The 57,256-nt window shown below is 70.9% G+C and carries 53 protein-coding genes and 1 riboswitch (2 of these 54 cut by a window edge); of the genes, 29 read left to right on the forward strand and 24 right to left on the reverse strand.

Annotated features, from left to right (window positions below; all coding sequences use genetic code 11):
* The 5 genes in view from ACFP2T_RS03565 to ACFP2T_RS03585 are tightly spaced (at most 32 nt apart) and all read left to right on the forward strand, a layout consistent with a single transcriptional unit that may run on beyond the window.
* On the forward strand, positions 1-469 hold the 3' portion of the coding sequence (locus tag ACFP2T_RS03565) for an alpha/beta hydrolase (protein WP_377417885.1). It extends 134 nt beyond the left edge of the window; only the last 469 of its 603 coding nucleotides appear in the window; its start codon lies off the left edge, out of view; the stop codon is at positions 467-469.
* Entirely contained in the window at positions 466-2,412 is a 1,947-nt protein-coding gene (locus ACFP2T_RS03570) for a serine/threonine protein kinase (protein WP_377417165.1), read from the forward strand. The genes ACFP2T_RS03565 and ACFP2T_RS03570 overlap by 4 nt, the downstream gene beginning before the upstream one ends.
* A 22-nt stretch (positions 2,413-2,434) precedes the next feature.
* Positions 2,435-4,810, forward strand: coding sequence for an FHA domain-containing protein (locus ACFP2T_RS03575; RefSeq protein ID WP_377417167.1), 2,376 nt, complete (start codon positions 2,435-2,437; stop codon positions 4,808-4,810).
* On the forward strand, positions 4,807-5,454 hold the full coding sequence (locus tag ACFP2T_RS03580; protein ID WP_377417170.1) for a hypothetical protein: 648 nt from the start codon (positions 4,807-4,809) through the stop codon (positions 5,452-5,454). Before ACFP2T_RS03575 ends, ACFP2T_RS03580 begins: the two co-directional genes overlap by 4 nt.
* Before the next feature lie 32 nt (positions 5,455-5,486).
* On the forward strand, positions 5,487-6,734 hold the full coding sequence (locus tag ACFP2T_RS03585; RefSeq protein WP_377417172.1) for an NHL repeat-containing protein: 1,248 nt from the start codon (positions 5,487-5,489) through the stop codon (positions 6,732-6,734).
* 15 nt (positions 6,735-6,749) lie between these two features.
* On the opposite strand, the gene ACFP2T_RS03590 is transcribed toward ACFP2T_RS03585, so the two are convergent.
* Entirely contained in the window at positions 6,750-7,688 is a 939-nt protein-coding gene (locus ACFP2T_RS03590) for a hypothetical protein (RefSeq protein WP_377417175.1), read from the reverse strand.
* A gap of 191 nt (positions 7,689-7,879) precedes the next feature.
* Between ACFP2T_RS03590 and ACFP2T_RS03595 the strand changes: the two genes are divergently transcribed.
* On the forward strand, positions 7,880-8,278 hold the full coding sequence (locus ACFP2T_RS03595) for a helix-turn-helix domain-containing protein (protein ID WP_377417178.1): 399 nt from the start codon (positions 7,880-7,882) through the stop codon (positions 8,276-8,278).
* 219 nt (positions 8,279-8,497) lie between these two features.
* On the opposite strand, the gene ACFP2T_RS03600 is transcribed toward ACFP2T_RS03595, so the two are convergent.
* The 4 genes from ACFP2T_RS03600 to ACFP2T_RS03615 all read right to left on the reverse strand — a co-directional run bounded on the left by ACFP2T_RS03600 (position 8,498) and on the right by ACFP2T_RS03615 (position 10,314).
* Complete coding sequence (locus ACFP2T_RS03600; RefSeq protein WP_377417181.1) at positions 8,498-8,926, reverse strand: hypothetical protein; 429 nt, start codon at positions 8,924-8,926, stop codon at positions 8,498-8,500.
* Complete coding sequence (locus tag ACFP2T_RS03605; RefSeq protein WP_377417184.1) at positions 8,901-9,566, reverse strand: hypothetical protein; 666 nt, start codon at positions 9,564-9,566, stop codon at positions 8,901-8,903. Before ACFP2T_RS03605 ends, ACFP2T_RS03600 begins: the two co-directional genes overlap by 26 nt.
* On the reverse strand, positions 9,566-9,829 hold the full coding sequence (locus ACFP2T_RS03610) for a hypothetical protein (protein ID WP_377417186.1): 264 nt from the start codon (positions 9,827-9,829) through the stop codon (positions 9,566-9,568). Before ACFP2T_RS03610 ends, ACFP2T_RS03605 begins: the two co-directional genes overlap by 1 nt.
* Positions 9,830-10,074: 245 nt before the next feature.
* The gene (locus ACFP2T_RS03615) at positions 10,075-10,314 is read right to left on the reverse strand and encodes a winged helix-turn-helix domain-containing protein (RefSeq protein WP_377417189.1); all 240 of its coding nucleotides are present in this window, start codon (positions 10,312-10,314) and stop codon (positions 10,075-10,077) included.
* 318 nt (positions 10,315-10,632) lie between these two features.
* On the opposite strand from ACFP2T_RS03615, the gene ACFP2T_RS03620 reads away from it, so the two are divergent.
* From ACFP2T_RS03620 to ACFP2T_RS03635, 4 genes are all read left to right on the forward strand, one after another.
* A complete protein-coding gene (locus ACFP2T_RS03620) occupies positions 10,633-10,944 on the forward strand; it encodes a DivIVA domain-containing protein (protein WP_377417192.1) in 312 nt (103 codons plus the stop codon).
* Positions 10,941-11,279, forward strand: coding sequence for a hypothetical protein (locus tag ACFP2T_RS03625; protein ID WP_377417195.1), 339 nt, complete (start codon positions 10,941-10,943; stop codon positions 11,277-11,279). The genes ACFP2T_RS03620 and ACFP2T_RS03625 overlap by 4 nt, the downstream gene beginning before the upstream one ends.
* A complete protein-coding gene (locus ACFP2T_RS03630; protein ID WP_377417198.1) occupies positions 11,269-13,221 on the forward strand; it encodes a hypothetical protein in 1,953 nt (650 codons plus the stop codon). The genes ACFP2T_RS03625 and ACFP2T_RS03630 overlap by 11 nt, the downstream gene beginning before the upstream one ends.
* Before the next feature lie 187 nt (positions 13,222-13,408).
* Positions 13,409-14,344 carry an SDR family NAD(P)-dependent oxidoreductase gene (locus ACFP2T_RS03635; protein WP_377417201.1) on the forward strand — a complete coding sequence of 312 codons (936 nt, stop codon included), beginning with the start codon at positions 13,409-13,411 and terminating at the stop codon, positions 14,342-14,344.
* An 88-nt stretch (positions 14,345-14,432) separates the two neighbouring features.
* Here the strand turns inward: ACFP2T_RS03635 and ACFP2T_RS03640 are convergent, their stop codons facing one another.
* From ACFP2T_RS03640 to ACFP2T_RS03660, 5 genes are all read right to left on the reverse strand, one after another.
* Entirely contained in the window at positions 14,433-14,753 is a 321-nt protein-coding gene (locus ACFP2T_RS03640; RefSeq protein ID WP_377417204.1) for a DUF1416 domain-containing protein, read from the reverse strand.
* 5 nt (positions 14,754-14,758) lie between these two features.
* The gene (locus ACFP2T_RS03645; RefSeq protein WP_377417207.1) at positions 14,759-15,607 is read right to left on the reverse strand and encodes a sulfurtransferase; all 849 of its coding nucleotides are present in this window, start codon (positions 15,605-15,607) and stop codon (positions 14,759-14,761) included.
* 170 nt (positions 15,608-15,777) lie between these two features.
* Positions 15,778-15,987 carry an Ms5788A family Cys-rich leader peptide gene (locus ACFP2T_RS03650; protein ID WP_377417209.1) on the reverse strand — a complete coding sequence of 70 codons (210 nt, stop codon included), beginning with the start codon at positions 15,985-15,987 and terminating at the stop codon, positions 15,778-15,780.
* Between the two features lie 12 nt (positions 15,988-15,999).
* Positions 16,000-16,812, reverse strand: a complete 813-nt coding sequence (locus tag ACFP2T_RS03655) for an LmeA family phospholipid-binding protein (RefSeq protein WP_377417211.1) — start codon at positions 16,810-16,812, stop codon at positions 16,000-16,002.
* Between the two features lie 151 nt (positions 16,813-16,963).
* Positions 16,964-18,073, reverse strand: a complete 1,110-nt coding sequence (locus tag ACFP2T_RS03660) for a hypothetical protein (protein ID WP_377417213.1) — start codon at positions 18,071-18,073, stop codon at positions 16,964-16,966.
* Positions 18,074-18,330: 257 nt separating this feature from the next.
* Between ACFP2T_RS03660 and ACFP2T_RS03665 the strand changes: the two genes are divergently transcribed.
* The 7 genes from ACFP2T_RS03665 (at position 18,331) to pstB (ending at position 25,856) form a co-directional block, all read left to right on the forward strand.
* On the forward strand, positions 18,331-19,044 hold the full coding sequence (locus ACFP2T_RS03665) for a winged helix-turn-helix transcriptional regulator (RefSeq protein ID WP_377417215.1): 714 nt from the start codon (positions 18,331-18,333) through the stop codon (positions 19,042-19,044).
* Positions 19,045-19,264: 220 nt separating this feature from the next.
* Positions 19,265-20,296, forward strand: a complete 1,032-nt coding sequence (locus tag ACFP2T_RS03670; RefSeq protein ID WP_377417217.1) for a polysaccharide deacetylase family protein — start codon at positions 19,265-19,267, stop codon at positions 20,294-20,296.
* A gap of 46 nt (positions 20,297-20,342) precedes the next feature.
* Positions 20,343-21,332, forward strand: coding sequence for a mycothiol synthase (gene mshD / locus ACFP2T_RS03675; protein ID WP_377417219.1), 990 nt, complete (start codon positions 20,343-20,345; stop codon positions 21,330-21,332).
* A 293-nt stretch (positions 21,333-21,625) separates the two neighbouring features.
* The gene (gene pstS, locus ACFP2T_RS03680; RefSeq protein ID WP_377417221.1) at positions 21,626-22,729 is read left to right on the forward strand and encodes a phosphate ABC transporter substrate-binding protein PstS; all 1,104 of its coding nucleotides are present in this window, start codon (positions 21,626-21,628) and stop codon (positions 22,727-22,729) included.
* Between the two features lie 50 nt (positions 22,730-22,779).
* Positions 22,780-23,907 (forward strand): phosphate ABC transporter permease subunit PstC, encoded by a 1,128-nt coding sequence (pstC, locus tag ACFP2T_RS03685; RefSeq protein ID WP_377417223.1) that lies wholly within the window; start codon positions 22,780-22,782, stop codon positions 23,905-23,907.
* Positions 23,908-23,974: 67 nt separating this feature from the next.
* Positions 23,975-25,063, forward strand: a complete 1,089-nt coding sequence (pstA, locus tag ACFP2T_RS03690; protein WP_377417225.1) for a phosphate ABC transporter permease PstA — start codon at positions 23,975-23,977, stop codon at positions 25,061-25,063.
* A gap of 16 nt (positions 25,064-25,079) precedes the next feature.
* Positions 25,080-25,856 (forward strand): phosphate ABC transporter ATP-binding protein PstB, encoded by a 777-nt coding sequence (gene pstB, locus ACFP2T_RS03695; protein ID WP_377417227.1) that lies wholly within the window; start codon positions 25,080-25,082, stop codon positions 25,854-25,856.
* A gap of 68 nt (positions 25,857-25,924) precedes the next feature.
* On the opposite strand, the gene ACFP2T_RS03700 is transcribed toward pstB, so the two are convergent.
* Positions 25,925-26,755, reverse strand: a complete 831-nt coding sequence (locus tag ACFP2T_RS03700) for an NUDIX hydrolase (protein WP_377417229.1) — start codon at positions 26,753-26,755, stop codon at positions 25,925-25,927.
* Between the two features lie 113 nt (positions 26,756-26,868).
* On the opposite strand from ACFP2T_RS03700, the gene ACFP2T_RS03705 reads away from it, so the two are divergent.
* Positions 26,869-27,840, forward strand: coding sequence for a Gfo/Idh/MocA family protein (locus ACFP2T_RS03705; RefSeq protein ID WP_377417231.1), 972 nt, complete (start codon positions 26,869-26,871; stop codon positions 27,838-27,840).
* 53 nt (positions 27,841-27,893) lie between these two features.
* On the opposite strand, the gene ACFP2T_RS03710 is transcribed toward ACFP2T_RS03705, so the two are convergent.
* Both ACFP2T_RS03710 and ACFP2T_RS03715 read right to left on the reverse strand, forming a co-directional pair.
* On the reverse strand, positions 27,894-28,895 hold the full coding sequence (locus ACFP2T_RS03710) for an inorganic phosphate transporter (protein ID WP_377417233.1): 1,002 nt from the start codon (positions 28,893-28,895) through the stop codon (positions 27,894-27,896).
* A gap of 3 nt (positions 28,896-28,898) precedes the next feature.
* Complete coding sequence (locus ACFP2T_RS03715) at positions 28,899-29,525, reverse strand: DUF47 domain-containing protein (RefSeq protein WP_192766660.1); 627 nt, start codon at positions 29,523-29,525, stop codon at positions 28,899-28,901.
* A 421-nt stretch (positions 29,526-29,946) separates the two neighbouring features.
* On the opposite strand from ACFP2T_RS03715, the gene sigJ reads away from it, so the two are divergent.
* Positions 29,947-30,939: an RNA polymerase sigma factor SigJ gene (sigJ, locus tag ACFP2T_RS03720; RefSeq protein WP_377417236.1), complete on the forward strand. Its 993-nt coding sequence runs from the start codon at positions 29,947-29,949 to the stop codon at positions 30,937-30,939.
* A 112-nt stretch (positions 30,940-31,051) separates the two neighbouring features.
* Here sigJ and ACFP2T_RS03725 read toward each other — a convergent pair whose 3' ends face one another.
* The gene (locus ACFP2T_RS03725) at positions 31,052-31,555 is read right to left on the reverse strand and encodes a DUF402 domain-containing protein (protein ID WP_377417238.1); all 504 of its coding nucleotides are present in this window, start codon (positions 31,553-31,555) and stop codon (positions 31,052-31,054) included.
* A 155-nt stretch (positions 31,556-31,710) separates the two neighbouring features.
* On the opposite strand from ACFP2T_RS03725, the gene ACFP2T_RS03730 reads away from it, so the two are divergent.
* Entirely contained in the window at positions 31,711-33,942 is a 2,232-nt protein-coding gene (locus ACFP2T_RS03730; protein WP_377417240.1) for an ATP-dependent DNA helicase, read from the forward strand.
* Between the two features lie 30 nt (positions 33,943-33,972).
* On the opposite strand, the gene ACFP2T_RS03735 is transcribed toward ACFP2T_RS03730, so the two are convergent.
* The gene (locus tag ACFP2T_RS03735; RefSeq protein WP_377417887.1) at positions 33,973-35,274 is read right to left on the reverse strand and encodes an AI-2E family transporter; all 1,302 of its coding nucleotides are present in this window, start codon (positions 35,272-35,274) and stop codon (positions 33,973-33,975) included.
* A gap of 102 nt (positions 35,275-35,376) precedes the next feature.
* Between ACFP2T_RS03735 and ACFP2T_RS03740 the strand changes: the two genes are divergently transcribed.
* Positions 35,377-35,715: a GroES family chaperonin gene (locus tag ACFP2T_RS03740; protein WP_377417242.1), complete on the forward strand. Its 339-nt coding sequence runs from the start codon at positions 35,377-35,379 to the stop codon at positions 35,713-35,715.
* Positions 35,716-35,767: 52 nt separating this feature from the next.
* On the opposite strand, the gene ACFP2T_RS03745 is transcribed toward ACFP2T_RS03740, so the two are convergent.
* The gene (locus ACFP2T_RS03745) at positions 35,768-37,318 is read right to left on the reverse strand and encodes a PrsW family intramembrane metalloprotease (RefSeq protein WP_377417889.1); all 1,551 of its coding nucleotides are present in this window, start codon (positions 37,316-37,318) and stop codon (positions 35,768-35,770) included.
* Between the two features lie 24 nt (positions 37,319-37,342).
* Positions 37,343-37,462, forward strand: a riboswitch (SAM riboswitch).
* A gap of 99 nt (positions 37,463-37,561) precedes the next feature.
* On the opposite strand from ACFP2T_RS03745, the gene ACFP2T_RS03750 reads away from it, so the two are divergent.
* Complete coding sequence (locus ACFP2T_RS03750) at positions 37,562-38,806, forward strand: aminotransferase class V-fold PLP-dependent enzyme (protein WP_377417891.1); 1,245 nt, start codon at positions 37,562-37,564, stop codon at positions 38,804-38,806.
* Positions 38,807-38,843: 37 nt separating this feature from the next.
* Here ACFP2T_RS03750 and ACFP2T_RS03755 read toward each other — a convergent pair whose 3' ends face one another.
* Positions 38,844-40,079 carry an FUSC family protein gene (locus tag ACFP2T_RS03755; RefSeq protein ID WP_377417893.1) on the reverse strand — a complete coding sequence of 412 codons (1,236 nt, stop codon included), beginning with the start codon at positions 40,077-40,079 and terminating at the stop codon, positions 38,844-38,846.
* A gap of 178 nt (positions 40,080-40,257) precedes the next feature.
* Between ACFP2T_RS03755 and ACFP2T_RS03760 the strand changes: the two genes are divergently transcribed.
* Entirely contained in the window at positions 40,258-41,652 is a 1,395-nt protein-coding gene (locus ACFP2T_RS03760) for an FAD-binding oxidoreductase (protein WP_377417244.1), read from the forward strand.
* A gap of 133 nt (positions 41,653-41,785) precedes the next feature.
* On the opposite strand, the gene ACFP2T_RS03765 is transcribed toward ACFP2T_RS03760, so the two are convergent.
* Positions 41,786-43,615, reverse strand: coding sequence for a glycerol-3-phosphate dehydrogenase/oxidase (locus ACFP2T_RS03765; protein WP_377417246.1), 1,830 nt, complete (start codon positions 43,613-43,615; stop codon positions 41,786-41,788).
* A gap of 233 nt (positions 43,616-43,848) precedes the next feature.
* Here ACFP2T_RS03765 and ACFP2T_RS03770 point away from each other — a divergent pair, with 233 nt between their 5' ends.
* The 5 genes from ACFP2T_RS03770 (at position 43,849) to ACFP2T_RS03790 (ending at position 49,268) form a co-directional block, all read left to right on the forward strand.
* Positions 43,849-44,682 carry a hypothetical protein gene (locus ACFP2T_RS03770; protein WP_377417248.1) on the forward strand — a complete coding sequence of 278 codons (834 nt, stop codon included), beginning with the start codon at positions 43,849-43,851 and terminating at the stop codon, positions 44,680-44,682.
* Complete coding sequence (locus ACFP2T_RS03775; protein WP_377417250.1) at positions 44,675-45,028, forward strand: winged helix-turn-helix domain-containing protein; 354 nt, start codon at positions 44,675-44,677, stop codon at positions 45,026-45,028. Before ACFP2T_RS03770 ends, ACFP2T_RS03775 begins: the two co-directional genes overlap by 8 nt.
* 306 nt (positions 45,029-45,334) lie before the next feature.
* A complete protein-coding gene (locus ACFP2T_RS03780) occupies positions 45,335-47,842 on the forward strand; it encodes a S8 family serine peptidase (protein ID WP_377417895.1) in 2,508 nt (835 codons plus the stop codon).
* Positions 47,843-47,895: 53 nt separating this feature from the next.
* Positions 47,896-48,855 carry a GNAT family N-acetyltransferase gene (locus ACFP2T_RS03785; RefSeq protein WP_377417252.1) on the forward strand — a complete coding sequence of 320 codons (960 nt, stop codon included), beginning with the start codon at positions 47,896-47,898 and terminating at the stop codon, positions 48,853-48,855.
* Positions 48,856-49,022: 167 nt separating this feature from the next.
* Positions 49,023-49,268: a hypothetical protein gene (locus ACFP2T_RS03790; protein WP_377417254.1), complete on the forward strand. Its 246-nt coding sequence runs from the start codon at positions 49,023-49,025 to the stop codon at positions 49,266-49,268.
* A gap of 61 nt (positions 49,269-49,329) precedes the next feature.
* Here the strand turns inward: ACFP2T_RS03790 and groL are convergent, their stop codons facing one another.
* From groL to ACFP2T_RS03805, 3 genes are all read right to left on the reverse strand, one after another.
* Entirely contained in the window at positions 49,330-50,952 is a 1,623-nt protein-coding gene (gene groL, locus ACFP2T_RS03795) for a chaperonin GroEL (RefSeq protein ID WP_377417256.1), read from the reverse strand.
* A gap of 331 nt (positions 50,953-51,283) precedes the next feature.
* Entirely contained in the window at positions 51,284-52,396 is a 1,113-nt protein-coding gene (locus ACFP2T_RS03800) for a hypothetical protein (protein WP_377417258.1), read from the reverse strand.
* A 292-nt stretch (positions 52,397-52,688) separates the two neighbouring features.
* On the reverse strand, positions 52,689-52,892 hold the full coding sequence (locus ACFP2T_RS03805; RefSeq protein ID WP_173040429.1) for a cold-shock protein: 204 nt from the start codon (positions 52,890-52,892) through the stop codon (positions 52,689-52,691).
* Positions 52,893-53,407: 515 nt separating this feature from the next.
* Between ACFP2T_RS03805 and ACFP2T_RS03810 the strand changes: the two genes are divergently transcribed.
* Entirely contained in the window at positions 53,408-53,896 is a 489-nt protein-coding gene (locus ACFP2T_RS03810; protein WP_377417896.1) for a GNAT family N-acetyltransferase, read from the forward strand.
* Between the two features lie 63 nt (positions 53,897-53,959).
* On the opposite strand, the gene paaN is transcribed toward ACFP2T_RS03810, so the two are convergent.
* From paaN to thrC, 3 genes are all read right to left on the reverse strand, one after another.
* Positions 53,960-55,633, reverse strand: coding sequence for a phenylacetic acid degradation protein PaaN (paaN, locus tag ACFP2T_RS03815; RefSeq protein WP_377417261.1), 1,674 nt, complete (start codon positions 55,631-55,633; stop codon positions 53,960-53,962).
* A gap of 52 nt (positions 55,634-55,685) precedes the next feature.
* Complete coding sequence (locus tag ACFP2T_RS03820) at positions 55,686-56,711, reverse strand: GNAT family N-acetyltransferase (protein WP_377417263.1); 1,026 nt, start codon at positions 56,709-56,711, stop codon at positions 55,686-55,688.
* A 428-nt stretch (positions 56,712-57,139) separates the two neighbouring features.
* Positions 57,140-57,256: the final stretch of a threonine synthase gene (gene thrC / locus ACFP2T_RS03825; protein WP_377417264.1), read on the reverse strand. It continues 1,179 nt past the right edge of the window; only the last 117 of its 1,296 coding nucleotides appear in the window; the start codon falls outside the window, past its right edge; the stop codon is at positions 57,140-57,142.

Here is a 57,256-nt window from a genome sequence, read left to right on the forward strand (position 1 = left end):
TCTGGTGCTGGTGGCCAGCCCCGGCGCGGAGGTCGGCGGCGCCAAGGACCTGAACATCACCGGCGGCGATCCCACGAAACACGTCTGGGCGACGACGGCCAAGAACGACTTCATCCAGAACACCGGTCTGGAGGACATCCCCGCCCGGACGGCCGGATCGAGATACGCGTCGGGCCGGCGCCAGTACGCCGCACCGAACCCGTCGGTGCAGTCGTGCGGCACGGGCACCGGTTCCACCCGCGCGTCGCCGAGCAGCGCGGCGAGCCGGTCGACCGGTACGGCCCGGGTGTCGTCGAAGGCCGCCGCCTCCGGCAGGTACTCCCTCAGCAACCGGATAGGTCCTGGCGCCGAGCACGCCGATCCGGCTCCGGCCGTTCCTGCCTGCGAACCACCGCGACGCCTGGTCGGAAGTGGAGGTTTGCGATATGAAAACAGTTTTGGATTCGTCAGCACGACGCTGGCAGGATGATCGCCGTGTCGGATGCGCAGTACAGTTACGTGGGGCCGCCGGATGCACCGGACCGGTACGAGCTGATCGAAAGGCGCGCCGCTGGCGGCGAGGGCGAGGTCTGGCGAGCTCGCGAGCACCACGGGAACGTGGCGTTCGCGTACGCGGTGAAGATCCTGCGGGTTCCCGGCGAGGACCAGACCGACCGCGGCCTGGAGGGCCTCCGCCTACAGGCAGCGCTGGCGACCCAACTGGAGCATCCGGCGCTGGTAAAGGTCAAAGAGGTCTTCGTCGGCCCACCGCCGCACGAGGCCGGCAGGTCCACAGCGGACGCCGCACCACGGCTCTACTTCGTGATGAAGTGGATCGAAGGCCGCAGCCTCCAGGAGATGCTGGAGGGTGGTGAGGTACGCGGGTTGGACATCCTCACGCCGCTGGAGCCGATCGCCGAGGCCATCGACTACCTGCACAGCGGCCGGGACACTGACGGCATACCCGTCCTGCACCGGGACATCAAACCAGCCAACGTCCTGGTCTCCAGCGCCGGACGGGCGTACCTCGTGGACTTCGGCCTGGTCCGGCTGCACAGCACCAGCGGCACCGCCCGGCTGTACGGCACGGCGCCGTTCATGGCACCGGAGTCCCTGGCCCGGGGCGAGTACACCCCGGCCACGGACCGCTACGCCCTCGGTGCGACCGTCTACTACGCCGTGACTGGCGAGATGCCGGTGCCAGGCGACATCGACGGCATGACCCAGCGGCTCACCCGGGCGCTCGGCCCGGGGCAGGACCGGATCATCCGGGGAATCGTGTCGATGGTCGCGGTGACCGCCGAGCGCCGGCCGGCCGCCGCAGCGGCCTGGGTCACCGCGCTGCGCGGTACACCGCTGGAGACCTCGGTCGGCGAGGCACCGAGGCCGTTGCCGCCGCCCACCTCCGCACCCTCGGACTACCCACTTCCGCCCGGCTCCCTGCCACCGGGCAGCCCGGCACCGTCAGGCAACCCGCCGCCGCCCACCTCCGGGCCCCCCGGCTACCCGCTCCCGCCCACCTCCGGGCCCCCGGGCTACCCAATGCCGCCGGGCTCCCTGCCACCAGGCAGCCCGGCACCGTCAGGCAACCCGCCGCCGCCCACCTCCGGGCCCCCGGGCTACCCAATGCCGCCCGGCTCCCTGCCACCAGGCAGCCCGGCGGCGCCGGGCTACCCGCCGCCGCCCAACGCTGGACCGTCCGGCTACCCGCTGCCGCCCGGCCCGGGACCGTCGGGCTTTCCGGGGCAGCCACGGAAGAAGTCCAAGGTCCCGTTGGTCATCGGAATCGTGGCGGCGGTCCTCTTCGCCGCCTGCTGCGTCCCGCCGGTCTGGAGGGCCGTCCAGGACGGTCTGCCCAACAGCATCGGTGCGAGTCCGACCCCCAGCATCGACCGTGCCTCCCCACCGCCGGAGGTCACCGCGCTGGAGCCCGTACTGCTGTCGGTGGCCGACGTCGTCTCCGCGATGAGGCTCCCAGACCGCGACACCGCCAAGCGCAGCTCCACCAATGACGCGCTGCACAATGGTCTGGCCAAGCTATCGCTCTGTTCGGACGGCAACGTTCGCGGTGATGCGATCGGGGCGCACAGCAGCAACGGTTACTGGGTGACCACCGGTCAGTACCCCTACCTCGGCTCGGCGGTGGCCGGTTTCTACGGCAACGCGGCCGACCCGTTCCTCGACGCCGTGCGCAAGGCGGCCGAGCGGTGCGGGTGGCGACCCTTCACGGTGCCGAAGTTGGGTCAGGAGGCGTTCGGGATCACTGTCAGCGGCTCCAGCGGCATCTATGCCATGATCTTCGTCCGCTCGGGGCAGGTGCTCTTCCAGGTCGCGATCCAGAACGACTACCAGGGTGGCAGCTACCAGAGCGACCTGATCAAGATGGCGACATCGATGGCCAAGCGGCTGCCGAAACCCAAGGCTGGCCGGTGACCAGGTCGGGGTCGGTGGCGGCGTGAGCGCCATTTTGCTGGTCGGCGTGCCCGACGAGGACGGGGAACGCCGGATCACGGCGGACGGCGGGCCGCTGCGAATCGGGCGTGATCCGCTCTGTGCGATCGTTCTGGAGGACTCGCGAGCCTCCCGGGAGCACCTGGAACTCAGCTATCGGGCCGGACGGTGGCACCTACGGGATCTCGCCAGCCGAAACGGGACGTTCGTCAACGGCCAACAGGTGCACGAACTCGAGATAACGGACGCCTACGCGGTACGGCTCGGCAACGCCGTCGACGGTCCGGTGCTCACATTCCGGCCGGCCGGGCAGCCCGCTCCCCCGCCGACGGTGACCGACTCGGCGCAGCCGGGCCTGTTGACCGAGGTACGGCCGAGCAGGTACGAGGCCGGTGCCGAGCCGCCATCCGGGGCACGGTTCGCGCTGGGCCGTACGCCGTCGGCCAGCTACCGGGCCACGGACCGGATCCGGATCGGGCGGGCGCCGGACAACGATATCGTCCTCGACGACCTGCTGGTCTCCCGCTATCACGCCGACCTCGTCCGGGACGGTGCCGGATACCGCGTCATCGACCTGGGTACCCGCAACGGCACGTACGTCAACGGGCGGCAGGTCGAGCAGGCAGTGCTGTACGCCGATGACCTCCTCTCGTTCGGACACCACCAGATGGTGTTCGACGGCGCCACGTTGCACGACTACGTCGACGCCGGCCGGGTGTCGCTGCGCGCCGAAGGGCTCTGGGTCATGGTCGGCGCCCGGAACCTGCTCTCGGGGGTCTCGTTCGACCTGGACGAGTGCAGTCTGCTCGCGGTGGTCGGCCCGAGCGGCGCCGGCAAGTCGACGCTGCTGGGGGCGCTGACCGGCAACCGCCCGGCCCAGGCCGGCACGGTGCACTACCAGGACCGCGACCTCTACGCCGAGTACGCCGACCTGCGGCACCGCATCGGTCTGGTGCCGCAGGACGACATCCTGCACCGCCAGCTCACCGTCCGCCGCGCCCTGCGCTACGCGGCCGGGCTGCGCTTCGGCTCCGATGTGACCCCGGCGGAGCGGGATCAGCGCATCGACGAGGTGCTCGGCCAGCTCGCCCTCACCGCGCACGCCGACCAGCGCATCGACACGCTCTCCGGTGGACAGCGCAAGCGCACCTCGGTGGCGCTGGAACTGCTCACCGAGCCCTCGCTGCTCTTCCTCGACGAGCCGACCTCCGGGCTCGATCCTGCGCTGGACCGGGACGTGATGCAGGGCCTGCGCGAGCTGGCCGACCGCGGTCGCACCGTCGTGGTGGTGACGCACAGCCCGCTGCACCTGAGCGTGTGCGACCGGGTGCTGGTACTCGCCGCCGGCGGCAAGGTCGCCTACTTCGGTCCGCCGGACAGGCTCCTCGAATTCTTCGGGGCGGCCGACTACGCCGACGTGTTCACTGCGGTCGCCGCCGAGCCGGACGTCTGGGCGGCCCAGTTCGCTGCCACCCGTACGCCAGCCAAGGCCGGACCGCCGACCGAACGGCCTGCGACGGACGCGCCGCCGCCGCGCCAGGGCTGGTGGCGACAGATGGCCATCCTCACCCGCCGCACGGTCGCGGTCACTCTCGCCGACCGGTTGTACGCGGCACTCTCCCTCGGTCTGCCGGTGGGTCTCGCCGCTCTGCTGCACGTGGTTCCCGGATCCGACGGTCTCGGGCTGCCCGCGGGAGCGTCCGGGCGCAGCACCGAGGCCGCCGAACTGCTGGTCATCCTGATCATCGGTGCGGTATTCATCGGGCTGGCCGGTGGCATCCGAGAGTTCGTCGGGGAGGGCGCCATCTACCGCCGGGAACGCGCGGTGGGCATGGCGCCCGGCGCGTACCTGTGCGCGAAGCTGGCCGTGTTCGCCGTACTGAACGCGCTCCAGGCGGCGCTGTTCGTCCTGCTCGGCATCGCCGGCCGGCCGGGGCCACGCGAAGCGCTCGTCCTGGGTGTACCGCTGGTCGAGCTGATCGTGGTGATCTGGCTGACCACACTGGCCGCCACGGTGCTGGGCCTGCTGGTCAGTGTTCACGTGTCCACGAGCGAGCAGACGATGCCGGTACTGGTCGGGCTCGTGATGGCGCAACTCGTGCTCTGCGGCGGGCTGTTCGCCGTGGTCGGGCGCCCCGGAATCGAACAGCTCTCCTGGCTGGCCCCGGCCCGCTGGGGATACGCCGCCGCGGCTGCCACGGTTGACCTGCGCGGGATAATGCTGAAACCCTCGACAGACGCGCTCTGGGCCCACACCATTGGCGCCTGGAACTGGGCGATGGCCGTCCTCGCCGGCCAGACCATACTTCTGACCGCGGCGGTGCGGTGCGCGCTCCGCCGCCACGAGCCCGCACTGCAGAGCCGGAGGAACCGCAGGTGAGCCGCCGCAAGGAAGCTTCCGCCGCCCTCGACGCCGTCCTGCGCGACGGCTGGAGCAGCGCATGCCGGCTGTACGAGCACTTGGCGCGCGGTGGCCAGATGGTCGCCCTGCCGCCGACCGGGCTGCGGCTGGGCCAGAACGAGACGATCTTCGGCGACACGGTGTTGGGCTACGCCCGCTTCTACGGCACCTCCGCGCAGTACCGGGAGAGCAACAGCTTCTGGTTCGGCTCGACGGGATTCGTGCTCGCCGGCATGGCCAGTGACGCCATCAGCAACGCCAGTGCCCGCAGCCGGGCCCAGGCGATGGCGGCGGCGCAGTGGCGAGACCAGGCGCAGGTGCGGATGGTCCTGACCAATCAGCGGCTACTCGGGGACTACCAGGGCAACCTGCTGAGCTTCTGGCACAATGGCGTACAGGAACTCGCCGCCGATCTGTCCCAGTGGTCGTTCGTGCTCCGCTACCAGGAGGGCAATCCGTTGATGCTGCACGGCCCGGCGGCCCCGTGGTACGCGGTCGCGATCGCCTGGCAGATCTTCGGCCCGGAGGGCATGCGACTCCCGGCGCTCGCGCCGATAACCGCGGCAGTCGCGCAGCGGACCCGTGCCATCACGGGCGAGGTCGTCCCCGACGGCGGGTCGTGATCGGGTCAGCGACCCTCTGTCAGGGTGTTCGGGTGACTCGCCAACCTGGTGTACGGGGCACGGCAGTTCTGTCCGCCGTCGTGGCGGTACTGGTGGCGGGTTCACTCGGCTCCTGCGTCCGGTTCGGGGCGGCGTCGGCGTCCGACTGCTCCGAGGACGGGCGGATCGAAATGCCGGCCGGACGGGACTCGCCCGGATCGCCGCCAGCCGGCCAGCCAGCGCCGGTGCCGGTGCCGGAGGCGCTCTGGGTGGCCGACGGTTCGGGCACGCTGAGCGCCGTCGACGGACGTACCAACCAGGTCACCGCCCGGGTCGGCATCGGTCGCTCGATCGGCCCGCCGATTCTGGCGGTCGGCGGCGGGCTGGTCTGGGCGTACCAGAACGACGGCCGGATCGACCTGGTCGATCCGGTCAGGGCCCGGGTGACCGCGTCGGCGGTCGTCGTTCCGGCCCGGCCGCTCGCCGACAACCGGCTGTACCACGGACACGGGTCGCTGTGGATCGCGCAGCCGGGGCGGTTGTGGCGGGTGAGTCCGGCCGGGAAGATTTCGGCGATCCCGCTGCCCGCCGACTTCAAGCCGACGATGCTCGCGGCGACCGGACACTGGCTGTGGCTGGCCGGCGGCCGGCGGCTGGTTCGGGTGGACCCGACGACCGGGGCGACATCCATAGTGGATGATCTGCCCGGCGACACCGGAATCGGGCAGTTGCTGGGTACCCGGGACAGCCTGCTGGCGGTCGGATGGAATCAACCCGAGATCTGGGTGCTGGACCCGGACACCGCAGCTCCGAGGTCGTCGATTCCGCTCTCCGACAGCGAACTGGTCAGCGGGATGTACGACGTGGGCGGCGAGGTGTGGGCGACAGGCAACTGCGGCAACGTCGTACGGGTGGGTGAGGTGGCCGAGCCACAACTCCACAAGGTACGGGTCTCCGACGTGTCGCAGGACTTCCCCGCCGCGGTCGCGGCCGGATCGTTCTGGGTCGCCGACCAGGTTCGTTCCGAGGTCGTCCGGATCGACCTCCGGACCACGGAGGTGCTCGCCCGGTTGCCGGTCGAGGCCGCCGACCCCGACGATCCCGCCTTCGCGGTTGTCGCGGGTCGGCACAGTGTGTGGCTGCTGGACGGCGATGTCGCCGGCACCCGCATCCTGCGCGTCGATCCGGAAACGAACCGGGTGCTCCGTCTACCATCGTCCGTCGGCGCGTCGCCCGCCGACGCGTCGTTCGGGGTGTCCGTTGTCGTCGCCGCACCACCGACAGCCATAGCCCGGGAATGAGCACGGTCGGCGGTGTCACTCACTGCCGGGTCTGGGGCGGTCGCCGGGGATTTCGCTGACGGCGGCGTAGAAACGCCACTGGTCCACCCGGACCGACGGGTTGGTGACCCGGATCCAGGAGCCGTCGTCGAAGGTGATCGTCATCGGAAAGGACAGGACCCGCGTTCCGCTGTGCTGGGCGTCGATCCGGGCGATGTGCCGGCGGTCCATGCTCCACAGCACACGCGGCTGGCGCCGGTCGGGCTTGCCCTCGTCCGGGCGGCGCCCCATCCGCAGCAGGTGCAGATGGGTGTCGGTGACCGCGAGCGGCGTACCGGTGAAGCGGGTCAGGAACAGCAGCATGCTGCCGGCCGAGCTGGCAAGCTCACCGCTGAACGTGTACCGCCGCTTGTAGGCGATCTCGGCCAACTGCTCGGCGAGCGGCCGGTACGCGCTGAGCCGGAACATCGCCCGGAACGCCTCCTGCTCCGGGGGCAGCGGCAACGGCTGCCGACGCTCCTGTTCCGCCTCGGGGGCCTGGGGAGGAGTGCTGGGCTCCGTCGTACCCGGCATGGTTTTCTGGGCGGTCACGCCCGTGGCGACGTCGATCGGGAGCATCACGATCTCGGCAGCGCGGCGTACGGGCCAGATCACCGCCTCCACCCAGAGAGCCGGGTTGACGATGTTGAGCAGGCCGAAAAGGGTACGGGGATCGAGCGCCTCGCCGACGTTCCTGGCCATCTCGTCGGCGAACTGGCGGCCCACCTTGTGCAGTTCGGGCAGCCGGATGGACTCCAAACCGACGTAGTGGAGGGTCTGGCCGGGCAGCAGTGGCTCGACCAGGGCCCGCTCGGGCTCGTCACCGAAGCCCGCCGTGACCTCGTCGCGCCACCCTCGTGCCTTGTCCCCCAGGGCCTTCGCACCCTTGAGGCCCGCCTCGGTCAGCCGACCGAGCCGATCCCACGCACTCGACAAGACGCCTCCCCCGGGTTGGCCGCTGTCGGCCGTACTGTGCTGCCTGCTGTCGCCCGACGACATTCTGGTCGATCCAGTCGCCGCCAGTCACGGCTCGCGCAGGCATCGGGGACGACCCGGTCTGCAGTCGCTCGGTTCGGCGAATGGAAGACGATCAAGTACTTGCATCTCCACCTGCTGGAGGTTGAAGGGTGACCGGTGTGGATGAGCGGACGCTGTACTCGATCGGGGACCTTGCTCGGCGCACCGGCTTGCCGGTGCGCACGATCCGGTACTACTCCGACGTCGGCGTTCTGCCGCCCACCGACCGCAGTTCCGCCAACCACCGACGCTACGACCTGACCGCCGTCGCTCGCCTGGATTTCATTCGCACGCTGCGTGAACTCGGCCTTGACCTGGCCACCACCCAGCGGGTGCTGGCCGGCGAGATCAGCGTGGCGCGGGCGGCGATGGCCTGGTCCTTCGGGAATCTGGCCTACCGACCGGAACGATGCCGCCGTCCCTGCAACAGCGCGACGACGAGCCACAGCGCGAGAACGCCCGATACGCACGCCACAACGACGCTCGCCGGGCGATCAAACCAAGGATAGAACCTGACCCACGAACGTACAGGTCGTAGCTGTAAGGAACAGCCATTGCGCAGCCCGAGGCGCCATGCTCATGCCGTTACTGCCTCGACGCTTGATCCTGCGGCTCCGGCCTGCGTCCACGGCATCGAGGCGGGCTTGTGCACCCAGAAGTGCAGTACCGCGAGTTGAGCGACGATGGCCTTCGAGATCCGGAAATAGTCCGGTTCGGCCCGCATGGCTCTACAAACGCGCCACAAGCTGAACAGCTTCGTCAAGCAAGGCATTGAGGTCGCGCTCAGCTACATCCTCCGCGCCCAACACGTGCATGATGGTCAGGGTTTGGATACGGCCCACCATCTCGGACTCGACGCCGTGATCAGAGGACGGGTCAAGTGCTGATCCGATCAACGCCTCGGCAGCGTTCGCATCAATGACCGCCGGATCAACCGGAGCAGCCCCTCGCATCTCAGCTACGAACCTTACGATGTCGGCCGCACTCGCATCTTCATCGAAGCGGCGGTCGACAGCCAAAAAGAACACCGCGCCAAGCAGCTTGGGAAAATCGTCCCACCCATCTGCGTCCAACTCGGCCTCGATGCGATCGTTCGCCTCGTAGTCGCCCTGCACCATCGTTCGAATGTACTCAACCATGGCTGGCTTGATTTCCATCTAGCTTCCTCTTTCGCCTGTTTCTAATCATGTTCAGTGTCCCCTTGACGCCTACGATGCCTGCGCCAATCGACATCAGGATCGCCGTGATGGGATGATCTACCTGCGGGCGTTCGGCAGGTTGGCTGGGACTCTTCGGCGTCACCGTCGTGGTCTGAGTCGGACCCCGTTCGTCCTTAATCATCTTGAGAAGGCCCTTGGATCCCGCCGTTACTATCTGTTCGCCCTGCTTGAGCCCGTCTTCATGGTCGGCCGCCTTCTTGACTTCCTGCCGCAGGAAAGCCTCACCCTTTCGGCCACGACGCTCCGTTTCACTGACAAGACGCTGGCCTTCTGGCATGGACCCTGGCAGGAGCGGCTCGGCAGGAGCGGCGCCGGGCGCGATGGCGTTGATGTAATTCGTCACATGCTTACGCGTCTTGTTGAGCAACCGAGCCACCTTGGCCGCCTTCTCACTGGCAGTACGGATGTCGGCAATTGCCTGTCGGATCTCTGGGTGGTCGCTGCCCTGGGCGGCTTCTTCATACCTGGCGAATGCCTGGTCGGCATCAGCCTGTGCTCGGCTAGCAGTGACAACAGCGGCGGCGAGTTTGCTGTCCACGGTGACCAGTTGGGCAACCACGGCGCCGATGCTGACCATCAGCCGAGTCGGGCTAGGTAGGCGTTTGCATGTCCCACCGCCGCAGCGAACCGGCGGGCGGTCAACTCAGTCTCGCGCTCGACATCCGCGAGTGCTGCGAGAGCATCGGTCACTTCTGGATGCTGGCTGTCGTGCAGCACCTGAGCGGCCAGTCCGCTGGCCTGGGCGGCGTCGGACGCTGCGCTCCGCAAGGTCGCGTTTCCCTCTTCGGCAATCCGATTGGCGTCTCTGACGGATGCCTTCAACTCCTCGACTGTGGTCATACCGTCCTCCCCACACCCGGGCGAGCGCCAGGCGAGCGGGAACTCGCGTGACGAGCACACCGACCGTCGATCTATCCAGGAACGTGACCGGACGAACACTATCGGAAACCGCGCCTCTCACGCAGCCCTCGGACGATCCCCAACGGCTGAACGCCAACGCCGTTGAACAGCCTCGATATCAGCACCAGTGTTCCGGTCACCGCTCGGTTTGGCGCGGAAACGGGACAGCTCGACAGGTGCCAGGGTCAGGGCTTCCGTAGCCAGGTCTTCGGATCGGTCACGAAGACGCCCTTGCCTTGGCGTCGGTTGATCGCCTCGATGGCCTCAAGCCGAACGAAGACCAGCTGGATTGTGGACGAACTGACCTTGTACTGCGCGCACAGCTCGGCGATCGACGGCAGCTTGTCGCCTGGCTTCAACTTTCCGGATCTGGCGTCGGTGGCGATCTCGTCGGAGATCCGGATGTAATCCGGGGTCGCTGGCATAGCACTCCTCGCGTGGCACCTCCAATCTGATCACGGCCCGAGGATTTTTGACAAGAGGAAGCCGTGTCTCTTGTCTTCAATGGCTTCAATGCCTAAGTTGGCAAGAGAGCACTCCTCGCGTGGCAGCAAGGAGCGCTCACCCCCTGGTCGGGGCGGGTAGCGGCACGAAAGGGGATCACCCGCCCCGGCCCCCTCGCAGGCGGCCCTGCGGTCGTACCGCCGATTGAGGTCGCGGTCGCAGGGCGGGCGGCCCGGCTCGCGTACGCCCCCGTCCACGACCCGGGCCACCCTTCCAACCCATCCATCGGGAAGGTGCTCATGCTGCGCAAGCTGTTCCGATTTCGCCCTCAGCCAGCCCCATCGCGGCTGACCACGATCTGGCCGCCGGCCACCGGCATCTACCACGCGGCGGCGGCCCGCCCACCGCTGACGGTGGGCCAGATCCGCACCCACCAATTCTCCGGCGCCCGCCGGGGCCTCGACCCGAACGAGGTACGAAGCTTCCTCTACCAGGTCGCCGACGAGCTGGCCGAGGTCCGGGCCGAGCTGTCCCGGACCCGTACCGAGAACAGCCGGATCAAACGCGCGCTGCGCGACTGGCAGTCCCGGCACCGGGCGGCCCAGTTATGACCAGAGAAACCACGGTCCGCGCGCCGGCCGACGACATCGAGGAATCGACCGACGAACCCCGGCAGCGGTACGTCGTCCACCTCACTGTGACCAGCACCGATCTCCCGGCTGCGCAACCGCTGGCTCGTACGCTCGCCCGGTCCCTGCACTTCCTGCCGGAGCTGCTCCCCGGCGAGACGGCGGTCTCCGTCGAAGACGAGCAGGCGGTGCGGCACCGGGTGTTCTGCGACCGGTTACTGGACGGCGGTCGTCGCTGCCCGTTGAAGGCCGGCCACATCGGCGCCTGCCATCGCATCAATCCCGATGAAGATCACGTCAGTCCCGATGAAGAGTGATGACGCCGTCCCGACCGTCGCCTGTGTCCGCTGTGCCGGTACGACGTTCACTCTGGACCGGTGCCGATGCCGGGACGGCGACGGCGACTTCCTGGTGGAGCAGCAGGTCGGCGGGCCGGACGACGACGGGCGTCCCTGGCCGGACTGCGAGCTGTGTGCCGGGGACGGCACGGTTGCCCGGCCGTGTCTGGAGTGCTCCGGCCATGGCCGTTGCCGCTCCCAGCTCGTCCTCACCGTCGCCAACCTGGACACCGGGGCGGTCGCCTCGGCGAGTGTCGTACCCGGATCGGTCGAGCCGACCCTCGGACCCGACGGCTGGCGGATCGCGCTCGGCCCGCTGCTGGCGGAGCTGGCCGGCCGGGCCGGCGTGGCACCGGCCACCCTGCGCGAGGTGTTCACCCTGGACCGGCCGCCAGAGCCGGACGGCCAGCTCAGTGTGCTGCTCAACCGCCGCTGGCGGCCCGACCTGGTCGCCGTCGACCGGCACGACCTCGAGGCCCGAGCGCTCGCCAACCGGTCGTACGCGCCGTGGCTGGTCTTCCTCGGCCGCACCGCCGCGCCCGACCGGCCCGACCTGGCCGGACACCTCGACCGGCTGCGCCGGCTGGCGGACCGCCTCTGCCTGGACCTGGTCGTCGAGGCCAGATCCACCGGGTACGGCACGCCGAGCTGGGACATCCGTTTCGAGACCTTCGGCGCGGGGGTGCCGCAGCGTCCGCACGGCGTCCACTCGGACCTGCCCACCGCGGTCGAACGGACCAGCGTCGACGACGCCTGCTACGGCCTCGCCGAGCGCTGCCTGACCGCCCCGGCCCACTACCTGGACCCACAGTTGCCCGATTCGCACCCCCTGCCGGGCGAGCCGGTCGAGCCGGTCGACGTCGACCAGCTCGAACGCCGGATCCTGCGGGACTGCGCGGACGCGCCAGGTGCCCAGGCGATCTGGCGCGACGGCCGGTGGCGGCACACCAGCCTGTACACCGCCGACACCACCACTACCCTCGCCGAACTGGAGACCGGGCAGGTCGCCCGCCAGCACACCGTCATCCTGGCCCGCACCTGGGAACCTCCGGCACCGAGTTGGCTCGGCGACCCGATTCCGCAGACGCCGTGCGGCGACTGCCACGGCACCGGCACCCGAGAGTGGCTGCTGCCCTGCCACGCCTGCGCCGGCAACGGGCGCACCTGCCAGGGCGCGGTGCTCACCGTCACAGATCTGGCCGGTCGGGTCGTACACCTGAATTGGCGGGCCGACGACTCGGCCGCACCGGCGATGCTGGTCGGCACGGAGCCCGCCGGCCAGCCGGTGGTCCAGCTCGCCGACCGCTACCGGCTCCGCCCCTGGGCCACCATTTTCGGGGTACGTCCCGACGAGCTGGTCGACCTCGACTCTGATCGTGCCGTCGACCACGATCTCCTGGACGGCATCGTCACGGTGGTCCGTCCGGGCGACGACCCGGCGGTGAGCCATCTCACGACGGTCAGTCGGGGCCGACCGGGCGGTCGACTACTCGTCTCCACCGCCGGCTGGGATGCGCCGCCGCTGACCCGGCTGGCCCGGGTCGTCCACGGGCTCGGTCTCGTCCTGCGGGTCGTCGTCACCGACCATCGGCACAACGCGGGCGACCTCCGGCTCGTCCAGGGGCTCCACTGGCAGGTGGATGCCGTCGGCACGCAGTCCCCGCCCGACGGCGCCGGTACGCCCTGGCACCGGAGCCTGCCCGAGGCGGTCGCGTACTGCCTGCGGTATCTCGGTTCCGATCTGCACCGCAGCCTGCCCACCGTGCCGGATCATCCGATCGGCGTTCCGCAACAACCGATCCCACCGGACGACCTCCCCGACCCCACCGGACGGGTACGCGAACTCGCCGCCAGGCATCCCGGGCAGCCGGTGACGGCCCGGCTCGACCGGACGGGTTGGCAGGTCCGGGTACCCGAGTGAGCCGGCCCACATTCCCGGGATGAGCGGTGCGTCGCGCGTCCCACCTCACGCTGCCCCGGGTGGCCAACCGGAGCTACCTCCGGTTACGTTGGGCGAGTAACGGAGGAGGCTCCGGTTCGGATACCTCCCTGCCGAACGGGAATGCCGGAACTCGGCATCTCGTCAGAGAGCAGAAGAAAGGCAGACCATGAACGACAGCCGCATCACCACACCGTTCGGCGCGCAGTCGACCGCCGCCGACGTCATCGCCGGAATCGACCTCGACGGTCGCCGGGCGATCGTCACCGGCGCCGCCTCCGGGATCGGCGTCGAGACGGCCCGTGCGCTCGCCAGCGCCAACGCCGAGGTGACCCTGGCTGTCCGCGACGTCGCGGCCGGCGAGCGGGTCGCCGCGGAGATCACCGCGAGCACCGGCAACAGCCGGCTCCGGGTCGCCCCGCTCGACCTCGCCGACCCGGCGTCGATCGCGGCGTTCGTCGCCGGCTGGACCGGTCCGCTGCACATTCTGATCAACAACGCCGGGATCATGGCCCCGCCGCTCACCCGGACCCCGCAGGGCTGGGAGATCCAGTTCGGCACCAATCACCTCGGGCACTTCGCCCTGGCCACCGGCCTGCACGACGCGCTTGCGGCAGCCGGCCGATCCCGCGTCGTGTCCGTCAGCTCGCGCGGACACCTACGCGCCGGGGTCGACTTCGACGACATCAACTTCGAGCGACGCGAATACGACCCCTGGGTGGCGTACGGGCAGTCCAAGACGGCCAACATCCTGTTCGCGGTCGAGGCCGACAAGCGCTGGGCCGCATCGGGAATCACCGTCAACGCGGTGCACCCCGGCGCGATCGTCGCGTCGAACCTGACCCGGTACATGAGCAAGGAGGAGCTCGAGGCCGCGACGTCCACCGGTGAAGAGTTCAAGACCCCGGAACAGGGCGCCGCCACCTCCGTACTGCTCGCGACCTGGCCGGCGCTCGACGGAGTCGGCGGGCGGTACTTCGAGGACTGCAACGAGGCTGTCCGGGGCGCCGCGGAACGGTCGGGCGTGGCCGAGTACGCGCTCGACCCGGAGGCGGCCGCCCGGTTGTGGCGGGTGTCGACCGACATGCTGGTGGACCGGATCTGACCAGCGGCAAGGCCCTGAACACCAAGGATCCCGCCGATCGGAGTACAAGATCGGCGGGATCCTGGTGTCGAACCAGTCGCGGTACGGGTCAGCCGACGGTGACGGCAACCTCGTTGATGCCCCGGCCGGCGGTGATCGCGGTGTCGCCGTTGCCGTGCCGGGACAACGCCCGCAGCGTCCAACTCCCCGGTGCGGCGAAGAACCGGAACTGGCCTGCCGGCGAGGTGACCACCTCGGCGGTGAACTCACCCGTGGAGTCGAGCAGCCGGACGTACGCCCCCGGAACGGCCTCGCCGTTCTCGGAGCTGACCACTCCGGTGATGACGGTTTCCTTCTCCAGGTCCAGACCCGCGGGCAGCGGAGCCGCCTGGTCCGGGGCCGCGCAACCGGCCGTGACGGGAACGGTCATGGTGCTCACGCCTCCCCCGGCTCATCGCCGAGCGCCACCGGCACACCGACGAGCGAGCCGTACTCGGTCCAGGAACCGTCGTAGTTCTTCACGTTCTGGTGACCCAGCAGCTCCTTGAGGACGAACCAGGTGTGCGAGGAGCGCTCGCCGATCCGGCAGTACGCGATGGTCTCCTTGCCGTCGTCCAGCCCCGCCTCCGCGTAGATCTTGCGAAGGTCGTCGTCGGACTTGAAGGTGCCGTCCTCGTTGGCGGCCTTCGACCACGGCACGCTGATCGCGGTCGGGATGTGCCCGGCGCGCTGCGCCTGCTCCTGCGGCAGGTGGGCCGGGGCGAGCAGCCGGCCGGCGTACTCGTCGGGGGAACGCACGTCGACCAGGTTCTTGCTGCCGATCGCTGCGACCGCCTCGTCGCGGAACGCCCGGATGGTGAGGTCCGGCTCCTGCGCGACGTACTGCGTCGCCGGGCGGGACACGGCGTCGGTGACCAGCGGACGACCCTCGAGCTCCCACTTCTTGCGGCCACCGTCGAGGAGCTTGACGTCGCCGTGCCCGTAGAGCTTGAAGTACCAGTACGCGTAGGCGGCGAACCAGTTGTTGTTGCCGCCGTAGAGGATGACGGTGTCGTCGTTGCCGATGCCCCGTGCGGAGAGCAGCGCCTCGAACTGCGACTTGTTCACGAAGTCGCGGCGCACCGGGTCCTGCAGGTCGGTCTTCCAGTCCAGCTTGATCGCACCGGCGATGTGCCCACCGTCGTACGCGGTGGTGTCCTCGTCGACCTCGACGAAGACCACGCCGGAGGCGTCGAGGTTCTTCTCGACCCAGTCGGCCGAGACGAGTGCGGTGTCGCGACTCATCAGATCACTCCTTGGTGAGGATTGTGGTGAGCCTGCGCGTGTGGGTCGACTGATGTTGTGGTCGCAAGTCACGCGCGGGACCCATTGATTGGACGGATCACGGGTACGTGCGACGGCGCCGCTGCCGGGCGTGGAAGGGACTCAGAGGGTACGCAGAGACAGCCCCGCCGTCAGATGACGGGGCGACACAGGCAGGTGGCCACGCGGCACAGGTCGACCGCGCGCCGTTTGGTGAGGAGCGTCCCCATGGAACCGGAGCCTACCAGTGGCACGAAGCCGTCACCCAGGTCCGACCACGATCCGGGATCACACCCGCCCCCGTCCTTCCCTCGCCCACCCTCGCTCGTCCCTCGCCCATCCCCTGCCCATCCCTGGCCCATCCCCGGCCCGGATCAGCTGACCTCACTGAGAGACACGTTGCGGGCGCTGCCCGTGACAGCCAGTCCATTCGGCATCGGCCGTACCTCCTGAAGTTCCAACTCGAACGGCAGGGCCGGCAATGGCACCCGGACGGAGAGCTGCTGGGCGAACGCGGAGATGAAGGACTGGATCGCCGGGTTGTCCGGCAGGTCGTCGGCGGTCAGCCGGTCGAAGTTGATGACGATGTTCGTGCCCTGCACGGTCAGCTTGGCGGTACCCCGGACGGTCAGGTCCTGCTCCAGGATCGGCACCCGTACGGGCGCGGTGACGGCCAGCTTGCCGTCCTGTTCCCGCAGCTCCACTCCGGGCCGGTCGATCAGCGCGACCACGCTGTCGTACGCGACCGTCGCCGTGCCCTGCACCGTCTCGGCGGTGACCTCGCCCTGACCGGTGCGCAGCGTGTCGAGCGACGCGGTGACGTTCCGGGCGTCGGCCGTCAGCTCCGGCACCCGTACCGCGGTGGTGGTGCCCTGGACCGGACCCTGCAGATCCCGGAGCACGACGTTGATCGAGTCGTACCGGCCCCCCAGTACCTGGGTCAGGAACGGGAAGCCGCCCACGGTCACCTCGGGGGCGGACGCCTGGACGTTCTGCTTGGTGAGCTGTTGGTCGACCTGGTCGGCCACGACCCGCTCGGCGATTCCGGCGGAGACCCGGTCGGCGACCACGAGCAGGCCACCGAGCACGAGCAGCAGGATGATCAGGATGATGAGCGCCCGACGGCCCCTGCGCCGACGGGGCTTCTCGCCGTACGTCCCGCCGTCTGCCGGATAGCTGTCTGCCACGCCGCCGCCTCTTTCCGAAATCGGGTACGCCGGCCGATCGCCGTCACCGGCACCACTATCTACCCGACGCGCCACATCTCCAATCGTGGCCCCCACGCGGTGTTAAGAAGGGGCCCTTCCTATACAAAAAGCGATAAGAAGGGGCCCTTCCTTACAGGAAGAAGACGCTCATCGCGTACGCCGCCGGTGCGGCCAGGGCGAAGCCGCCGAGCGGGCCCTGCATGTGCCGGGCGACCCACATCGTCGGCGGCTCGCCGGCCATCTGCCGGCCCGCCTCCGAGTAGCCGACCGCGAGGTCGGCCAGCACCGCGGCGGCCGCCGCGACCAGCCCGACCACCGCGCCACGGGTCGGCGTCATCGGTACCAGGTAGCTGCCGAGGATGGCGGCGGCGAGGGTGCCGAGCATCGCACCGAGCACCACGCCGGCCGCCCCGCGCGGCACCTGCGGGGCCAGTCTCGGCCACGGGAGCAGCGCGTCGGTCAGCCGCGCGACGGTCAGCGCGACCGCGGTCGCGGCGAGGCAGACGATGATCGCCTGGGTACCCACCGGAATCCGGCTGAGCACGATGAGGGTCGCGAACGAGACGACGCCGATCACGATGAACAGGGTGGCGCCGAGCGACTCGGTGACCCGGGCCCGGTCGGCCCGCCGGACGAGCTGCCCGACCACCCCGACCAGCAGGGCACCCGCGGCCACGTACCCCAGCGGGCCGAGCGCGGCGATCTTCGGCAGTACGGCGGCCATGTCGGCGGCGGCCGCCGCCGCGACCGACACCCCCGCCACCAGCAGCAGCGCGGGCGGGCGGGTGGCCATGGTCCAGGCGAGGATGAACAGTAGCTGCACGCCGAAGACGACCATGGCGAATGGCAGCCGGGCACCCGGGCCGGCGGTCTGCGCCCCGAAAATCAGGCCGACTCCGACCAGCCCGGCGAATCCCGCGATCGCCACCGACAGCAGTCGACGGATCGGTACCGGCGGCAACTCCTCCTCGTCGTCCTGGTCCTCCAGCTCGGCGGCGGATTCGGCGCGTGCCGCGGCTTCCGCCCGGGAGGCGTCGGACGGCCGATGGTCACCGACGGTTCGCGGTGCGTCGAACGGTCGGGGACTCTCGGACGGCCGGGGACCGTCGAAGGGGCCGCCCCGGGGATCGGGACCGGCGGGGCGGCCACGAGGGTCGGGGGCACGATGCGGGCCGCCCTGGCCGGGACGGTTGTCCGGCCAGGAATCACGACCTGTCTCCGGTGGCGTCGAGGGGTACACGCCTCGATCGTGCCAGACCGAGCGGGTGACGCGCCGATCCCGGTTTCCCCGACTTGGAAACTTGTACGTAATGACCGATCCCACAAGTGATCAGACAAACGTGTGAGAGCGTCAGCCGGAAGTTCAGATAAACTCTGGCCTTACCTACCCGTCAGTGAAGCCGGGACGACCCCAGTCTTCAGCGGTACCCCCGGCCACCGCCGAGCGCCGCTGGCCACCGCGCGGCCCGTTCGGAGCCGCCGGGACGGAGGTGATGTGTGGAGATCCTGCTGCTGGTGACCGCGCGTGCAGGCGAACCGTCCGTTGTGCTGCCTGCCCTCGATCTGCTGCCCCACTCGGTGCGTACCGCGCCACGTGATGTCCGCACCCTCGTGTCCGGGCCCAGCCCGGACGCCGTACTGGTCGATGCCCGCTCGGAACTGAGCGAGGCCCGGGCAACCTGCCGGATGTTGCACGCCACCGGACTCGGCGTACCGCTGGTGGCGGTGGTGACCGAGGCCGGTCTGATCGCGCTGAACGCGGACTGGGGCGTCGACGACGTCATCCTGGCCAGTGCCGGTCCGGCCGAGGTCGAGGCCCGGCTGCGGCTCGCCGTCGGCCGACTCACCAACGCGACCGCGGCGGCCGGCGGTCTGATCCGGGCCGGCGAGCTGACCATCGACCCGGACACCTACGCCGCCAAGTTGAAGGGTCGGCCGCTCGACCTGACGTACAAGGAGTTCGAGCTGCTCAAGTTCCTCGCCCAGCATCCGGGTCGGGTCTTCACCCGGGACCAGTTGCTGCGGGAGGTCTGGGGCTACGACTACTTCGGCGGCACCCGCACCGTCGACGTGCACGTACGGCGACTGCGGGCGAAGCTCGGCTCGGAGTACGAGTCGATGATCGGCACCGTCCGGCAGGTGGGCTACAAGTTCGTCACCCCGCCCTCCCGGCCGCTGCCGGAGACGGAAGGCGTGCCGCTGCCCGTCTGAGGCGACGACATCCATGAGGGCCACCCCGCAACCACTGCCGGGGCGGCCCTCGTGTCGTCCGGCATGAACGGGTTTCGCAACAAAAGGAGAAACCGTCTCTATTCGGGCAATTGGTACGTAGCCTTGACCGGGAACATCCGGAAGGGGCAGACGTGGCAGCAGCGAGTCTCGTGGCGGACGTGGACGGCCGGCGTACGCCCCGCACCGGAACGGTCCGCTGATGGCCACCCCGTCGAGGACCAACATGCTCGTGGTCGCGACGGTGGTCACGACCGCGATCCTGGGCGGCGCCTACCTCCTCGGCCACACTCTGGGCCGCCCCGGTGGCCCCCTGGGCGCGGTCGAGAGCCGTTCGGCGAACCCCTCCGATCCCGGCTCCCACACCCCGCCCGATGCCGGGTCCACGACCGCGTCACCGACAGCCCCGCCCGGCGCCCCGGGACCGGCCACCGCCTCCCCCGGGCACGGCAACGAGGATCTGGCCCCGGAGTACGGGCCGCCCCAGCTACCGGCGGAACAGGGCGGGCCATTCGGCGCCCGGGTGACCACCGGCTCCCGGTACGTGGCACTCACCTTCGACGACGGACCGGACCCCCGCTACACGCCACAGGCCCTGGCCCTGCTGCGCGAGTACCGGGTCAAGGCCACCTTCTGCCTGGTCGGCGGCAACGCGCGGGCGTACCCGCAGTTGGTCCGGGCCATCGTCGCCGAGGGACACACCCTGTGCAACCACTCCTGGGCGCATGACGTCGGACTCGGCGGCCGCTCCACCGCCGCCATCCTGACCGACCTCACCCGGACCAACGAGGCGATCCGGGCGGCCGTTCCCGGTGCCCGGATCGCCTACTTCCGCCAGCCCGGTGGCAACTGGACCCCGTCGGTGGTCGCGGCGGCCCGGAGCCTGGGCATGACCTCGCTGCACTGGACGGTGGATCCCCGGGACTGGACCCGGCCCGGCGCCGGAAACATCGTCGCGACGGTGACCGGCAACGCCTTCCCCGGGGCGATCGTGCTGCTGCACGACGCCGGCGGCAACCGGCAGGGCACGATGAACGCGCTGTACCCGGTGCTCGTCAACCTGAGCCGCCGCTTCGGGCTCGTCGCGCTGCCCACCGGGCCGCCCTCGGGCGGGATGCCGGGGACCGGCACGCCCTCGACCGACGCGGCACCGGGAGTCCCCCGGCCGCAGGGCACCGGCACACCGATCGGGCCGTCGGCCGTACCCCCGTCGCGGCTCCCGACCCCGTTCTGAGTGGTCCGGCGGGAGGTCGTCCCGATCTCGGGTCTACGGTTGGGAGGTGACCAGGGCGAAGACGGCCGACCACCGGGTGACGCGACTCGAACGACCATCCCCGGACGACGTCGATGCCGTGCTCGCGCTCGCCACCGTGGCGGGCGCCGCCGACGGAACGGAGTCGCTGTCCGAGGACGCCACGTTGCGGCTCCGGCACGCCGAGCCCGGTACGGTCACGCACCTGACGCTGCGGCAGGCCGACGGGGCCCTGGTCGGCTACGCCCAGTTGGAGTTCCGGAACGACGGTGGCGAGGTCGGCGCCGAACTCGTCGTACATCCGATGCACCGCCGGCAGGGGTGGGGCCGGACCCTGGTCGAGGCGATGGTCGACGCGGCGGCCGGCGACGCCCGGCCCGCCGCGCACAGCGGCACCTCGACGGACGCCGGTGACCTGCTGGTCTGGGCGCACAGCGATCACCCGTCCGCCGCCGCGCTCGCCCTCGACCTGGGGTTCGACCGGGCCCGGGTGCTGTGGCAACTGCGCCGGTCGCTGCGGGACCCGTTGCCCGAGCCCGGACTGCCCGACGGGGTGTCGGTGCGGGCGTTCCGGCCCGGCGAGGACGACCAGGCGTGGCTGGCCGTCAACCAGCGGGCCTTTGCCGACCATCCCGAGCAGGGCCGGTGGACCCTGGCCGACCTGCGGCTCCGGCTCGCCGAGCCCTGGTTCGACCGGGACGGGTTCCTGCTCGCCGTCGAGGATTCGACCGGACGGATCGTCGGGTTCCACTGGACGAAGGTGCACGGCGCGGCCGGGCGGTCCTCGGCGATCGGTGAGGTGTACGTGCTGGGCGTCGATCCCACCGCCCACCGGCTCGGACTGGGTCGGGCGCTCAGCCTCGCCGGCCTGCACCACCTGCGGAACCAGGGTCTGACCCGGGTGATGCTGTACGTCGACGAGTCGAACGAGCGGGCGATGGCGCTCTACACCCGGCTCGGCTTCGCGAACTGGCTGCGACACGTGCAGTACCGCCGGCCGGCGGCAGCCGCCGAGTAGCCGCTCGGCACCGTTCCGGGGGGCGGCAGTGCCGAAAACACCGCTTCGTACGCGGTCATGAACCGGTCCTAATAGCACTTCATGCCGCACCAGTCCCACGGTTCACGGAACGGACATCTCACCCTCAGGATCCGGCCATCCAGCCGGCTATCCCTGTTCACCCTGCGTTCACTCGCGACCGGCGAACCGGCTACCTGGCGCTCCTAACTTTTCCCTAAGTAACCGGCCACCAGCCGGCTCCCCGGGGCGGCGCCCCGGGACAGCTCTCGTACAAGGTGAAGGGAACCTTTCAGGTGAAGCTCCAGCGGCACGGCACCATTGCCTGCCTCGCTCTGGCCACGGCACTGGCAGTCAGCGCGTGCGGCTCGGACAATAACGAGCCCACCGAGCCTTCGGCCTCCGGGTCCTCCGCAGCGGCCGACTGCGCTACGGGCACGATCAACGCCCAGGGTTCGTCGGCGCAGAAGAACGCGATCGACGAGTGGCGTAAGGCATACCAGCAGAAGTGTGCTGGCTCGACCATCAACTACGAACCGAGCGGCTCCGGCGCGGGCATCCAGGCCTTCATCGCCGGCACCGCCGACTTCGCCGGCTCGGACTCGGCGCTCAAGGAAGAAGAGCAGCCGCAGGCCGACGCGAAGTGCGTCGGTGGCAAGGCGATCCACCTGCCGATGGTGATCGGCCCGGTCGCGGTCGTCTACAACGTCAGCGGCCTGGACAACCTTCAGCTCAAGCCGGCCACCCTCGCCAAGATCTTCGCGGGCAAGGTCACCAAGTGGGACGCCGCCGAGATCAAGGCCGACAACCCGGGCACCACCCTCCCGTCGACCACGATCCAGACCGTGCACCGCTCCGACGAGTCGGGCACCACGGACAACTTCACCGACTTCCTCGGCAAGACCGCCGAGGCCGACTGGACCTTCGGCAAGGGCAAGGCGTGGAAGGCCCCGGGCGGCACCGGCGCGGCCAAGTCGGACGGCGTGGCCAGCGCGGTCAAGCAGGCTGACGGCAGCATCAGCTACGTCGAGATGTCGTACGCCGAGAACGGCGGCCTGAAGACGGCCAAGATCGGCAACGGCGCCGGCGAGTTCGCCGCGCTGACCGCCGAGTCGGCCGCCAAGACCATCGCCGGCGCCCAGGTCACCGGCCAGGGCGACGACCTGAAGATGTCGATCGACTTCAACACCAAGGAGGCCGGGGCGTACCCGATCGTCCTGGTGACCTACGAGATCGTCTGCAGCAAGGGCCTCGCCGCCGACAAGCTGGCGCTGGTCAAGGGCTTCCTCAGCTACGCCGCCAGCACCGAGGGCCAGGCCGACCTGACCGAGCTGGGCTACGCCCCGCTGCCGGAGAGCGTCCGTACCAAGGTCGAGAGCACGGTCAAGACGCTCGCCTGAACCACCGCTAGATCATCCTCATAACTTCGTCAATCGGAGCGAGCGAGCAGATGGGCGACACCCCAGACCGCTCGGCCAACGCCGGCACCGGCGGACCGCGCGTGACCACCAGTCACGCCCGGTCCGCCGGTGCCGCGCTGTCGGTCGACGTACCAGTGACACCCGTGGACCGCGCTCCGAACGGAGCCGGAGGCCGGGGCGGCGACAACGGCATCGGCGATGGACTGGGGGGCGGCGGCGCGCTGCCCCGGCGACGTGCCTTCGGCGCGGAGCGCATCTTCCAGGGCTTCACCGTGGCCGCCGGCACGATGGTGCTGGTCATCATCGTGGCGATCGCGATCTTCCTGATCGCCAAGGCCGTTCCGGCGTTGAACGCCAACACCGCCAACTTCTTCACCTTCGAGGGCTGGTTCCCGAACGAGTCGTCGCCGAGGTTCGGCATCGGCGCACTGGCCTTCGGCACCGTCCTCACCTCGATCCTGGCGCTGCTGCTGGCCGTACCGGTCGCGCTGGGCATCGCCCTCTACCTGTCCCACTACGCTCCCCGCCGGGTCGGTACCGCCCTCGGCTTCCTGATCGACCTGCTGGCCGCGGTGCCGAGCGTGGTGTTCGGACTCTGGGGCCGTGACTTCTTCTACGGCCCGGTCCGGGACCTGTCGGTCTGGCTGAACAAGTACTTCAGCTGGATCCCGATCTTCGGTGGCGACGGTCCGTTCGGTAAGTCGATCCTGCTCGGCTCGCTGGTGCTGGCGATCATGGTGCTGCCGATCATCACCTCGCTGTCCCGCGAGGTGTTCCGGCAGACCCCGACCGCCAACGAGGAGGCCGCACTGGCCCTCGGCGCCACCAAGTGGGAGATGATCCGCACGGCGGTCCTGCCGTACGGACGCCCCGGCGTCATCGGTGCCACGATGCTCGGCCTCGGCCGCGCGCTCGGCGAGACCATCGCCCTGGCGATGACCCTCGGCATCGTCTCCAACATCTCGTTCAACATCATCGAGAACGGCGGGAACACCGTCGCCGCCAACATCGCGAACGCGTTCGGCGAGGCCAACGACGTCGGCCGGGGCGCACTCATCGCCTCCGGCCTGGTCCTCTTCTCCATCACGCTGATCGTCAACATCACCGCGCGGGCGATCATCTACCGGCGCCGGGAGTTCACGGAGTCTGCCGCATGAGCGCGCGTAGCGAGCGAATCAGCCAGTTCGGTAGCCGGGCCGGCAACGAGCGAAGCGAGGTGTCGGCATGAGCACACTGACCACCGCACCTCCGGCGGCCGCACCCGGTCAGCGTCCGCAACTGCGGACCCGCCGGCTGCCGACGCTGGCCGCCCTCGGCATCGCGGTGGCGGCCGTCGTGGTCTCCGCCGCCCTCGTGTACGGCACCGGTATCGGCGGCACCGCCCTGGTGGTGGCCCTCGCCGTGGTCTTCTACCTGGCCGGGCTCTTCCTGGCCAGCAACGCCGTGGAGGGCCGCCGCCAGGCGCGCAACCGCACCTGGAGCGCACTGATCCACTCCGCCTTCGTCCTGGCGCTGCTTCCGCTGGTCTCGGTCACCTGGACCCTGGTCAGCAAGGGCCTGGAGCGGCTGGACGGCAACTTCTTCGGCACCTCGATGAACAACATCGGGGCCCGGGACCCGAACGGTGGCGCCTACCACGCGATCATCGGCACCCTGGAGCAGGTCGGCGTCGCCACCCTGATCACCGTGCCGCTCGGCGTGCTCTGCGCCATCTACATCGTCGAGTACGGCCGGGGGCGCTTCGCCTTCACGATCCGGTTCTTCGTCGACGTGATGACCGGTATCCCGTCCATCGTCGCCGGCCTGTTCGTACTGGCCTTCTGGATCCTGATCGTCTCCCCGATCTTCAACGACGGCCGACCCGGCTACTCGGGCTTCGCCGCCTCGCTCGCGCTGAGCGTGCTGATGCTGCCCACCATCGTCCGGTCCACCGAGGAGATGCTCCGGCTGGTGCCGGCGCCGTTGCGCGAGGGGTCGTACGCCCTCGGCATCCCGAAGTGGAAGACGATCCTGCGGATCGTCCTTCCCACTGCCCTGCCCGGCATCGTCACCGGCGTCATGCTGGCGGTCGCCCGGGCCGCCGGTGAGACGGCACCGGTGCTGCTGGTGGCGGGCGGCGGTGCGGCGATCAACTTCAACCCGTTCGAGAACAACCAGTCATCGTTGGCGCTCTACGTCTACCAGCAGGCCGGGGACGCCTCCCGGTACGCGCCGGCGCGGGCCTGGGCGGCGGCGCTCACCCTGGTCGCCCTCGTCCTGATCCTGACGATCGCGGCGAAACTGCTCGCCCGTCGCAACCGGTTCGGCCGCTAACAAAGGAATGACCACCATGGCCAAGCGCATCGAAGCGATGAACGTCACCGCGTACTACGGATCGTTCAAAGCGATCGAGGACATCAACCTCACCGTCGAGCCGAAGACCGTCACCGCCCTCATCGGCCCGTCCGGTTGCGGCAAGTCGACATTCCTCCGCTCCGTCAACCGGATGCACGAGGTGCTGCCGGGTGCCCGGGTCGACGGCAAGCTGACCATCGACGACGAGGACATCTACGACCGGGACGTGGACGTGACCGCGGTCCGCCGGATGATCGGCATGGTCTTCCAGCGTCCCAACCCGTTCCCCACCATGTCGATCTTCGACAACGTGGTCGCCGGGCTGCGGCTGAACGGCGTACGCCGGAAGTCGGTGCTGGAGGACGCCGCCGAGCGGGCGCTGAAGTCGGCCAACCTCTGGGACGAGGTCAAGGACCGGCTCGGCAAGCCCGGTGCGGGGCTCTCCGGCGGCCAGCAGCAGCGGCTCTGCATCGCCCGGACCATCGCGGTCGAGCCGCAGGTGGTGCTGATGGACGAGCCGTGCTCGGCGCTGGACCCGATCTCCACGCTCGCCATCGAAGACCTGATGTTCAAGCTCAAGGACCGCTACACGATCATCATCGTGACGCACAACATGCAGCAGGCGGCCCGGGTCTCCGACCGTACGGCCTTCTTCTCGATCGAGCGGACCGGCGACCCGGGCCGGCTCATCGAGTACGACGACACCCAGAAGATCTTCAGCAACCCGAGCGTGAAGAAGACCGAGGACTACATCACCGGCCGCTTCGGCTGAGGGTGTAAGGAAGGGCCCCTTCTTATCGCTTTCTGTAGAAGAAGGGCCCCTTCTTAACGTGGTACGGCTCAGTCGAGGAGGAAGCGGGCGGCGCCGTCGGGGGACAGCTCGACGCGGGGCATGATCAGCCTGGCCGGGTCACGCAGCGCGGCGGCGGCCGGCAGCGCGGCCAGGTCCGGGCATTCGCCGACCTCGGCCAGCGTGATCATGGTGGGCGGCAGCATGGCGATCTCGCCCGCCTCCGCCCGGGCCAGCGCGTCCGCCGGGCGGATCCACATCGTGTGATCGGCCTCCCCGGAGACGTCCCGAGGCCGCTGCCCCTCCGGCAGCAGCGCGACGAAGAAGTACGTGTCGAACCGACGCGGCTCGAACTCCGGCGTGACCCAGCGGCTCCACGGCAGCAGCAGGTCGGACCGGAGAGCCAGCCGACAGTCCCGGAGCAGGTCGGCGAAGCCGGTACGCCGGTTCACCAGCGCCTGCCGAGCCACCTCCCACTCGTCGCCGCTGACGTCGCCGACCACGGCCTCCGGATGCGGCCCGGCGAGCAGCACGCCAGCCTCCTCGAAGACCTCCCGGGCGGCCGCGCACACCATCGCCTGGGCCTGACCGGCCGGCAGACCGAGCCGCTCACCCCACTGCGCCGGCTCCGGCCCCGACCAGTCCAGCCGGATCTCCGAGTCCTCCGGGTCGACACTGCCGCCGGGGAAGGCGTACATGCCGCCGAAGGTCATGGTGGCGGCGCGGCGGATGACGTACACCTCGAAGCCCTCGCGGCCGGACCGGTCCGGTCGGAGCAGCAGTACGGTCGCCGCCGGCCGGGCCGGGACGGGAACCCCGCCCTGGGCATAGAACCGGCGGGCGTGTTCGATGATCGACTCCGGGGCGGCAAAGGACGGCATGCTGCGAGGGTAGTCAGGCCACCGGGACGGCCGCGCCCAGCGCCCGGCCAGCCGCGATCTTGCCGCTCGGGGGAGCCGACAGGCGAGCGGATCCGCTCGGCTACGGTGCCGGAATGACACGTTGGGGCATCCTCGCCACCGGTTACATCGCCGCCACCTTCGTCGAAGACCTCCGGCTGCTGCCGGACGCCGAGGTCGTCGCGGTCGGCTCACGCACTCTGGAGACCGCCCGCGCCTTCGCCGACCGGCACGGCGTGCCCCGGGCGTACGGGTCGTGGCAGGAGTTCGCCGCCGACGACGACATCGACGTGGTGTACGTCGCCACTCCGCACGCCGCGCACTTCGACGCGACGATGACCTGTCTGTCGGCCGGCAAGGCGGTGCTCTGCGAGAAGCCGATCACCCTGGACCGGGCCGACGCCCAGCGGCTCGTCGACACCGCCCGCGCCAACCGCCTCTTCCTGATGGAGGCGATGTGGATGCGGTGCAATCCCGTCGTACTCCGGATTCTGGAGCTGATCGCCGACGGCGCGATCGGCGAGGTGACCAGCGTGCAGGCGGACTTCGGAGTCGGCGGGCCGTTCCCGCCCGAGCACCGGATGCGGGCCCGCGCGCTCGGCGGTGGCGCCCTGCTGGACCTCGGGGTCTACCCGATCAGTCTGGCGCACCTGCTGCTCGGCCTGCCGGACCAGGTCCGCGCCTGGGCGAAGATCAGCCCCGAGGGCGTCGACGAGAACACCGGAATGGTCCTCGGCTACGACTCCGGCGCCGTCGCCACCCTGACCTGCGGCATGATCGGCGCGACCCCGGTAGCGGCGACGATCACCGGCCGCACCGGCCGAATCGACCTGGCGCCGCCGTTCTACCGCCCGACCCAGGCCACCCTGCACCGCGCGGGCGCCCCCACCCCGGAACTCCTCCCCATCGACCTCACCGGCTCCGGCTACCAGCACGAGGCGGCCGAGGTACAACGCTGCCTACGCGCCAACCTCCTCGAAAGCCCGCTCGTCCCCCACTCCACCACCCTCGAAGTAATGGGCCTGCTCGACGACATCCGCCAGCAGATCGGCGTGAGCTACCTGTAAGGAAGGGCCCCTTCTTATCGTTTTCTGTTGTAGAAGGGGCCCTTCCTAACACCTCAGAACAGTGGGCGAACCAGGAAGAACATCAGGGCGCCGATGGAGCCGGCGGCGGGGAAGGTCAGCACCCAGGCGCCGACGATGTTCCCGGCCACGCCCCACCGGACGGCGGAGAGCCGCTTGGTGGCGCCGACGCCCATGATGGCCGAGGTGATGGTGTGGGTGGTGGAGATCGGCGCGCCCAGCACCAGGGCGTTGAAGTAGAGCACCCCGCTGGCCACCGTCTCGGCCGCGAAGCCCTCCGGCGGACGCAGGTCGATGATCTTGCGGCCGAGGGTACGGATGATCCGCCAGCCACCCGCGTACGTGCCCAGGGCCAGCACCGTCGCCGAGGTCCAGAACGCCCACTCCGGGATCGTCTCGGCGCTGTTCTGGTAGCCGCCCACGAAGAGGGCGAGCACCACGATGCCGATCGTCTTCGCGGCGTCCTGCATGCCGTGCCCGATCGACATCGCCGCCGCCGAGGCGGTCTGGGCCCACCGGAAACCCCGGTTCAGCTTGCCGGGCTGACCGTTCCGGAAGATCCACTGAACCGAGATCATGACGATGTAACCGAGCAGGAAGCCGACCACCGGGGAGAGCACCATCGGCAGCACGACGCTCTCCGCGATGCCGCCCCAGAGCACCGTGCCGGAGGCGGCGAGCGTCGACCCGACGAGTCCGCCGATCAGCGCGTGCGTGGACGACGACGGCAGGCCGAAGTACCAGGTGATCAGGTTCCAGGCGATCGCGCCGATCACACCGGCGAAGACGATCCCCAGACCAGAGGTGCCGTCGGGTAGCGCGACCAGCCCGCTGCCGACCGTCTTCGCGACGTCGGCGCCGAAGTGCGCGCCGATGAAGTTGCCGATGGCCGCCATTCCGAGCGCGACCCGCGGGGTGAGCGCCCGGGTGGAGATGCTGGTGGCGATCGCGTTCGCGGCGTCGTGGAACCCGTTGGTGTAGTCGAAGACGAGCGCGACGGCGATCACCGCCAGTACGGCGATGAGTTGAGGATCCACCGGTCAGCTTTCCTTGACCGCGATGGTCTCGACGGTGTTCGCCACGTGCTCGAAGGCGTCACAGGCCGCCTCCAGTTCGTCGGCGACCTCCTTCATCTTCAGTACGGTCAGCGCGTCGTACTCGCCGGAGAAGAGGCGGACCAGCAACATCCGGTACGCCTGGTCGCCGTCGTTCTCCAGCCGGTTGCACTCGATCCAGTAGTCCTCGAGGTCCTTCATCGACTTGAGTCGGGGCATCGCGTCCGCGGTGAGCTTCGCCTGCTGGTCCAGGACGTTCACCAGCTCGTGCATCTCCCGGGGCAGCGACGGCAGCTTGGTCAACCCGTACAGGTAGAGCAGGTTGCCGACCGCCTCCAGGTGGTCCATCACGTCGTCGAGCAGCGAGCCCAGCCGGTAGATGTCCTCCCGGTCGAAGGGCGTGACGAACGTCGAGTTGATCTTCTTGTAGAGATCATGAGTGATCTGGTCGCTGTCGTGCTCGACCTCGGTGAGTCGCTCACTGACCGACTGCACGTCGACCCCGGGCAGCGCAAGTTCGTTGAGCAGTTCGGTGCCGCGCACAAGGTTCTGAGCGGCTCTGGTGAACAACTCGTAGAAGGCGCCCTCGGATGGGCGGAGGGAAAACTTCACGGCACAACCTCGTTGCGTCGGCGGACGGGTGGCGGGCCGCAGGAGGCTGCCCCTGGGAGATGCTAGGAAACCTCGGATCGAAGATTTGCCCGGCCCACCCCTGGTCAGGGGCGGTTCACTTGCCATTTACCTTTCGTTCATCTTGACGGTGCCACGCCACCCCCTCGTATCGTCGCCCGGACCGTCACCCGGCCGGGACAAACCGCGACGCGCGCCCTGGACGGCCGAAACCGGTCAACCCGCAGCAGTACCCGGAACGCCACAAGAGCACACCCTTCGGTCGATCCGCCCCCAGGCGGTCGGCCGCTGCTGAGACACCTGTCACTGCCCGATGGCCGACAGCACGAACGGGCCCGGCGCTAACCTCGCAGAGACGCGCGAAGCGGACGGGGAGAGACGCGAAGCGGACGGGGAGACGGCCATGCGGGACCTGGCGACCGAGTTCGAGGCCGAACGTGACCACCTGATGGCGGTCGCCTACCGGATGCTGGGTAGCCGGGCGGAGGCCGAGGACGCCGTCCAGGAGACCTGGCTGCGCTACGCCACCGCCCTGACCACACCGGAAGCCCGCGCCGAGGTACGCGACCTGCGGGCCTGGTTGACCACCGCCACCGCCCGGATCAGTCTCGACGTGCTGCGTTCGGCCCGGGTGCGCCGGGAGGCGTACCACGGGCAGTGGCTGCCGGAGCCGGTCGTGAGCCGGCTGCCCGGCCCGGCCGGCGCCCTTACCGGCGGCCCCAACAGCTTCGCGCCGGACCCGGCCGAACGGGCCGCCCACACCGACCAGGTCGGCATCGCCCTGCTGACCGTGCTGGAACGGCTCTCCCCCGAACAACGGGTCGCGTTCGTCCTGCACGACGTTTTCGCGGTGCCGTTCGCGGAGATCGCGACGGCGCTCGGCACCACCCCGACCGCGGCCCGGCAGCTCGCCTCCCGGGCCCGGCGCGCGGTGACGGACGGCAGTCCCGGCCAACCCGCCGATCCGGCGGAGCACCAACGCCTGCTCACCGCCTTCCTGGAAGCCGCCGAGTCCGGCGAGTTGGACCGGCTGCTGGAACTGCTCGCCCCCGACGTGGTCTTCGTCGGCGACGGCGGCGGTCTCTTCCCGACCTCCCGGCACCCGGTGGTCGGCGCCCTCAAGGTCGCCCGGTTCACGCTCGGACTGTTCCGGCGGGCCGCGTGGGAGACCAGAGACCTCCGGATGATGCCGGTACTGGTCAACGGCAGCCTGGGCATCCAGGTCGAGGCGGAGTACCGGCCCGACCTGCCGCTGCGCGGCGTCATGTGGTTCGTCACCGAGCAGGGCCGACTGACCGGCATCTACCACCAGGTCAACCCGGCGAAACTGGCCCGGGTACCCCGGATCGCCCCCGGCGAGCACCCCTGGCCGATCCGGCGTCAGCAGGCCGGCTAGCCGGCCCGGGCCACGCGGCAGCAGTCCGCGCCCGGACCACGCGGCAGCAGTCCGCGCACGGGCCACGCGGCAGCAGCCCGCGACCGATTTCCCCGGCCCCGCTGCCGCCGGCTCAGACCACCAGGGCCAGCCACTTCCGGTACGCGGACGCGAACGGTTCGGTGCCGTCGCCGAGCGCGCCGTACAGCCACTCGGCGGCGGCCCGGGCGTTCGTCACCACGTCCTCGGGATATCCGAACCGGGCCCGGTGCTCGGCGAACTCGTCCTCGTCCCGCAGCTCCACCGCTCCGGTGCCCCGTCGCCGTACGACGTCCAGGTCGAGGTCGATCAGGTGGACGGTGTCACCCTCCCAGCGAGCCGGACTCGCGATGTCGCAGTAGACCTCGCTGGTCCGGGGCGGCGGGTTGAACATCGTGCTCCACCACGCGTCGTGCGGCACGAGCAGTACGAACGGGATCTGCTCCACCGACGGGCGACCGTGGTAGACCGATTGGGTGCCGGCGGTCACGCCGAGCCAGACACCGAGGTCGTCCTCGGTCAGCCTGCGGGCGGGGTAGTCCCGGTGCGCGGTGCCGTCGTACTTGCGGTAGACGACCCGGACCATCTCGCTCGGCATGCCCGCACCCTAGCGGATCTGGCCCAATACTCGCCGTGCACGAAGCATCCGCCAGGCGTCGGAATCGGCAACATCACTCCGCCGAACCGTCGGTGTCGGAGACCCGCCGGTCGAGTGGGCGTCGCCCTGTCGGGACGGGCGGGTACGGTCGCACAGTGACCGCGCCCGCCACCGACGCCAGCTTCCCCAACCTGACCGGGCCCGCGGCGGCGGAGGCCGGTGCCGCTCCGGTCGCCAGGCCCAGGAAACGCCGCCGCGCCGGTCGGCCCAGCGGCACCGAGCTGCTGGCCGCGGCCGTCGGCGCCGTGCCCGGCGGTTCCACCCGGGAGGGCCAGCAGCAGATGGCCGCCGCGATCGAGGAGTGCATCTCCTCGGGCGAGCACCTGCTGGTGCAGGCCGGGACCGGCACCGGCAAGTCCCTGGCCTACCTCGCCCCGGCGTTGACCGTGGACGGACCGGTGGTGGTCTCCACGGCGACCCTCGCGCTCCAGTCCCAGCTGGTCGAGCACGACCTGCCCCGGCTCGCCGACGCGGTCGCCCCGGTGCTCGGCCAGCGGCCGACCTTCGCGGTGCTGAAGGGCCGGCACCACTACCTGTGCCTGGCCCGGCTGGAGAACTCCACAGAGGACGAGCCGGAGGACACGCTCTTCGACACCCCGGGCCGGGGCGGCGGCACCAAGTGGCTCGGTGAGGCGGGCCGGCTGGGCAAGCAGATCGAGCGGATCCGCGACTGGGCCATGGAGACCGACACCGGTGACCGTGACGAACTCGACCCGGGCGTGGACGACCAGGCGTGGCGGCTGGTGTCGATGCCGGCCCGGGAGTGCGTCGGGGCGGGACGCTGCCCGTACGGCGCGGAGTGTTTCGCGGAGGCCTCCCGCGCCCGGGCCCGGGAGGCGGACGTGGTGGTGACCAACCACAGCCTGCTGGCCGTCGACATGCTCGCCGGCCGGCACATCGTGCCGCCGCACAAGCTGCTGGTGGTCGACGAGGCACACGAACTCGCCGACCGGGTCTCCTCGGCGGCACAGGCCGAGCTGATCCCGGAGCTGATCGACCGGACGGCCCGGCGTACCCGGCCACTGATCACCCCGGACGTGGCCGAGGCGCTGGTCGCGGCCGGCGACGCCCTGACGGTCGGGCTGGCCGAGGCGCCGGCCGGACGGATCACCGGCGGCCTGCCGGGGCCGCTCCGTGAGGCGTGCACCCTGCTCGACGCGGCGACCAGGGCGGCGCTGGAGAAGATCGGCGACGTGAAGGCCGACGACCCCGACCCGGTCCGCAAGCAGCAGTCCAAGGCGATGCTGGACGAGCTGTCGAAGACCTCCCAGCGGTTGCTGGAGGAGGCCGACCACGACGTGGCCTGGGTGGAGAAGCCGGAGGGCGCGGCGGCCGGCCGTCGGGCCCTGGTCGTGGCGCCGCTCTCCGTGGCCGGCACGCTCGCCACCCACCTGTACGAGGACCGCACCGTCGTCGCCACCTCGGCCACGCTCGCCCTCGGCGGCCGGTTCGACACCGTGGCCAGGGCCCTCGGGCTCGGTCCGGCCCCGACTCCGGCCGCCCCACCCTCGCCAGCCGCCGGAGCACTGGCCGCCGGTACGGCCCGATCCGCCGCACCGGCCCGGTCCAGCGCACCGGCCCGATCCACGATCACGGCCGACGCACCGGCGACCGGGCCCACGACACCGGCCCGGGAGAGCCCGGCCGAGGCGGCCAGCGGGTGGCGCTCGCTCGACGTCGGTTCGCCGTTCGACTATCCCCGCCAGGGGATCCTGTACGTCGCCGCGCATCTTCCCCGCCCTGCCGCCTCGGGCCTGCCGGCCGCCGCCGGCGAGGAACTGCTCGGGCTGGTCGGCGCGCTCGGCGGTCGTACTCTCGGGCTGTTCTCGTCCCGGCGGGCCGCGCTCCAGGCCGCCGAGTTGCTGCGGGCGCGGACCGATCTGCCCGTGCTGCTCCAGGGCGAGGAGGCGCTGCCGCTGCTGGTCCGCCGGTTCCGGGAGGAGCGGGCGAGTTGCCTGTTCGGCGTCATGTCGCTCTGGCAGGGCGTGGACGTGCCGGGCGACTCGTGCCAACTCGTGGTGATCGACCGGCTGCCGTTCCCGCGCCCGGACGAGCCGTTGGCGGCGGCTCGGGCGGCCGCGGTGGACTCGGCCGGCGGCTCAGGGTTCGCCTCGGTGAGCGTGCCGATCGCGGCCGTACGGCTGGCGCAGGGCGTCGGTCGGCTGATCCGGTCCACCGGCGACAAGGGTGTGGTCGCGGTGCTCGACTCTCGGCTGGAGACGGCCCGGGGGTACGGCGCCTTCCTGCGCCGGTCGCTGCCGCCGTTCTGGTACACGACCCGGCCCGACATCGCCCGGGGCGCCCTGGAGCGACTGGCCCGGACCTGAGCCCCGGCCGCTGACGGCCGGGGCCGCCGCTCACGGCGCCTGGCTGGCGACCACGACGGCGTGCGACGGCACCTCGGGCGGCCGGCGGTGGGCCAGCCGGCGGACCGCCGTGTTGAGCACCGCGATCAGCGGTACCGAGACCAGGGCGCCGACGATTCCGGCCAGGACGACACCGGCGGCGATCGCGACGATCACCGCGAGCGGATGGATGGCCACCGCACGCCCCATGATCAGCGGTTGCAGGATGTGCCCCTCGATCTGCTGCACCCCGATCACCACGCCGAGAATGATCACCGCGGTCACCCAGCCGCTGTCGACCAGGGCGACCAGGATCGCCACCGCACCGGAGAGGGTCGCGCCGACGATCGGGATGAACGCGCCGAGGAAGACCAGCGCGGCGAGCGGAAACGCGAACGGGACGTCGAAGATGACCAGGAAGATGCCGATCCCGACCGCGTCGATGAACGCGACCAGCACGGTCGCCCGGACGTACGCGACCAGGGTCGCCCAGGAGGCCCTACCGGCGTCGTCGACCCGCCAGCGGGCGGCCACCGGCAGCAGCCGGACGATGAAGCGCCAGATCTTCCCGCCGTCGCGCAGGAAGAAGAAGGTGGCGAAGAGCACCAACAGGGCGCCGGTGAGCACCTCGAAGACGGTTGTCGCGGTGGAGACCGCCCCGCTGGTCAGGGACTGGGTGTTCTCGTTGATCCACTGCTCGCCCTGCTCGATGTACGAGTTGAGCTGGTTGTCCGACAGGTGCAGCGGGCCGGTCTTCAACCACTCCTGGATCTGCCGGATGCCGCCGGTGGCGTTGCGGCTCAGGTCCGGTACGCCCCGGATGAACTCGTTGACCACCAGGGTCAGGGTGCCGACCACGGCGGCGAGCCCGGTCACCAGTACCACCGCGGTGGCCAGCGAGCGGGGGAACCGGGCCCGGAGCAGCAGCCCGACCGCCGGGGCCAGCAGGGCGGAGAGCAGCAGGGCGATGATCAGCGGGATGATGACGATCCGGATCGTGCCGACCACCCGGATCAGCGTCCAGGCGACGACACCGATCACGATCAGCCGCCAGGACCAGGCCGCCGCGATGCGCAGCCCGTGCGGTACGTCCGCGTCGTCCCGGCTCGACGTCGAGGGGTGGACGTCGGTCGAGGAGTCGCCCTCGACCGGCGCGAATGGATTCGCCGCCGACGGCGAGTCCACCGGTCCGGCCCCCTGGTCCCCGCCCGGGTTACCGGTCGAGCCGGACCGGGGCCGCCCGGCCTCGTAGGCACGACGGATCCTCGCCCGCAACTGCTCGAAGCGGCTCAAGCGCACCTCCCACTGAGGAATCGGCCCTCCTACCGTAGCCGGACACGCAGAGGCTGGCCCGGCACGCTACGCAGGCCGATGCCAGCAGCCGGCCCGACGACCAGGAGGGGTACCGTTCCGGTCGTGACCGCCGACTCAAACAACGACAACGGCCTGCCCATCCGACTGCTACACGACCGGGTGCTGGTCCGTACGGAGGGCAGCGAGGGGGAGCGGCGCTCGACCGCCGGCATCGTCATCCCGGCGACCGCTTCGATGGGGCGGCGACTGGCCTGGGCGACCGCGGTGGGCGTCGGTCCGAACGTGCGATCCATCGTCTCCGGCGACCGGGTGCTGTTCGACCCGGACGACCGGTCCGAGGTCGAACTGCACGGCCGGGAGTACGTCCTGCTCCGGGAGCGTGACGTGCACGCGGTGGCCGCGCAACGGGTGGAGACCGACTCCACGGGGCTCTACCTGTAGCCGAGCGACACCCTCCGGACCTGCGGGCGGGCGACCGCTGGGCGGGGCTGCCTCAGCGGTGCTGCTGCGGACCGGGCCAGGACGCTCCCGGAGGTGCCCCGAAGGTGGGCGCCCCGCCGTACGGGCCGGGCGGGCCGTAGCCGACACCGGCGGGTACCGGCGGACGGGGTGGCGCGAGCACGACCGGGATCGGCACCACCGGCTCGTGCGGGGCCTCCAGAGTCCGCAAGCTCCCGTCCGGGAAGGTCAGGTGGTAATAGCTCCCGTCCCACACCCCGGCCGGCGCCTGCGGATCGCGCCCGACGAAGGCCTGCCGGGCGTCGTGCATCGCGCCGAGCAGCTCCCGTTCCTCGGCCAGGGCCCGCGCCCGCTGTATCGGCTTGGCGTCCAGGCCACGGGTCAGCCCGTCGCGCAGCAGCGCCAGCCGGGTGGCGGCGAACTGGAATCGCCGCATCGCCTTGAAGCCCTCGTCGCCGGCAACCCGGCGGGCCCAGCGGCGAGCCGCGTGCCGTCTGCCGATGTTGGTCAACGCCGCCAACTCGGGCGGAGTGAGCCAGCCTGCCCGTACGTAGTCGGGAAGTCGACGTTCGGTGAGGCGACCCTCCCAACTTCGTAGCCAGATCGCCAGCCCGACCATGCCGAGGAAGATCGGCACCATCAGGCTGATGTACCCGTAGAGCAGGATCAACTCCTCGCCGGTCTCCTGGACAAGCGTGGCCGTCAGGTTCCAGGTGCCGTGCAGGATCATCGCCAGCAGCAGTCCGGCGAACGGGGTGAGGATCCGGATCCGGATGTCGGCGGCGCGGGCGGCGATTCCGAGCCCGACGCCGGTCATCGAGGTGAACAGCGGGTGGGCGAAGCCGGTGATCAGGACCCGCACGATGAAGATCCCGAAGACGTTCTGCGCGCCGGTGGCCGGGCCGTACTGGTCGGCGCCGTCGGCGTAGCCGTGCAGGCCGAGGTAGAGGATGTTCTCCACCATGGCGAACCCGACCGCCGACAGGCCACAGTAGACGATGCCGTCGGTGATGCCGGACCACTGCCGGCGCCGGTAGATCAGCAGCAGAACCGGACCGAGGGCCTTTGTCAGCTCCTCGATGAACGGCGCCACCAGCACCCCGACGAGCGGAACCGGCAGTCCCACGTCGGCCGCGAACGTGTTGACCTGGAGCGCCGAATAGGTCGACACCGCCGCGCCCCAGCCGAAACAGAAGAGCAGGTACTTGATCGGCTCCGGCTCGTACCGGTCGAGCCAGAGGAAGCAGGCGACCAGGACCGGCACCGGCAGGACCGCCGCGACCAGCCCGATCACCAGCGGCGTGACGCCGGCCGGCTCACCGAGTTCGAGCAGCATCAGCACGGCGCAGACGGCGATCAGCAGGATCGCGCCGATCATCACCGACAGGCGCTGCACGCTCAACCCCTGCCGCTGCCCCGCCACCTTCACCGCCGGAAGATCGGGCGGCGGCGGCTGGGGCGCCGGGGACAGCGTGGGCGGCGACCACGGTGGAGTCGGTGCCGGCGACTGGGGCGCCGCCGCACCGGGCGGGGTGTCGGCCATGTGGTCAGCGTAGTCACCCCGGACAGGCTGGTCCGACCACATCCGGTCCGGGTATGCTCGCTCGCAGGTCACGAGTGCCAGCGTCCAAGCCCCGGCTTGCTGGCCGGCAACCCTCGTCGAGTTCGCGGTGGGGTGCCCCGGGTGATGACCGGGCTCGGTGCATGCCGCACCGGGCAAGCGCGGACCCCGTCTCCACCCACTCCGGGGTCCCTGGATCCCGGAGGTAACCCGGTGAGCACCACCGTCGCACCCGTGTCCCGTACCGTTCCCGCGCGGCCGGTCGCCGTGCCCGTACCGGCCGGCCCGGCCGCGGCCGGTCGCGGACCGCTGGACGTGCTCGGCGTACCCGGACAGGTCAACCTCGACTACGCCGCCACCGCGCCGTGCGCGCGGGCCGCGGCGGACGCGGTGGCCGAACTGCTGCCCTGGTACGGCAGCGTGCACCGGGGCGCCGGGGCGTTGTCCCGGCGCTGCACCCTGGCCTACGAGCGGGCCCGGCAACAAGTCGGCGACTTCCTCGGGGTACGCCCCGACGACCACGTCATCTTCACCCGGAACACCACCGACGCGCTCAACCTGCTGGCCCGGGCCCTGCCGCCGGGCGGCAAGGTGGTGACCTTCGCCTCGGAGCACCACGCCAACCTGCTGCCGTGGCCCGTCGACACGGTCCGGTTGCCGGTGCCCGGCTCGGCCGGCGCGGCGGTACGGGCCGTCGACGCCGCACTGCGCGAACTGCGCCGGGGCACCGACGGCAGCGCGCCGATCCTGGTCGCGGTGACCGGGGCCAGCAACGTCACCGGGGAATGCTGGCCGGTCGCCGACCTGGCCGTCGCCGCCCACCGGCACGGCGCGCGAATCGCGCTGGACGCCGCCCAACTCGCCCCGCACGCCGAGGTGGACATCACCGCCCTCGCAGTCGACTATGTGGCCATTTCCGGACACAAGCTGTACGCGCCGTTCGGGGTCGGCGTACTGGCCGGGCGGGCGGACTGGCTGGACGCCGCGCCGCCGTACCTCGCCGGTGGCGGGGCCACCCGCACGGTCGGGGCGGCCACTCACGACATCGGCTGGGCGGACGGGCCCGGCCGGCACGAGGCGGGCACCCCGAACCTGCTCGGCGCGGTGGCGCTGGCCGCCGTCTGCGAGGCGCTGACGGGCACGGACCGCTCCGCGCTGCACGCCCGTGAGCAGGCCCTGCTCGCCCACCTGCGCACCGGTCTCGCCGCCAACCCGGACGTGCTCGAACTGCGTACCTTCGACGCGGACGCGCCCCGGGTGGGCATCGTCTCGTTCGTGGTCGCCGGCCGGGACTCGGCGGAGGTCGCCGCGGAGCTGGCCCGGCGCTGGCAGATCGGGCTGCGGGACGGCCTCTTCTGTGCCCACCCGCTGGCCCGACGGCTGCTCACCGAGGCTGCCATCCGGAGCGGTCGGGCCGACCTGCCGCCGACCGCGCTGCGCGCGAGCATCGGGCTGGGCAGCACGACCCGGCAGGTGGACCGCCTGCTGACCGCCCTGGCCACGCGGCGCTGACGGCCGGTCCGCCCCGGCCACGCGGCGGTGGCGGCTGCTACGACCGTGCGGTCCGCGCCTCCGAGGACGGCGTGTCCGACGGCGCGTCCGAGGCCCGCTCGCCGGGATCCTTGAGCGCGTCGTCGGCGGCTTCACCGGCATGGCCGCCCGCTGCCCGCCGTACCAGGCGGTTCGCCTCGGTCCGTTCGATCCCGGTGGCCCGGAGTATGTCGCTGCCCGTGGTGCGCACCTGCGCGATCACCACGCTGCCGGAGAACCCGACCCCCTCCGCGTACGCCCGACCGGCCTGGCCGATCGCCTGAAGCGCCTGCTCACGGGCGGCCTCCGGCCGTACGCCGAGGCCGAGGTCCTTGCGCAGCAGTCGTACCGACTCGGCCAGCAGCGCCACCGCGGCCGACATCTCCTCCGGCACCGGTTCCTCGTCCTCCAGCGCGGTGACCGCCCGCCGGATCAGGGTTCCGCTGTTGTGTACGGCGTGCTCGATGTACTCGGCACTCTCCACGTACTGGGTGAGCGCCCCCCGACGGTGCCAGCGCACCGGGGCCAGGATGGAGGTCTCCCGACCACCCTCCAGCGCCTCGACGAAGCCCTGCATGTGATCCTCCACCTGACGCAGCCGGTCCAGGGCCGCCTGGGCCCGGTGTGCGTTCCGGCTCTTGAGCGCCTCGGCGGTCTCACTCAACTCCTCGGCGAGCCGGCCGAGCGCCGGTCGGGCCGCCCGGTCCACCACCCGGAGCGGATTGAGCGGCAGTACCAGCCCGATGACCACCAGTCCGGCGAAGCCGCCGATCAGCGCGTCGATGACCCGGGGTGACTCGATGTTCTCCATCGAGGCGGGTGTGACGGTGACGATCAGCACCGCGGTCGCCGCCGCCTGGGTGACCACCGCCGGGCCACCGCCCAGGAAAATGGTGACCACGATCGAGAGGAAGACGATCAGGCCGAGCTGCCACGGCCCCGTGCCGGCGCCCAGGACCAGTGCGTCGCCGAGACCGATGCCGACCGCGACCCCGAGGATCAGCTCGATCGTCCGGCGGAACCGCTGTCCGACCGAGGAGGCGAGCGTGCCGATCGCGGAGATCGGCGCGAAGACCGGCGACGGGTTGCCCAGCAGTTCGTGCGAGCCGACCCAGGCCAACGCCGCCGCGACCGCGGCCTGGAGCGCGAGCACCAGATTGAACTGCACCGCGTGCCAGCGGTCCCGCAGGGTGGCCCGGGACCGCTTCTTCGCCTCCTTCGCCAGCTTGGCGATACGCTCCCGATCCACCTCCAAGGGCGTTTTGACCACGGTGTCACGGACGGAGCGCATGGCGGGGACTACCCTCTTCCGAACCCCCCGAACCACGGTAAGGAAGGGCCCCTTCTTATCGCTTTCTGCATATAAAGGGCCCCTTCTTAACGCCTGACACGCCGCTGGTCGACGTAGTCGCCCGGCGGATAGCCTGCCTGGCATGCCGGATCTTCTCGACGACCTGCGGGCCGTGCTCGGCGACGCTGCCGTGCTGACCGACCCCGACCTGCTCCGCGGCCACCAGCGCGACGAGGCGGACCTCTGCGCTGCCGGGATGCCCGCGGTGGTGGTGCGGCCGCGCGACACCGCCGAGGTGGTCGCCGTGCTCCGGGCCGCGGCCACGCACGGCGCCCCGGTGGTACCGCAGGGAGCCCGGACCGGGCTGGCCGGCGCCGCCAACGCGGTCGACGGAGCCGTGCTGCTCTCCACGGTGGCGATGGACGAGATCCTGGAGGTGGATCCGGTCAACCGGATCGCGGTGGTCCAGCCGGGGGTGGTCAACGCCGCCCTCGCCGCCGAGGTCGCCAAGCACGGCCTGCGGTATCCGCCCGATCCCGGCTCCTGGGAGTCGTCCACCATCGGCGGCAACGTGGCGACCAACGCCGGCGGGATGTGCTGCGTGAAGTACGGCGTCACCACCGAGTACGTGATCGGCCTGGAGGTGGTGCTGGCCTCCGGCGAGGTGCTGCGCACCGGACGGCGTACCGCGAAGGGAGTCGCCGGGTACGACCTGACCCGGCTCTTCGTCGGGTCGGAGGGAACCCTCGGCGTCATCACCGAGGTGACCGTGTCCCTGCGTCCGGCCGCCGAGGAGTCGTTGACCCTGGTCGCGGTCTTCCCGTCCACGACCGCCGCCGGGCAGGCGGTGGCCGGGATCTCCGCGCAGGGGCTCAGCCCGAGCCTGCTGGAACTGCTGGACCGGACCCATCTCGGCGCGATCGAGGCGTACCGGCCGATGGGACTGCGTACCGACGCCGGGGCGCTGCTGCTGGCCGCCGCCGACACCGGCCCCCGGGCCGCCGCCGATCTGGCGAGGCTGGCCGAGGTCTGTGCGGCGAGCGGTGCCGACGAGGTCTTCGCGGCCACCGACGCGGAGGAGGCCGCCGCGCTGCTCCAGGCCCGCCGGCTGGCCCATCCGGCAATGGAACGGTTCGCCGCCGAGACCTACCCGGGCGGGAACGGCGGGTTGATCATCGACGACGTGGCGGTACCCCGGAACGCGCTCGCCGCGCTGCTGGACGGGGTGGCCCGGATCGCCGACGAGTACGACATCCCGATCGGCGTGGTCGGGCACGCCGGGGACGGCAACATGCACCCGAACATCGTGGTCGACCGGGCCGACCTGGCCAGCCTCGAACGCGGCCGGTCGGCCTTCGACGCCATCATGGAGCTGGGCCTGTCCCTCGGCGGCACCTGCACCGGGGAGCATGGCGTCGGGCTGCTGAAACGGGACTGGCTGGCCCGGGAGATCGGGCCGGTGGGCGTGCGGGTGCACCGGGCGATCAAGGACGCACTCGACCCGACCGGCCTGCTCAACCCCGGCAAGGTCCTCTGAACCTGGCGGTCTGCTCCGGGGTACGGAGGTTGCGGGGCACCGCCCCCGCTGTCGTTGTAGTCGTCCTGCGCCTTCTCGAACGCCGGGCCCCCGATGGTGGCCGGTGGCTGGTGGCCGACCGTGCCGATCCGGGTCAGCCGGGCAGTTCCACCCCGCCCATTCCGGCGTCGGCGCTCCGGTCGGCCGCGAAGCCGCGTACGTCCGGGGCACCGACCCGGGCCGCGTCGGCCGTGGCGTCGTCGGGCATCCGCTGTGACTGCCGTTCCGCCTCCACCCGGGCCAGGTAGTGCTCGACCTCACGGGCGCGCACCGTGGCGTCCCACCCGAGCACCCGGCCCATGATCTCGGCGGCCTGTCCCGCCGATTCCACGCCCCGGTGCGGGGTCTCGAAGGAGATCCGGGTACGCCGGGTCAGCACGTCGTCGAGATGCAGTGCACCCTCGGCCCGGGCCGCGTACGCCACCTCGGCGGCGAGGTATTCCGGTGCCCCGGCCAGCGGCGAACCGAGCAGCGGGTCGGCGTCGACCATCCCGAGCAGGTGGGTGGTGAGGTTGCCGTACCGCTCCAGCAGGTGTTCGACCACGCCGGCCTGTATCCCGTGCCGGCGGGCCAGGTCGGCCCGGTCCCGCCACAGCGCGCCGTAGCCGTCCGCACCGAGCAGCGGCAGGTCGGCGGTACGCGAGGGGCGTACCCCGCCGAGCCGGCGGGCCGCCCGGTCGACCACGTCGGCGGCCATCACCCGGTAGGTGGTGTACTTGCCGCCGGCCACCAGCAGCAGTCCGAGCATCGGCTCGTAGACCGCGTGTTCCCGGGACAGCTTCGAGGTCGAGTCCGCCTCGCCGGAGAGCAGCGGGCGCAGCCCGGCGTAGACGCCCTCGATGTCGTCGGTGCTCAGCGGCCGGTCCAGTACGGTGTTGACCTGGTCGAGCAGGTAGTCGATGTCCCGGGCGGAGGCCGCCGGATGGGCCCGGTCGAGCCGCCAGTCGGTGTCGGTGGTGCCGATGATCCAGTGCCCGCCCCACGGAATCACGAACAGCACCGAACTGGGTGTACGCAGGATCAGCCCGGCCTCGCCGGTGATCGCCGAGCGGGGCACCACCACGTGCACTCCCTTGGAGGCGCGTACCCGCAGTCCCCGGCGTACTCCGACGTCGCCGAGCAGCTCCGACATGTCGTCGCTCCACACGCCGGTGGCGGCGATGACGGTGCGGGCCCGTACCTCGAACTCGGCCTCGGGGGTCCCGGGGGGCGCCTCCATGTCCCGGACCCGTACCCCGGTGACCTCGCGGGCCTGCCGGGTCAGGCCGACGACCCGGGCGCTGGTCACCATCGCCGCGCCCAGGCTGGCCGCCGTGCGGGCGAGGGTGACCACCAGGCGGGCGTCGTCGACCTGGCCGTCGTAGTACCGGATGGCACCGGCGATCGCGTCGGCACGCAGGCTCGGGAACATCCGGCGGGCGCCTTCCCGGGTGAGGTGGCGGTGCAGCGGCATGCCGCGCCCGCCGCCGAAGACCCCGGCGAAGGCGTCGTACGCGGCCACTCCGGCGCCGTAGTAGGACCGTCGCCAGGCCCGGCCGGGTAGCGCGGTGGGGCCGCCACCGGGTGGCAGCGGGACCAGGATCGGCACCGGGCGGACCAGGTGGGGTGCGAGCCGGGTGGCCAGCAGGCCACGCTCGGTCAATGCCTCGTGGACCAGGCCGAACTCCAACTGCTCCAGGTAGCGCAGGCCGCCGTGGATCAGCTTGCTGGATCGGCTGGAGGTTCCGGACGCGTAGTCGCGGGCCTCGACGAGAGCAACCTTGAGGCCACGGGAGGCCGCGTCGAGGGCGGCACCGGCACCGGTCACTCCACCGCCGATCACGAGCACGTCGAACCGTTCACCGCGCAGCCGACGCAGGTCGGCGCTACGGCGGGACGGCGAGAGCCGGCTGGCGGTGTTCCGGGAAACGCTGGGGTCACGCACCCGTCCACGGTAGCTGTACCGGTGGTTCCGGTGCGGCCGGCAGGCGCCGGCTCCGGCCGAGCCCTTCGTGACACCAGCCTTTTCTTGACAATGCCAATTTCCCGACAGGTGCCGTCGAGCGGTCGTCCAGGTGCCGTCGGAGGCCGCTTCTTGACGAGTGCGCATAGACTTTGCAATGCAGAGTAAAGTTCTGATGCAGAGTTAATCGCTGACGCAGAGTTGAGGAGGCGACGATGAGTTCCACAGACGACGTACGGGCCGGTGGCGACGTACGGGCCAGTGGTGGAGACGTACGGGCCAGTGGTGGAGACGTACGGGCCAATGGTGACGACGTACGGCCCGAGGAGACCCTGGCCGAGCTGGACCGGCTGCGCGCTCGTACCCGGTCACGGGCGCACAGTGGAGCGTGGCTCCCTGCGGCTCTCGTCGCCGTGCTGCTCCTCGCCAGCAGCACCCTCTACCGGGTCCCGTTCGCGCAGGCCTACTCGTACACCATCGACCACCCCTACTGGGCCGGACTGCCCGACGAGCAGCGCAATCCGGTCCTGTCGTACGCCTTCTGGTTCGTCGCCACCCCGTTGCTGTTCGTCGCCACCGCCGCCTGGTACGCCTGGCGGGCACGCCAACTGGGCGTTCGAGTGGCCTGGCCGATCTTCGCCGGCACCGGACTCGGCGTACTGCTGCTGCTCGCGGTCGTCGCCGCCGTACCGAGGACCGAAATCGAGTCCGACAGCCTGACCGCCGACTTCTCCGCGTGGTGGTGGCAGGGGCTGCTCACTCCGCTACTGCCGGTGGCGGCCGCCGTCCTCGCGCTCGCCTGGGCCGAACGCAGCCCGAGCCTGGCCGCCGCCGGGCTGTGGATCACCCTGCTCACGGCCTGGCTGTGCGGCACCTTCCCACTCGGCTACATCCCGCCCTGGGCCGCCGAACTCCTCACCGGCGGAACGAGCACGTACGGCGGCCAGCTCGCGCTCCGGCCCGGTCACTATCTTGGGCTGATGGCCCTGCCGCTCGTCGTCTTCGCCGTGGTACGCGGTGCGCGGGCCCGGCGGCTCCGCCATGCCTGACCGGCGGCCGATGCCGGCACACCCGGCGCTGGCCCTCGACGACACCGTCCACCAGCGGGTCCGACTGGGCATCCTCACCGTGCTGAGCGAGACCCGGGAGTGCAAGTTCGGCACGCTGCGGGACGAGCTGGGGCTGACCGACGGCAACCTCAACCGACACCTGCGGATCCTGGAACAGGCCGAACTGTTACAGGTGATCAAGGGCTACGAGGGCCGCCGTCCCTGCACCTGGCTGCGGCTGACCCGGCAGGGCCGGGCCGCCCTGCGTGCGGAGGTCGCCGCGCTGGAGCAACTGGTCGAGCGGCTCCGCAACGCTCCCGACGACGAACCCGAGGCCGACACCTGAGAGCCCGGCGGTGGGTATCCACAGTCCACCGACCGGCGTCGTACTGTTCGGGGCATGCAGGATGGTCCGCCGCCGCCACCCGACGAACCGTCCGTGCCGCTCGCCGGCCCGGCACAACCGCCACCACCACCGCCACCGGGCGTGGCGCCACCGCCACCGGGCGTGGCGCCACCGCCAGCCGGACCGACGCAACCGCCACCACCAAGCGCACCACCACCCGCACCACCACCCGGTCCGACGCAACCGCCACCGCCACCCGCACCTCCACCCGGCGCGACCCCGGCGTACCCGGCTCCACCGCCAGCGGTGCCACCGTTGCCGCCCTGGCCGCCGCGACCGGCGCCGCAGAACAGCCCCTGGCCCGTGGTCGCCGCCGCTTTCGTCGGGGTCTGGGCCGTCGTGGTGACGGTCGGCGCGCAGACCATCACGTGGTTCGTCGAACAGGTCCTGCTCGTCGCCGGGCTGGACCAGCCGGCCTGGATCTGGCCGGTGACCGGGCTGGTGAACACGGTGCTGGTCGGGGTGCCCACCGTGCTGCTGGCCACCCTGCCGCGATCCCCCGGGGTGCGGGCCGCCGGGCGGGCCTGGCTGCTCGGCGCGATCGTGCTCGGCGTGTTCAACCTGCTCCGGGCGATTCCGATGCCGCTGCCCGAGGTCTACCTGGCCGGCTTGGCGGTGTCGGCCGCGCTCGCCGCCATACTCATCCGGCTGGTCCGGCGACGCCGCTCCCGAGTGGACCAGGCCCGTACCGAGCCGAACGCGACCGGCCTGGCGGTTGCCGGCGGGCTCGCCCTGCTGTTGCCCTGGCTCTGGCTGGGTGCGCTGGGCGGACTGCTGGAGACGACGTTCGGACTGCTCGCGGCGGCGGCGGTCGGCTGGCTGGCCGCCACCATCCTCGACGGATCGTTCTGGGCCGGCTACGAGTGGCCGGGAGGTACCGGGCCGGCGGGGCCGGTGCCGGACCGACCGGTCGGCGGCGCGCGTCTGGTCCTGGTCGGCGGTCTGGTCGCCGGGGTGACCCTGGCTCTCCTGGCGGGTGGGATCGGTCAGCCGGGCGCACAGCTCGCCGCGTTGCTCGTACTCCCGCCGGCCGGCTTCGCGATCGCCGCCCTTCGGCCCGGTTCCCGACCGGTGCTCCGGGCCACCGGGCAGACCGCCGGATCGACGGCCGGGCAGACCGCCGGATCGACAACCGGGCTGCGGTTCGGCGGGACCGCCACGGTCGGCTGGCTGGTCGGCATCGCCGCCGCCGGACCACTGGTCCTGGTGGATCCCGAGGAGATCACGCTACTGCTCACCAACACCCGGGACGTGCCGTTCTGGGTCGCGGTCACCGCCGCCGGCTCGCTGGCCGTCGCGGTGCTGCTCGGCCTCGGGTACGGGTTCGGCCTCGGCCGGGCCGGCGCACCCGTCCCCCGCCGGATGGTGGCCGCGACCGCGACCGCCGGACTGCTGCTCGCCTCCGCCGGGGTGTACGTCGGCCTCGGCTCCCCCGGCTGGCAGGGCGAGCGGCTGTTCGTGGTGCTCCGGGAGCAGGCCGACCTGACCGGGGTGACCAGCGCCCAGACCGGTTCCGTCGGCCGGGAGGCCCGAGGACGTGAGGTGTACCGCCGGCTCGTCGCCACCGCCGAGCGGTCCCAGGCCGGACTACGCCGGGAACTGGACCGGCGCAGGCTGAACTACACGCCGTACTACCTGGTCAACGCGGTGGAGGTGGACGGCGGTACGGCCGTACGCGCCTGGCTGGCCCGCCGTTCCGACGTGGCCCAGGTGCTGGTCAGCCAGCGGTTACGGGCACTGCCCGCCGCCGGGTCCCCGGCACGCGGGACCGCCTCGGCGCCGACCGCACCGGGCTGGAACCTGAGCCTGATCGGTGCCGACCGGGTCTGGTCCCAACTCGGGGTGGACGGCTCGGGAATCGTCGTGGGCGGCTCGGACTCCGGCGTGGACGGAACGCATCCCGCGCTCTCCGCCGGTTTCCGGGGCGGTGACGACTCCTGGTTCGACCCGTGGAACGGCTCCCGCTCCCCGACCGACAACGGTGGACACGGTACGCACACCCTGGCCACCGCCGTCGGGGACCAGAATGTCGGCGTGGCACCGGGTGCGCGCTGGGTCGGCTGCGTGAACCTCGACCGGAACCTGGGGAATCCCGCGCACTACCTGGACTGCCTACAGTTCATGCTCGCGCCGTTCCCGCCCGGCGCCGACCCGTTCCACGCCGGACGGCCGGAGCGGGCGCCCCAGGTGCTGACCAACTCGTGGGGCTGTCCGGAGATCGAGGGCTGCGCCCGGGACACCCTCCGCCCGGCCGCCGACGCGCTCGCGGCCGCCGGTGTCTTCTTCGTCGCCGCCGCCGGTAACACCGGCCCGTTCTGCGGATCGATCGACACCGCGCCCGCGCCGTACCCGGAGGTGTTCACCGTGGGTGCGGTGGACCGGGAGCGCCGGGTCGCCACCTTCTCCAGCCGTGGTCCGGCGGCCGGCGGGGCCGGCAAGCCGGACGTGGTGGCGCCCGGCGTCGCCGTGCTGTCGGCCCTGCCCGGCGGCGGATACGGCACGCAGAGCGGCACCTCGATGGCGACACCGCACCTGGCCGGAGTGGTGGCGTTGATGTGGTCGGCGAATCCCGGGCTGATCGGTGACCTGGAGACCACCCGCCGGATCCTGCGCGACAGCGCGACGCCGGCCGAACCGACCTTCCGGTCCCGGAACAGCGCCGACCGGTGCGGGTCGGAGCGCAACATCACCGGAGCCGGCCTGGTCGACGCGTACGCCGCGGTGCGGGCCGCCCAGCAGGCGGTACGGGGCTGACCGGCGGGCGCCCGTCTCGCCATCGGCCCGAAGATGACCTAGGGTCGGCGCTCGTGCATGCCGAGTTCTCGATCATCGAACTGACCGACGACCAGCTACCCACCGTGGTGCAGTTGTGCCGGGAGGCGTTGGACCTGCCCGATGACGCCGCCGAGGCGGTGGCCATCGTGGCCCGGCTGCGGGACGACACGCCCCCGCCCGGATCGACGTCTCGACGCCGTACCGTGGGGTTCGTCGCGCTCTCGGACGGCGCGCTCGCCGGAGTGGTGCTCGGCTCGCTGGCGTACCGGGATCCGACCGTCGCCCACCTCGACCTGCTGGCGGTCCATCCGGACCAGCGACGCCAGGGGATCGGGCGCGGGCTGCTGCTGCGGGCCGAGCGCGCGTTCGCCGGGCTCGGCGCCACCCAGGTACGGCTCGCCGGCAACGCCCCGCACTACGTCTGGCCCGGCATCGACGTCCGGTACACCCCGGCGATCTGCGCGGCGCTGGCGCTCGGCTACGAGCCGGAGGGCACCGCCTGGAACATGACCGCCGACCTGTCCGCCGAGTCCTCTCCCGCGCTGCGTGCCACCGACGCCGCCGAACGACGGCTGGCCGACCAGGGCGTCACGGTACGCCGGGCGGAGCCGGACGACGCTCCGGCGCTGACCGAGTTCGCCCGGACCACCTTCGGCGGCAGTTGGGACGCCGAACTGCTGCACTCGATCGGTCGTGAGGGCGCCGGCTGCCACCTCGCCGTCCGTACGCCGGAGGGCGGCGGGCCGGTGGAACTGCTCGGCTTCGCCGCGTACGGCTCGTCCCGGCCGAGCTGGTTCGGGCCGATGGGCACCGCTCCGAGCGCCCAGGGCCTGGGGATCGGGAGCGTGCTGCTCCGCCGCTGCCTGCGCGACCAGCGGGCGGCGGGCCACGAACGCGCGCAGATCGGTTGGGTGGGTCCCATTCCGTTCTACGCCCGGGGCGCGGGTGCCTGGATCGAGCGGGTGTTCTTCCTCTACCGAAAGCAGCTCTAGTTCCGGCACCTGGAGCGCTCTAGTTCGGCACGTGGAGCGCTCTGGTCCGGTTCCGTCGCCTACTGCTCCGCTCTCCGGTCACCTGCCGGCGGCTCGAATCGATACCGTGCCATTTTCCCGTGCCATTGGCCGGTAGCCTCCTACCGTTTGCGGAGAAGGAGGAAGTCATGGCAAAGGACGACGAACCGGTTGACGATCTCCACTCGATCACTTCGGCTCCGCTCGGAGATGTGCCGGTACCGGCGCCCGTGTCGCGGCTCGACTACGGTGACGCCGCTCAGCGGGCTGAAATGGACGAGATCAAGGACGTATCCCGCGACGAGCCCATCGAGTTGGTCGACGCCCCGATACAGATCCGAGAACCGTTCACCACCGCCGAAAAGCGGCGCAACCAGCGACGCATGCCGACGTGACGGCATGAAGAAGGGGCGGACCGCTCGCGCGGCCCGCCCCTTCCAGACGTGACGACTGGACTCAGAAGTCCATGTCCCCGCCGCCCGGCGCAGCCGCCGGGGCCGGGTTCTTCTCCGGCTTGTCCGCCACCACAGCTTCGGTGGTCAGGAACAGGGCCGCGATCGACGACGCGTTCTGCAGCGCCGAACGGGTCACCTTGGCCGGGTCGATGATGCCGGCCTTGAGCAGGTCGACGTACTCACCGTTGGCCGCGTTGAGGCCGTGGCCGGCGTCCAGGTTGCGGACCTTCTCGACCACGACGCCGCCCTCGAGGCCGGCGTTGACGGCGATCTGCCGCAGCGGGGCGTCCAGCGCGATCTTGACGATCTGCGCGCCGGTCGCCTCGTCACCGGTGAGGTCCAGCTTGTCGAAGGCGGTCTTGCCGGCCTGAACCAGCGCGACACCACCACCGGGGACAATGCCCTCCTCGACGGCGGCCTTCGCGTTACGCACCGCGTCCTCGATGCGGTGCTTGCGCTCCTTCAGCTCGACCTCGGTGGCCGCGCCGACCTTGATCACCGCAACACCGCCGGCCAGCTTGGCCAGGCGCTCCTGCAGCTTCTCGCGGTCGTAGTCGGAGTCGCTCTTCTCGATCTCGGCGCGGATCTGGTTGACCCGACCGTTGATCTGGTCGGCGTCGCCGGCACCGTCGACGATGGTGGTCTCGTCCTTGGTCACCACGACCTTGCGGGCGCGGCCCAGCAGGTCGAGGCCGGCGGCGTCGAGCTTGAGGCCGACCTCTTCGCTGATCGGCTGGCCACCGGTGAGGATGGCGATGTCGCCCAGCATGGCCTTGCGGCGGTCACCGAAGCCCGGAGCCTTGACGGCGACGGACTTGAAGGTGCCACGGACCTTGTTGACCACCAGGGTCGCCAGGGCCTCGCCCTCGACGTCCTCGGCGATGATGGCCAGCGGCTTGCCCGACTGCATGACCTTCTCGAGGATCGGCAGCAGGTCCTTGACCGACGCGATCTTGCTGTTCACGATCAGGATGTACGGGTCGTCGAGGACGGCCTCCATCCGGTCGGGGTCGGTCATGAAGTACCCCGAGATGTAACCCTTGTCGAAGCGCATACCCTCGGTCAGCTCCAGCTCGAGCCCGAAGGTGTTGCTCTCCTCGACGGTGATGACGCCTTCCTTGCCGACCTTGTCCATCGCCTCGGCGATGATCTCGCCGACGGTGTTGTCACCGGCGGAGATGGAGGCGGTGGAGGCGATCTGCTCCTTGGTCTCGACGTCCTTCGCGAGCTTGCTCAGCTCCTCAGAAACGCTCGTGACCGCAGCCTCGATGCCCCGCTTCAGGGCCATCGGGTTCGCACCGGCCGCGACGTTGCGCAGGCCTTCGCGGACCAGCGCCTGGGCCAGGACGGTCGCCGTCGTCGTGCCGTCGCCGGCCACGTCGTCGGTCTTCTTCGCGACCTCCTTGACCAGCTCAGCGCCGATCTTCTCGTACGGGTCCTCGAGCTCGATCTCCTTGGCGATGCTCACACCATCGTTGGTGATGGTGGGAGCGCCCCACTTCTTCTCGAGCACGACGTTGCGGCCCTTCGGGCCCAGCGTCACCTTTACGGCGTCGGCGAGGGTGTTCATGCCCCGCTCGAGGCCGCGGCGCGCCTCCTCGTCGAACGCGATCATCTTGGCCATACGGCGTTGTCCTCCTGGACACTCACGGCCGCCCGGGGCCTTGCCGACCCCGAACCTGCCGCCTGATTACGCACCTTCGGACGTCACTACGGCACTCGCGGACGGGGCCTCCCGGGCACCCGAAGGCGCCTGATCGACTCCGTCGCGTTGTGCGACAGTGACGTCCGCCGGCCGGGCCGGACAGCCCGCGACGACCGGCCATGTGCCGCCGGCCTGTCTCCCAAGCCCGCGACCGTGGCCCTACCGCCCCGACCTTTGGCACTCGCAGCGCGCGAGTGCCAATCACTTGTTTAGCACTCTCCCCTGCCGAGTGCAAGCCGCTCGGGAGCCGTCAGAAGAGTTCGGCGGCCAGTCGCGCCGTGTTCACCGGCGCCTCCTGACCCCGCTGCTCGGTGTATGTGAGCAGGATCCCGATAACCTGCGCGAGCTGGAACGGCAGGCCCAGCACGGCGCCGACCAGAGTGATCACGACGTACCCGACGGAGAAGCCCACCGCTTCCCCCGGCGTGGCCCCGATCCCGAGCGCGAGCATGCCGAGGTTCTCCAGGACGGCCACCACGAGGGTGCCGCCGACCACCACACCCACGACGATCGCGACCCGGCCGAGGACCATGCCGAACCGGGCATGGACCATCTGGAACGAACGCCCGATGGGATTACGCCGCTCGAAGAGGTAGATCGGACCGACGAGGCTCAGCGCCAGCCCGAGGTAGAGACCGGGCAGGAAGCAGGCACAGACGCCGGCCGTGATGATCAATCCCGAGACCAGGTACCAGCCCCAGAGCCCCAGCGCCCGGCGCAGCCCGTACCGGAAGGCGGGGCCGAGGGACGCCGGCTCGCCGGAGGCGTGCCGGATGATCACCCACGCGGCGGCCGCCCAGCCCAGGCTCTGCACCAGGCCGGCGACCAGGGCGACGGCGAGGACGACCCCGAGGAGGACGAGGAACTCTCCCACGAACGCTCCGAGCGCTCCCGGCGCCGGCTCGCCGGTTGGCCCCACGACCGGCGGCTCCGGCTGGAAGGGCACCATCAGCAGGGTCATGACCGCCAGCGGCAACACCTGGGTGATCAGCACGATCGACAACAGCTGTTGCCAACTCCGCCGTGCCACCGTCCAGCACCGTTCCCACCATCCGCCGATCCCCGCACCCGGCGGCGGAACGAGCGGGTCGCCCGGATCCGGGTAACCCGGCGGAGGCCAGTAGCCGGGGCCAACCGCCGCCACCGGGCCCGGGTAGGTGGGCTGACCGGGATAGGCGGGCTGGCCCGGATAGGTGGGCTGGCCCGGATAGGTGGGCTGGCCCGGATAGGCGGGCTGATCCGGGTGGACGAGTTGCCCCGGGTAGACCGGCTGGCCGGGGTACCCGGGCTGCCCTGGGTAGACCGGCAGACTCTGATAGGCGGGCTGGGCCGGGTGGTCCGGAACGGGTGGCTCACCCGGCACGGTCGGGTCACCGGATTGGACCGGAGGATTCGGCTCGGTCGGTTCCGGTTGCTCGCCGGGGCGACCCCCTGAACCGGCATCGGACCCGGGGTGGCCAGGTGGCGTTGACTCGACCACGAACTCTCCTCAGGCAGGAGCGGGAAGGGGACAGCTCCCGATCTTGCAGCCCGGTGGGACGACGAGGACAGCCGCCGATCGGTCGAGGACTGCACTCTCGGCACACCAGGAGAGGACCCGGTCGAGCGGGAGTAACGAACTCCAAGCCCGTGTCGGGCCGGTGAGACGCCGACGATCAGGCGATGAGGCGAACCTTTTCCGCCTGCGGGCCCTTCTGACCCTGAGCGATCTCGAACTCGACGCGCTGACCGTCGTCAAGCGCCTTGTAGCCGTCCATCTCGATCGCGGAGAAGTGGACGAAGACGTCCTGTCCACCATCGACCGCGATGAAGCCGTAGCCCTTTTCGCTGTTGAACCACTTCACGGTGCCCTGCGCCACGGTGCACTTCCTTACTCCGGTCGCGCCGGAGCTGACAGAGCCCCGGCGTCGACGTACGCCTGCCGGGGCCGCCGACCCGTTTTCACCGCACCGCCAAGCGATTGAGGGATCGAACGAATCAAGCGGCCGAACCCGCACGGTACACCAAGGCCGGGCGGCTGCGCACTAGGCTAAAACGGTCATGAGGCCGACAACCGGGCGCCCGATTCCGCGCCGGCTCCTATTGGCGACCGTCGCTGCGCAGCCCACCGACGGCCGATCGGAACCGGAATAGGCCCGGTTACCCGGCGGAACGGGTCGGCGTACGGCGTGCGACCATGGCGAACGTGCCGGCACCTATCCCGCAGACCGCCGCCAATCCCGCGTTCGGTCGGCCCCCCGGCCCGTCTCGGGCGAACCCACCGAGCCCGACGGCACCGGACCCGACATCGCCGAATCCGGCCGACGGAGCCGACGGAGCCGACGGAGCCGACGGATCGAATGGATCGAATGGATCGGTTCCCGACCTCCCCTCGATCCGCCGGGTACGAGCCACCGACGCCGCCCGGGTCCGGGCCATCCGGCTGGAGATGCTCGCCGACTCGCCGCTGGCCTTCCTGGAGACCCTCGCCGACGCGGCGGCCCGGCCACACGCCGAGTTCGCCGCCCGGGTCGCCGGGATGTCGTCCGGCCACCGGAGTGCGGCGTTCATCGCCGAGGTCGACGGGCGGGTCGTCGGCCACGCCGGCGGACAGGCGGCGTACGGCCAGCCGGGCGTCAGCGTCGTCTTCGCCGTGTACCTCACTCCGGCGTGGCGGGGCAGTGGACTGCTGGCGGCCCTGGTCGACGAGGTGGCCGCCTGGTCCAGCGCGGCCGGACGCGGAGAACTGCTGCTGGAGGTCGTGGTCGGCAACGACCGCGCCGTACGGGCGTACGAGCGGCTCGGTTTCGTCGACACGGGCGTACGGGTGGCACATCCGATCGTGCCCACGCTCCGCGAACTGGAGATGCGCCGCGCCACCTGACCTGTTAAGAAGGGCCCCTTCTTCTACAGAAAACGATAAGAAGGGGCCCTTCCTTACATCCCGTCAGTTGTGGCGGCGGGCTTGGACTACGCGGAAGCGGGAGGCGACGTAGGCGCCGTCGGTGAGGGCCGCGTTCGCGGCCGGGTTGGCGCCGCTGCCGTGGAAGTCGGAGAACGCGGCCGACTGGTTGACGAAGACGCCACCGGTGAGGTTGCAGGAGAGGTGGACTCCGGTCTCGATCGCTGCCGTCTCGGCGGCGTCGAGGACGGCGTCGTCGGTGGAGTAGACGGCGGCGGTGAGGGCGCCGCGCTCGCCTACCGTCTGGCGCAGCAGGGCGAGGCTGTGCGGGGTGGAGTCGGTCGCGATGACGAACGAGATCGGACCGAACCACTCCCGGCCGTACGTGCCGACGGCGTCCGCGCCGAGCTTCGCGATCAGCGGGGTCCGGACCACCGCGCCGGGGTAGTTGGGGTGCTCGACCGGGCGGGACGGCAGGACCTGCTCGCCGACCCCGGCAACCTCGTCGAGCCGGGCCAGTACGCCGTCGTTGACGATCGCGCCGGTCAGCTCGACCGCGCGGGCCGGGTCGCCCGTGAGCTTCCCGACCACTCCGGCGATGCCAGCGGCGACCTCGTCGACGCTCTTGTGCCCCTGGTCGGTTTCGATCCCGGTCGCCGGCACGAGGATGTTCTGCGGCGTGGTGCACATCTGTCCGCTGTAGAGGGTCAGCGAGAACCCGATGTTGCGGCACATTCCGGTGAAGTCGTCGGTGGAGTCGACCACGATCGTGTTGACCCCGGCCTTCTCGGTGTAGACGGCGGCCTGCCGGGCATTGGCTTCGAGCCAGTCGCCGTACTCGGTGGAGCCGGTGAAGTCGACGATCCTGACCTCGGGGCGCAGCGCCAGGGTGGAGGCGAGGCCCTCGCCGGGCGCCTCGGCGGCGAGCAGCATCAGGTTCGGGTCGAACCCGGCCTCGGCCAGCACCTCGCGGGCGTACCGGACGGTGATCGCGAGCGGCAGCACGGCCCGGGGGTGCGGTTTGACCACGACCGGGTTCCCGGTCACCAGTGAGGCGAACAGGCCGGGGTAGGTGTTCCAGGTCGGGAAGGTGTTGCAGCCGATCGCCAGCGCCACGCCACGCGGCACCACGTGGAAGGTCTTGGTCATCCGCAGCGGGTCACCCTTGCCGGCCGGCTTCTCCCAGGAGGCGGTCGCCGGATGCCGGGTCATCTCCCGGTACGCGTAGGCGAGCGATTCGAGCGCCCGGTCCAGGGCGTGCGCGCCGCCGGCCTGGAAGGCCATCACGAACGCCTGTCCGCTGGTCGCGTGCACCGCGTTGGCCAGCTCGAAGATGTGCGCGTGCAGCCGGGCGAGGATCTCCAGGCAGACGCCGACCCGGGTCTGTGGGCCCGCGTCGCGCCAGTCGGGCAGCGCGGCCCGGGCGGCGGCCAGCAGCACGTCGGGGTCGGCGTGCGGGTACGTCACCCCGAGGTCGATGCCGAACGGGCTCGCCTCGGTGGCCACCCAGCCGCCGGTGCCGGGCTGGTCGAGCGGGAACTTCCCGTCGAGGTACGCCCGGAAGGCGGCCTCGCCCTCGGCGGCGGCGGTCTCGCCGTACACCCGAGGGCTGGGCGACTCGGGATAGGCGGACCAGTAGGCACGCTCGGTGATCGCGGTCAGCGCACGCTCCAGGGTGTCGGCGTGCCGGGCGAAGAAGGGGTGCGGGGTCTCCGTCATCCCGCCATCATGCCGCACCCGCCGGACCCGCCCCAGTGGCCGCCCGGTCGAGTCAGATGGTCGCCTGCCAGCTGTTCAGTCCGGCGACCGCCCGGAAGCCGAGCGCCTCGTTGATCGAGATCATGTATTCGTTCACCGCCGCGTTGTACGTGTCGATGACCCGCAACGCGGGCTCGTGCGTCCGCGCGTACCGGAGATTCTCGATCTTGACAATGATGCCGAGGCGGTGACCGCGGTGCCGTGGCTCGACCAGGGTGATCTGCTGGAAGGCGTGCCAGTCGCAGTCCCCGTTCAGCCCGAGCGCCGTCCAGGCCACCAGCCGGCCGGTCGCGTCGTGCCGGGCGCCGCAGTTGTACCAGTGCAGGCCCCGCGCGGCGAGTGCCGCCTCCATGGCGCGCAGCCGGTCGACGTCCGGTTTGGCCGCCTCCCAGGTGAGGTCGCCGATCGGCGCGTCCTCGATCAGCCGGCTGTCCAGGTAGGCGACGTCCGCGGCGTACTCGTCCGGGGTACGCCCGTGCCAGCGCACGATCGAGTAGCCCTGGGCGTGGGCCTGGCCGGCGGTCAGCAGCCGGTCCAGCTCCGGCTCGTCCAGCGTGGTCAGGTCGAGCCGACGGCGTACGTCGGCGAGCGCCGGGTGCGCCCCCATCGCGGCGGCGAAGGCGTCGCCGGGCGCGCTCCGACCGGCGGCCGGGTCCATGGTGGCCGTCTCGCCGATCATCCGCTTGCGGCCCCGCTCCCGGAGGAATCGGACCGCGTACTCGTAGAGGGCCCGGCCGACGCCGCGACGCCGGTGGTCGGGATGCACCATGAGGACGACCTGGGCGTTCTCCCGGTTTTCCACCTGGGGCAGGGTGACCGCCAGATGGCCGACCGGTACGCCGTCGAGATAGGCCAACGCGTGCCGCTCCTCGTCGCCCGGCCACGGGTGCCTCAGGGCGCCGAAGAAGCGCTGCCGCGACAACGGTGGCATGTCCGGCTGCTCGGCCGCCCGGCTGGCGGCCTCGATCTCGTACGCCCGCTCTGCGGCGGCTTCCCCGTCCGCGTCGGCGGTGTCGAACGGGATGACGGCGATGTCCATGCCGTCGAGAGTGCCGGTCAGACCGGGCGAGCGCGACCGATTATCGCCAGCGCCGTTACCCCGATGGACGAACCGTCGTTGAGCCCATAGGCCGACGGGCGTCGGGCCGCTCGGGGAAGTTTGGTCGGGAGGACGCCCGCACAACGCCTCCGGCGCTGGGTCGTAAGAGCTTAAAAAGTCTACGGCGGTGCGTCCTCCCGCACGGAGCATCTTGCGTCCTGCAGATGCAGTCGTCAAGTCCCCTTCCGCGTGTTTTCGTCACCGATGGCAAATCCCCAGCTACAGGCCGCATTCGTACCACGGGTGTGGACCTTGATCCGCAACATGCACGCCGGGTGCGCACGCGGCTGTGCCCGGTCACCGTCGGCTCCGGACGGTGGCCGGGACGTCACGTTCCAGGGTTGGGGAATCCGGCGGAAGTGGCCGGCTCAGCCGAGCAGTCCGGCGTCGCGGACCGCCCGCAACGACGGCTTGACCCGGTACGTCGGGCCCACCTGGGCCGCCACCGCATCGAGAGTCTTGAGTCCCTCGCCGGTGTTGTAGAC

Origin of the sequence: Plantactinospora solaniradicis, from assembly GCF_042658085.1 — a bacterium.
Taxonomy (GTDB): domain Bacteria; phylum Actinomycetota; class Actinomycetes; order Mycobacteriales; family Micromonosporaceae; genus Plantactinospora; species Plantactinospora solaniradicis.

Coding starts and splice junctions, on each gene's coding strand:
- ACFP2T_RS03570 (WP_377417165.1), top strand. CDS start 466: ATGATCGCCGTGTCGGATGCGCAGTACAGTTACGTGGGGCCGCCGGAT.
- ACFP2T_RS03600 (WP_377417181.1), bottom strand. CDS start 8,926: ATGGAAATCAAGCCAGCCATGGTTGAGTACATTCGAACGATGGTGCAG.
- ACFP2T_RS03605 (WP_377417184.1), bottom strand. CDS start 9,566: ATGGTCAGCATCGGCGCCGTGGTTGCCCAACTGGTCACCGTGGACAGC.
- ACFP2T_RS03610 (WP_377417186.1), bottom strand. CDS start 9,829: ATGACCACAGTCGAGGAGTTGAAGGCATCCGTCAGAGACGCCAATCGG.
- ACFP2T_RS03615 (WP_377417189.1), bottom strand. CDS start 10,314: ATGCCAGCGACCCCGGATTACATCCGGATCTCCGACGAGATCGCCACC.
- ACFP2T_RS03620 (WP_377417192.1), top strand. CDS start 10,633: ATGCTGCGCAAGCTGTTCCGATTTCGCCCTCAGCCAGCCCCATCGCGG.
- ACFP2T_RS03625 (WP_377417195.1), top strand. CDS start 10,941: ATGACCAGAGAAACCACGGTCCGCGCGCCGGCCGACGACATCGAGGAA.
- ACFP2T_RS03630 (WP_377417198.1), top strand. CDS start 11,269: ATGAAGAGTGATGACGCCGTCCCGACCGTCGCCTGTGTCCGCTGTGCC.
- ACFP2T_RS03635 (WP_377417201.1), top strand. CDS start 13,409: ATGAACGACAGCCGCATCACCACACCGTTCGGCGCGCAGTCGACCGCC.
- ACFP2T_RS03640 (WP_377417204.1), bottom strand. CDS start 14,753: ATGACCGTTCCCGTCACGGCCGGTTGCGCGGCCCCGGACCAGGCGGCT.
- ACFP2T_RS03645 (WP_377417207.1), bottom strand. CDS start 15,607: ATGAGTCGCGACACCGCACTCGTCTCGGCCGACTGGGTCGAGAAGAAC.
- ACFP2T_RS03650 (WP_377417209.1), bottom strand. CDS start 15,987: ATGGGCCAGGGATGGGCAGGGGATGGGCGAGGGACGAGCGAGGGTGGG.
- ACFP2T_RS03670 (WP_377417217.1), top strand. CDS start 19,265: ATGGCCACCCCGTCGAGGACCAACATGCTCGTGGTCGCGACGGTGGTC.
- pstC (WP_377417223.1), top strand. CDS start 22,780: ATGGGCGACACCCCAGACCGCTCGGCCAACGCCGGCACCGGCGGACCG.
- pstA (WP_377417225.1), top strand. CDS start 23,975: ATGAGCACACTGACCACCGCACCTCCGGCGGCCGCACCCGGTCAGCGT.
- pstB (WP_377417227.1), top strand. CDS start 25,080: ATGGCCAAGCGCATCGAAGCGATGAACGTCACCGCGTACTACGGATCG.
- ACFP2T_RS03700 (WP_377417229.1), bottom strand. CDS start 26,755: ATGCCGTCCTTTGCCGCCCCGGAGTCGATCATCGAACACGCCCGCCGG.
- ACFP2T_RS03705 (WP_377417231.1), top strand. CDS start 26,869: ATGACACGTTGGGGCATCCTCGCCACCGGTTACATCGCCGCCACCTTC.
- sigJ (WP_377417236.1), top strand. CDS start 29,947: ATGCGGGACCTGGCGACCGAGTTCGAGGCCGAACGTGACCACCTGATG.
- ACFP2T_RS03725 (WP_377417238.1), bottom strand. CDS start 31,555: ATGCCGAGCGAGATGGTCCGGGTCGTCTACCGCAAGTACGACGGCACC.
- ACFP2T_RS03745 (WP_377417889.1), bottom strand. CDS start 37,318: ATGTGGTCGGACCAGCCTGTCCGGGGTGACTACGCTGACCACATGGCC.
- ACFP2T_RS03760 (WP_377417244.1), top strand. CDS start 40,258: ATGCCGGATCTTCTCGACGACCTGCGGGCCGTGCTCGGCGACGCTGCC.
- ACFP2T_RS03770 (WP_377417248.1), top strand. CDS start 43,849: ATGAGTTCCACAGACGACGTACGGGCCGGTGGCGACGTACGGGCCAGT.
- ACFP2T_RS03775 (WP_377417250.1), top strand. CDS start 44,675: ATGCCTGACCGGCGGCCGATGCCGGCACACCCGGCGCTGGCCCTCGAC.
- ACFP2T_RS03790 (WP_377417254.1), top strand. CDS start 49,023: ATGGCAAAGGACGACGAACCGGTTGACGATCTCCACTCGATCACTTCG.
- groL (WP_377417256.1), bottom strand. CDS start 50,952: ATGGCCAAGATGATCGCGTTCGACGAGGAGGCGCGCCGCGGCCTCGAG.
- paaN (WP_377417261.1), bottom strand. CDS start 55,633: ATGACGGAGACCCCGCACCCCTTCTTCGCCCGGCACGCCGACACCCTG.
- ACFP2T_RS03820 (WP_377417263.1), bottom strand. CDS start 56,711: ATGGACATCGCCGTCATCCCGTTCGACACCGCCGACGCGGACGGGGAA.